Source organism: Muricoccus roseus, assembly GCF_900141905.1.
In the GTDB taxonomy this organism is placed as follows: domain Bacteria; phylum Pseudomonadota; class Alphaproteobacteria; order Acetobacterales; family Acetobacteraceae; genus Roseomonas; species Roseomonas rosea.
The window spans coordinates 1-50676 of record NZ_FQZF01000035.1; the positions used below are offsets into that span (position 1 = coordinate 1).

The following is a 50676-nucleotide window of genomic DNA, read 5'->3' on the forward strand; positions in this document are numbered from 1 at the left end:
GACCGAGAACAGGATCTGGATCAGGCTCGCTCGGATCAGCCGCTCGGGCGCAATCGAGGGGCGGCCGAAGTCGGTGTAAAGCACCTCGAAATCGGCATCCAGGCTGGCCAGCGCCTCGTTCACCACCTGCCGGATCTTGCGCAGGGGATGCCGCGCCGGGATGCGCGCCTCAAGATCGACGTAGCTGAACAGCGACCCGCTCGTCTCGTCCGTCCCCCGCATCATCAACCCCGCGGTTGCCCTGCGGAGGTGAATCATGTTCCTCAAATCGCGTCGAGGGCCGACTTCTTCAGCAACCTGCTAAGGAGGCGTTGGACCACAATGTCCTCTCCGAACTGGGAGAAACAGACTGACGCCTCGCCGCGCGCCATCGCGCCATAGTACGCCAGCGCCTTATCGTTCAGCTTCAATGACTTCATTGGAGTGTTCTTCCTCGGGCGCGCTAGCGTTCTGATTTGAGCGAAGGACAGCCGAGTTGTCGAGTGCTCCTGACAACTCAGTATCAAAGGCCCTTTCGCCGTGGCCCTGACCCCCGGTGCTCCTTACTTCGGGGTAAGGTCAGGTCGGGCGGGGCGGAGGAGCGCTCCGCCCAATCGCACGGGAAGCATCCGCCTTCTCTGTCTCTTGGAGCGTCATATAGTGGCGCGTAGGCTGTACATGACAGGGCTTTGCCGTACGGGCCATCTAATCAGAAACGGTTGGACCGTGCAGCTCTGGCCTTCATCACCAGCTCTTCTCGCCCGGAATACTTCCGCCGAGCATGTCGTGCTGCTCGCCGCACAAGCTCATCATCGTGGGACCGAGCAGCCTCGATCAGCAAAGCCATCAACGTCGTGTTAGCAAAGGGACGGACGCTGCCGTGCCCAACGAAGGGCATGGGCACACGCACCGTCTGGGCAATGTGCTCACTGATCCGGTCCGCATGCCAAGCGTCATGCCGGTCGTAAGGGTCATATAGGAGGTACAGGCGGCCGTCTGCCGGGTAGGAGGTCAGCTCCATGCCGACGTGCTTGTCCTCTCGAAAGTGTCGAGCAAAAGGCTGCCCTATGCCCTGCAGCTTGGCTGGTTCGATCGTCCATTGGGGAGAGCACGCGATAGTGGTTTGTGCGCCCAAGACGCCGGCGTGGCGGGTTGCGCCGTATGCACCCATGGAGAAGCCGTAGGTGATCCGGCGGGCATAGCCTTCCATCTTTGGCCGCGCAGCCGCCAAAGCGCGACGGACAAAGGTGTCAGCAAACCAGCGGGCCCGCTTGGCCACGAAGCCAACAGCTGGAATTCCGAGATGCTGCAGCGGGACAGAGCCCCAGAAGGTGCGGCCGTTCGGCCGCTGGGTCAGCTCGCTGAAGGTGATGACGAGGTAGTCCGAGCGTCCTGGCTGGAAAAAGACCTCCGACCCGTGGTCCTCGTAGAACATCATTGGGGCATCGCCGGCAAATGGATCAGTTCCGCATCTCGCCGGGGCGAGGGCCTCGTGCCATTTCATCGATGGCGAACGCGATGTCGACCCACGCCGCAGCCCCTGCCTCGTCGCCCCCTTCCAGCAACTCTTGCATCCGCCGGCTGGCGAACGCTCTTGCATCCGCACCATGCTTGTCGATTAAGATCTTGGCGGCCCGGTAGCTGTCGATCCCGACTTCGTAGCGAGCAAGGCGCAAGGGGGTGGATCCTCTGTCCGGCATGATCGCGTCCAGCTTACGGTTCTGGGGTCCGCGACGACAATTCGATCCGAAGGACCAGAAGCCTGGCCTGCAGAGAGGCGATCTGGCTTCGAAGCTGTGCTTCAGTGAGGCATGCCAGTCCAAGCCACTGCATGTGACGTAATCGCTGCGGAGCGTTCACCGAAGCTGCTGACCGGCGTGCCGTCTCAGCCGGTTCTGAAGCGGCACGCAGCGGCGCTGCGGCGGGGTATGTTAGGGGCTCCTCGGCCGAGCCCGTTGGGCAGACCGAGTTGATTGAGAGGTCTGGCGCGAGGTCGACTTCTTTCGCATTGCGATCACTAGATAACAAAGTCGTGATCTTCGCGCAATGCTGATGATTGCCCGAGCTGGACCTATCGCGCCGCCATCATCCACTCGAGCCCGAAGGGGACGCTATTCGCCCTGGAGGGTGGCCCGGCGGACCTGCCCGGCAACTGCCTCGGTGTAGGGACGAAGGAACTGCTGCTGCGGGTGCTAGACGCCTCGCTGGACCATCTCGGGCTGCCGCAGGGATATCGGGTGCCGCAGTGAATGCGCCGGAGATAGCGCAGGGGTAGGGCCGGAGCGCCAGGCTCCGGCCACTATTTACGCTCTTGGTCAGCTCGTCCACGTTCAAGATCGATGGCTAAGCTCTTCCCGTGTTTCGCCGCACCTCGCGCAAATGGAAGTACGTGAGACACGCGTGTCGTCAGGGTCAAGATGCGCCATAGGCAACCAACCTTCAGTTGACCACCTATGGCCAACTACCATGCACCAGAAGCTGCGGAGTGCATTGCTGGCAGGTTGGATAACCTTGCGCAAAATTTCCATCCAACCTTCCAATCCAAGCTCGCGGACGAACAACGCGTCCCCTCGCGCTCTATGCTGCATGTGCGGGAGAGGACGCAATAGAAGCGAGCGTTTCACCGTGGGTGTATGAAGGCAAGAAGCGGCGAACCCGCCCCCAAGATACAATGAGGATCCGATCCCTCAAGTTGCAATCACAAACTACCGTCCTCATCCCTCGCCACAACGAGGAAGTGTCGCCGCAGGGTTCCGCGCAGCGCTGGCGGGCGCGATTGTGTAGGCGCCGATGATGCTGTCATTCCTGTGCGTCGCCTGCAGCCTAATTCCGGATACCGTGATGCGCGCCTGGATCGAAGCAGAGCGCATTGCTTGCACCAGCTTACGTGTGCGGTCAGAGAGATTGGGCGCCTTGCACCATCACCTCGCCAATTCCACGGAGCCACATCTCGCTGAGTTAATCGGCATTCCATTTCAGGTCGCAAGCTTGCAAAGATAGATGCTGAATCACGATCCGAGTGCAGGCCTGTGTCAACGCCAATCCCATTTGCTGAAGCTGCGATAGAGCTATAGCTGGGATGGGGCGATCGACGATAAGTGCCTTGGCCTTGGCATTCCTTAGCCGGTCCACAATAGTCGTCGCTCGCCTGTGGAATGTTGTCCCGCGCACCAAAGGAACATGGCCACCCAGACGAATGTAAGAAGCGCTGGCAGGGAGTGCTAGAACTGCGGATGCTACGGGAATGGGCGGCGGGTCAAGAAAAACGAACAATCTGGTACCATCAATTCCATCTGAAAGTTGCGGGCTCTGCCATGCGGCGGCCCACTCAACTCGTCCCCAGGTTCCCGTTCTTGTCCAGGAAGCCAAACCAATGGTGAGTGCAGCAGCTAACATAACCGCCTGTCTGGGCTGACAGAGGCGGTTGATGAGCAAAACGCAGATAGGGCCGGCCAAGATCTCTAGAGGCAGCATGTATCGCTGAATTCCGAAGAATACATACCAGAGGAGGTACGACGAAACGTAGAAGACCCCGAAAACAGCAAGATAATTAGATGGCCTTGCGTGACGCTGATGGTGAAATGCGACACACACAGCCAGAGCGACAAGGAGAAGCATGCGTGCATCTCTGAATTTGATTTCTGCAGTCTCCAGTGTGCCAACGGCTGCTTGCCAAGGCGCTGCCAGCAAGTCGACGATACCGCTCGCTCCGAAACGTTCGTCTTTGATATTATGAAAATAGAAGTCCGGCGATCTGAACAGGCCGTTAAAGAAGGGAAAGACAGGATTGGAAAAATTTGTCCAAAGACGGAATGCCCATTCTCCTCCGACCAGACCAAAGCCAATTAGTCCACCAACCACGAAACATACAAATGCCGTCCAGCTAATATCGGTTCTGATTTTCAAGAAAATGACGCAGACAGCGCCTGCAAGTGCAAAGCTGCCGTTGGTTAATTTCACGGCTGCAGCAACCCCAAGCAGCACTCCAGCGATGGCAAGAAGGTACTTGGAATTTTGACTTGATGGAGACATGGCGATTAGCCCCGCCGCAAGCACCACCGCAGGAGCGGTCCATATATCGCTGAATGTGGTTCCAATTTCAGAAAGAAACATCGGTCCGCTTGCGGCCGCAGCCGAAGCCAAAACCGCCATCATATATTTCGCCCACCGTGGGCCGTCGAGAAAGTAAAGGACTAGCACAGCTGCTGCAATAAGGTTCAGACTATGCACGATGCCCAGTATTGCGCCAGTGATTGCAGGGCGAAAGCTTGATATGAGAAGATATTGAAGAGCATGAAGTGACGGGTTGAGAAACGTATGGATGTCGGCAACGAGGTAGTCCAAATCAAATCTGCCGTGATAGTAAGAATATCCGTCGTATAGATGATAATTTCGTTGGTCGTAGTTGTGATCTTGCCCTAGGTAAACTGACGCTATGGCCATTGCTGTTCCTAGTAGAACAGCCATCGGGAGTACAAAACCAAGGTAATCTCGCCTTCTGAGAGGTGCAGGCTTGGTTTCGTGATGTTGGCTCACGCAGGTACTCCAACGAGCTCGGCGAGTTTACAGCCTAGCTTTCACGGTACGGCCCTAAAAGGGGCTTCCACGGACTGACTGGGAAGCGGCTTCGTCATGCCCCGGCGCCCCGAACAGGTCGCCGTGCACGGGCTCCTGCGTGCCGTGCTAGTCAACCCAGTCCTGGGTAGGCCCAAAGAGCCAATCCCCATGCTCCCACGCCAGGTGCGCCACCATGGCGAGGACGTGGCGCGCGCGTCGTGCGGCGCCCCGCCCGCCTCCAGATAGGCCGCCTCAGCCTCCTCGATCCGGCGGAGCCGGTCCAGGCCGCGGCCGCCGGCGGCGCGATAGGCACGGCCGACCGCGCGCAGCTGGTCCACGGGCCAGGTCGATTCGCTGGTCATGCCTGCGGCTCCCGCGGCTCCGGCGCCCGGCCGGCGACCTCTGCCTCTACGCGCGGGCCGGTGTTCTCCCACCGGAATCGGCGCCGCCACCGCAGCCGGCCGTCGTGGTACCGGCGGTGATGGCGGAGCGCCCACGCCTCCGCAGGGTCGAGGAGCCAATCCAGCCGATCGCGCGAGAGGTCCCAGATGATGACCTCGACCGCTTCGCGCGGCACCACCGCCACGCCGCCAGCGTCGAGGAAGGCCTCGACCCCAGCAGCGAGCCGCCCGTCCTCATCCGCGCCGCGTCCGCCTGCCTCGCGATACGCCAGCCCCACCGCCTCGCGGAGGGCGGTGGACCATCGGGAATACCGCCGGTTCACGCCAGGGCCGGCTCGGCCAGCGCCCGGCCGAAGGCGTCCCGAATCGCGGCCATGCAGGCGGCGGCATTCTCGGCCATCCGGCGCTCGGCCTTCTTCGTCACCTCCACCTCATCGATCGCCTCGGCCGCCTGCTCGGCCGCCTCGGCGAAGCCGTCCCGCATCTCCTCCAGCCAGCCGCGGACCTGCTCCTCGTCGCCCTGCTCCCGCAGGCCGGCGATGATGTTCTCGACCTCGATCGTCATGCGGCCAGGGGAGGGGTTCTTCTGCATGAGCCGGGTGATGCGCTGCGCGACCTCCTGCTGGACGGAGGGGCGTTGGGGCTGCTTGGCCATGGTCGGGTCCTCTGTGGCGGACGATTGCGACCCTCTATATAGGCAGTGTTCCCATTACGTTCTACGCTCCAAGAGCGGTTCCCACGACGCCATTTTTATGTGGGTAAGGGCGTGGGTAACACCAAATGGGCCGATGCCAAAAGCGTTGTCAATCAACGCACTAAAATTCAGGGCTGGCGGACACCCTGTCCGCCAGCACCCATTCCCGGGCAGCCCAGCACGATCCGCTGTCCCCTGTGCCTTCCTAGCCACCGGACCGGCAGCGTCGGCGGCCGCCTGTCTGGAAGGTGGGGTGCGCCGTGGTTCCCGGCGCGGGTGCCCGACAAGCTTCAGGACGTAGTGCCGTTCAGCTTCGGGAACGCCACCTCCAGCACGACGCCTTCGCGGCCGGGCCGGCCCTGAGCCAATCATTCAGCGACGGGCGGCCACATCCCGTCACAAGCGAAGCTGAGCCGAATACGGCCGGGGCGGCCAGGGCCGCCCCGGGAAGTTTGCAGAACTGGCGGCGCGGGCCGCCGCCCGGCAGAGCAGGCGGCTACTGCGCCTCCTCGTGACGACCGTCGCGCCACACGAAGACACGGTAGGCGGCCCCCTCGCGATCGCCCTTGCCATCGAAGCGGATGGGGCCGAGGGCCGTGTTGAACTCACGCCCCTTCATGGCGGCGAGGATCCGGCCGGGCTGGGCGTTGTTCGCGGCCGTGGCGGATTGCGCGAAGATCTGCACCGCCGCGTAGCTGTAGAGGGTGTAGCCGCTCGGGTCGAAATTCGTCGCCTGGAAGCGGCGGGCGATCTCGGCGCCGGCGGGGGTGCGGCTGGGGTCCGCCTCGAAGGTGAAAAGGCTGCCCTCGGCCGTGTTGCCGGCGATGCTCCAGAAGTCCCGCACGTTCAGGTCGTCGTTGGAGATGAGCTGCAGGTTCAGCCCCTGGTCCCTCGCCTGGCGCAGCAGCAGCGCGGCCTCGCGGTGATAGGCCGCGTGGTAGAGCACCTGGACATTGGCCTGCTTCAGCCGGGTGACGATGGCGTTGTAGTCGGTTTCGCCTTTGGTGATCTGGGCGCGCAGCGCCTCGCGCGTGCCGAGGCGGTTCAGCGTGGCCTGGAACACGTCGCCCAGCGTCACGCCGGGGGAGGTGAGGTCGTTGGTGATCGCGACGGTGCGTCCGGGAAACTGGCGCGCCACGTATTCGGCCGCGACGGCGGCCTGCTGGTCGTCCCGGCCGCAGACGCGGAACACGTTCGGCAGGCCGCGCTCCGTGTAGCGTGGGTTGGTGGAGCCCGGGGAGACCTGCGGGATGCCGGCGTCGTTGTAGACGTCCGACGCGGCGATGGACGTGGCCGAGCAGTAGTGGCCCACCACGAAGGCAACCTGGCGCGCGACGAGCCGGTTGGCGACGGCGACGGCCTGGCGAGGGTCGCAGGCATCGTCCTCCAGCACCAGCGTCACGCGGCGGCCCAGCACGCCGCCGGCCGCGTTCAGGTCGGCCACGGCCATCTCGGCGCCGCGGCGCATCTGCTCGCCGATCGTCGCCTGGTCGCCCGTCAGCGGGCCCGCCATGGCGATGCGGATCTCGCCGCCGGATTGGGCCGCGACCGGACCCGCGATGCCAAGCAGGGTGGCGAGCGCCAGCCCCGCGCGAAGGACGCCGTGACGCGTGGGCATGGGCTGGGTTCCGCCTGTTCCGTGAATGGCGGCGAAGCTGCGCGCCGGGCGGGTGGCGGTCAACCGGAGCGGTCTGCATCTCAGGGATAGAGGGAACCTATCGTTCTCCCCCTGTCTCCACCCCGGCTGCGCCGCGAAGGCCGCATCGCGGCTCGCCGTCCTTGTTCCAGGACAAAGACGGCGCGCTTTCGGCGCTTCACCCTCCGTCGCACGCCGCCGGCACCCCGAAAGCCGGCCGTGCGAAGGAGAGATCGAGATGCGCAGTGCGACACGGGTCATGGCCGGCCTGCTGATGGCGGCCACCGTGATGATCGGGGGGGCCCGGGCGGCGGAATACGAGGTGCGGATGCTGGACCGGGGAGAGGCGGGGATGATGGTCTTCGAGCCCTCCACCCTGCGGATCGCGCCCGGCGACAGCGTGCGCTTCCGCGCCACCCAGCCCGGCCACAGCGCGGAATCGATCCCGTCGATGACGCCCGAGGGCGCCCCCCTCTTCAAGGGCCGGCTCAACGAGGAGATCACCGTCACCTTCGACCGGCCCGGCATCTACGGCTATCAGTGCAAGCCGCATTACGCGATGGGCATGGTCGGCGTGATCATGGTCGGAGAGGGCGAGGCGGCGCGGGCGAATCTGGAAGCGGCCCGCGGCGTCTCGCATCCGCCCCGCGCGCGCGCGCGCTTCCAGAGGATGTTCCAGGGCCTGGCAGACTGACGGCACCTTCGGGCCGGAGGCGACATGTTCCGGTGGTGTTCCACTAGAACCGCCTCCCCCGGCACTGTAGCCAGCCCCGGCCCGGCGCGTGGAAACACGCGCCGGCGGGGCCGGCCCCTCTCCGGTGCGCGACCCTCCCCGCCGCCTTTCAGGGGCTGGCGCGAAACCCTACCTTGCCGGGCCGGATCCCACCGGCCCCCAGACCGCCCGGAACGCCCGCCCATGACAGCCAGGTCCGATGACGCCGGATCCAGAACGATTTGGATCGATGTCGAGGATCTGTTCGACTACGCCCGGGTCAATCCCCGCCCCAGCGGCATCCAGCGGGTGGAGTTCGAGGTCTGCCGCTGCCTCGTCGGGGCCGTCGGGGAGGGCAAGGTCCGGTTCCTTCGCCATGCCGAAGGCGGCATGGGGTTCCGCCCGGTGCCCTGGGTTTCGGTGGAGGCGCTCTTCGCCGGGCTGAGCACCCCCATGCCCGCGACCCCGGAGGAGGCCGCGGAGGCCCCCTCCCCCGCGCCTGGAACCCTCACCCCGGCCGTGCCGGATGCCATCCTGCCGCCGCCCCGCCCGCCGCGCCTGCGCCGGCGGATGCTGAGCTGGGCGGCGCGCCGCGTGCCGGGCCATATCCGCCCCGCCCTGGGCGACGCCGTGCTGCAGCAGATTGGCGCCATCCAGAGCGCGCTGCATGCCGGGCGGATCGCCTGGGAGTCGGTCTTCCCCCGCCGCCGCGTCACCGCCCCGGCCGCCCCCGCTCCGGCCCCGCTGGCCGAAGCTCCGCCCGCGCCGGCTCCGGAGCCGCGGCCCCCGGCCACGGAGACCTTCGCCCCCCGCCCCGGCGACATGCTCCTCGTCCTCGGCTCCCCCTGGTTCCACCGCGAATACGGTGCGCTGATCGCCAGGACGAAGAAGGCGACGGGGCTGCGCTTCGGCGTGCTCCTCTACGACATCATCCCGCTCCGCCGCCCGGAGTTCTGCGACGCCGGCCTCGTCGGGATCTTCAACCATTGGCTCAGCACCGTGCTGCCGCATGCCGATGTGCTGATGGCGATCTCGGAGGCGAGCGCGGCCGATATCCACGCCTATGGGCAGGAGAAGGGCTGGAATCTGAAGGCGCGCCCCGTCGCCATCCCGATGGGCACCGGCTTCGGCAGCCCCGCCCCCGCCACCCGCCTGCCGGGCCGGCGCTATCCTGAACCCGGCACCTACGCGCTCATCGTCTCCACCATCGAGGCCCGAAAGAACCACATCCTCCTCTTCCGCGTTTGGCGCCGGATGCTGGAGGAGATGCCGCGCGAGAAGGTGCCCACCCTCGTCTTCGCCGGACGCGTGGGCTGGATGGTGTCCGACCTGATGCAGCAGCTGAAGAACGCCCACTACCTCGGCGGCAAGCTGGTGCTGTTCCAGGACCCGACCGATGGCGAGCTGACCACTCTCTACCAGGGCGCGCAGTTCACCCTCTTCCCCTCCTTCTACGAGGGCTGGGGCCTGCCGGTGACGGAAAGCCTCGCCTTCGGCAAGCCGCCCATCATCTCCAACACCACTTCCCTCCCCGAAGCCGGCGGGCCGCTCGCCCGCTACTTCGACCCGGAGAACACGACCGAGGCCTACCAGGTGGTGCGCGAGGTCGTGGAAGACCCGGAGGGGCTGCGGGCCTGGCAGGACCGCGTGGCACGCGAATTCCGGCCCGTCACCTGGGACGCCGCAGCCGAGGCCGTGCTGCGCGCCATCGAGGAGCCGGTGCCAGGCCGGGCCTGAGCGGGATCTTCAGGGGCTCGCCGTTGAGGGCTCCGCCCTCACCCGCCAAGGGCCCGAGGCCCTTGGAACCCCGTCTGACTGCCGTGGATACCCCGGATCGAAGGGGTCTCTGGTGGCCGCTTTTCCTGACCTTGCAGTCGCCTCGGGTCTACGACCCGAGGCGCACCGTCAGCCCCGTGATTCCAACTCGAAGAAGAAGATGATGGGTCGAAGGCACTGCCTTCGACGGGTCCGGGGAGAGGAAGAATTCCTTCTTCCTCTCCCCGGGACAGACCGTCAGCGCAGAACAGAAGCCCTCAGCCCCAGGCCTCCAGCAGTTCATCCGCCGTCACCGTTTCCACCTGCTGTCCGTAGCGCTCGCGATAGAGGGTCAGCAGCGCGTCATGCGTGCGGTCGGAGGAGGAGCAGAGCGCGTCGGTGGGGATGACCACGCGGTATCCCCGGTCCACCGCGCCCAGCACGGCGCCGAGCACGCAGACATCCGTCTCCGCCCCCGTGATGACCAGCGTATCGATGCCCTGCGCCTTCAGCATCTCGTGCAGTGCCGGCTCGGCCCATGGCGAATAAACCATCTTGTCCAGCACCTGCGCCGGCGGCACGAGGCGCGCGAGCGGCGGCACGAGGTCGAGCATCCCGGGCGCCAGCGCCTCCTGGGTCATGCTCTTCCAGCGTTCCCAATAGTGCCGCCAGGTCCCCTCCCCGTCTCCGGGATGGGCGGCGGGGATGAAGCGGGTGAAGACGGTCCGCTCCGGATGGGCCGTCGCGATCCGCTCGATCACGGGCAGCACGCGCCGCATCCAGGGCGTGTGCCACTCCGTGCCCTCCGCGAAGAGGTTCTGCATATCGATGCAGAGATGCGCGCAACCCGTGCCCAGCGGCCCGAAGCGAAGCCCCTTCTCGTCTGACATCCAGCCCGTCCTCCGAAATGGTGCGGAGGAAACGCGCTGGATGCCGCCTGGATTGCCTGGAGCGGAGGCCTAGCGACCCTTTTCCTTGCGCCAGGCTGCGAAGGCCTCAAGGTTTGCAGGATCTGTCGCGGGATACAGGCCGATGATGGGCTGGCCGCCCCGCACGCGCTCGGTCACGAAGTCCTCATAGGCCGTCATCTCCACGGCCTCGGCGGCGATCTCGTCCGCGAGATGGGCGGGGATCACGATCACCCCGTCCCCGTCGCCGACGATCACGTCGCCCGGGAAGACCGGCGCGTCCCCGCAGCCGATCGGCACGTTCAGGTCGATCGCATGGTTCAGCGTCAGGTTCGTCGGCGCGGAGGGGCGGCTGTGATAGGTGGGGATGTCCATTTCCGCGATCTCCACCGCGTCACGGAAGCCGCCATCGGTCACCACGCCCGCCACGCCGCGCACCATCAGCCGCGTGACGAGGATGGAGCCGGCGGAGGCCGCGCGCGCATCCTTGCGGCTGTCCATCACCAGCACGGCGCCGGGCGGGCACATCTCCACGCCCTTGCGCTGCGGGTGCTCGGGGTCGCGGAACACCTCCAGCTTGTTCAGGTCCTCGCGCGCCGGGATGTAGCGCAGGGTGAAGGCCTCCCCCACCATGCTCTCGGGGCGGACGCGCAGCGGCTTCACGTCCTGGATGAACTGCTGGCGGAAGCCGCGCTTGAACAGGGCAGTGGCGAGCGTCGCGGTGGAGACGCCCTTCAGCTTCTCCCGCGTCTCGTTGGGCAGGGCCATGGATCGTCTCCTCAGTAGATCACGGGCTCGGGCACCGGCGCGCCGAACTCGGTGCGCAGGAAGTCGAAGTCGCAGCCCTCGTTCGCCTGCTGGATGTGCTTGGTGAACATGTAGCCGTAGCCCCGCTCGAAGCGCGGCTCGGGCGCCTTCCACTCCGCGCGGCGGCGGGCCAGCTCCTCCTCGGAGACCTCCATGTTGATCGTCCGCGCATCCACGTCGACGGTGACGATGTCGCCGTTCCGCAGCAGGGCGAGCGGGCCGCCGATGTAGGATTCCGGGGAGACATGCAGCACGCAGGCGCCGTAGGAAGTGCCGGACATGCGGGCGTCGGACATGCGCATCATGTCGCGCAGCCCCATCTTCAGCAGCTTCTTCGGCATGGGCAGCATGCCCCATTCCGGCATGCCCGGGCCGCCCTGCGGGCCGGCGTTGCGCAGCACCATCACCGTATCCGGCGTGAAGGGGTAGTTCTCGTCCTCCACGGCCTTCTTCATCGAGGGGTAGTCGTCGAAGACCACCGCCGGGCCGGAATGCTTGAGGAACTTCTGGTCCATCGCGGCCGGCTTGATGACGCAGCCATCGGGGGCGAGGTTGCCCTTCAGCACCGCGAGCGAACCCTCGCCATAGATGGGGTTCGCCGTGCTGCGGATCACGTCGTCATTGTAGACGCGCGCGCCCTCGATGTTCTCGCCCAGCGTCTTGCCCGTGACGGTGACGCAGGTGAGGTCGAGATGCTCGCGGATCTGGTTCATCAGCCCCTTGATGCCGCCCGCGTAGAAGAAGTCCTCCATCAGATAGGTGCTGCCGGAGGGGCGGACATTGCCGATAACGGGCACGCGGCGGGAGAAGCGCTCGAAATCCTCCAACCCGATATCCTGGCCGGCGCGCCGCGCCATGGCGATGAGGTGGATGATGGCATTGGTCGAGCAGCCCATGGCCATCGCCACCGCGATCGCATTCTCGAAGGCGGGCTTGGTCTGGATCTTGTGCGGCGTCAGGTCCTCCCACACCATCTCGACGATCCGGCGCCCGCTTTCGCTCGCCAAGCGGATATGCCCCGCATCGGCGGCGGGGATGGAGGAGCCGCCCGGCAGCACCATGCCCACCGCTTCCGCGATGGCCGTCATGGTGGAGGCCGTGCCCATGGTCATGCAGGTGCCGTAGGAGCGGGCGATGCCGCCCTCCACGCCCAGCCAGTCCTGGTCCGTGATCTTGCCCGCGCGCAGCTCGTCCCAGTACTTCCAGCTGTCCGAGCCTGAGCCGAGCACCTTGCCCTGCCAGTTGCCGCGCAGCATCGGGCCGGCCGGCAGGAAGATGGCGGGGATGTTCATGCTGGTCGCGCCCAGCAGCAGGCCGGGGGTGGTCTTGTCGCAGCCGCCCATCAGCACCGCGCCGTCCACGGGGTGGGAGCGCAGCAGCTCCTCCGTCTCCATGGCCAGGAAGTTGCGGTACATCATCGTGGTCGGCTTGACGTAGCTCTCGCTCACCGAGATGGCCGGCAGCTCCACCGGGAAGCCGCCCGCCATCAGGATGCCGCGCTTCACGTCGTCCACGCGCTGCTTGAAATGAACGTGGCAGGGGTTGAGGTCCGACCAGGTGTTCACGATGGCGATCACCGGCTTGCCCGTCCACTCCTCCGGCGCGTAGCCCATCTGCATGGCGCGCGAGCGGTGGCCGAAGCTGCGGAGGTCGGCGGGGCCGAACCAGCGGGCGGAGCGCAGCTCGGCCGCGGTCTTGCGCTTCGGGCCGGGCTCGGTCGGGCCGGGCTCCAGGGATTGGGGCGGCAGGTTCGGATCGGCCATCACGCATCCTCCGGGGTGGTCTTCAAGCTGACATAGCAGATTTGCAGAACCGCGCCAGGGCTCCCGGAAGCCCCTCCCGCGAGGGGCATGGCCGTTGCGGCACCGCACAAGGCCTGTTTCCCTGCTCCCGCAGGATTCGCCTGGAGAGATGAGAACGCGATGGACCGGCTTTTCAGCCTCACCGAGAACGGCACCACCCCCCGGCGGGAGCTGATGGCGGGCCTGACCACCTTCCTGGCCATGGCCTATATCATCGTGGTGAACCCGCGGATCCTGGCGGCCGCCGGCATCGACCCGGGCGCCGCCTTCGTCGCGACCTGCCTCGCCGCCGCCATCGGCTGCGCCCTCATGGGCCTGCTGGCCAACTTCCCCATCGCCCTCGCACCCGGCATGGGGGTGAACGCCTATTTCGCCTTCGCCGTGGTGGGGCAGGCCGGCGCCTCCTGGCAGGTGGCGCTCGGCGCCGTCTTCCTGTCGGGCGTCATCTTCCTCTTCGTCTCCCTCGCCGGCTTCCGGGAATGGCTGATCAACGGCATCCCCCTTTCGCTCAAGCTCGGCATCGCGGCGGGGATCGGGCTGCTGCTGGGGCTGATCGGGCTGCAGAATCTCGGCATGGTGGTGGACCACCCGGCCACCCTCGTCACGCTGGGCAACCTCGGTTCCCCCCCGGTGCTGATCGGCTCGGCCGGCTTCATCCTCATCGCCGCCCTCTCCGCGCGCCGCGTGCCGGGGGCCATCATCATCGGCGTGCTGGTCACGGCGCTGGCTGGCATTCCCTTGGGGCTCACGCGGTTCGAAGGCTTCGTCGCCGCCCCGCCCTCCATCGCGCCCACCCTCCTCCAGATGGACCTCGCCGGGGCCTTCTCGCTGGCCATGGCCAGCGTCGTCTTCACCTTCTTCGTGGCCGACCTGCTGAACAACGCCGGCACGCTGATCGCGACCACGCATCGGGCCGGGCTGATGCGGCCGGACGGCTCCGTGCCCCGCCTGGGCCGGGCGCTTGTCGCCGATAGCGGCGGGGCGATGATCGGCGCAGCGCTCGGCACCTCCCCCACCGTCAGCTACATCGAGAGCGCGGCGGGCATCCAGGCCGGCGGCCGCACGGGCCTCACGGCGCTCACCGTCGGCGCGCTCTTCCTCCTCGCGCTCTTCTTCTCCCCGGTCGCGACCGCGATCCCGGCCTTCGCCACCGCCCCGGCCCTCGTCTTCGTGGCCTGCCTGATGGCGGAATCCCTCAAGGACCTGGATTGGGGGGACATGACCGAGTACCTGCCCGCCATCCTCGGTGCCATGGCCATGCCCTTCACCTTCTCCATCGGCACGGGGATCGGGATCGCCTTCACCGCCTATGCCCTCATCAAGCTCGCCGCCGGGCGGCCGGGCGAGGTCCATGGCGCCGTCTGGGTGCTCGCCATTCTGTCGGCGCTGCAGCTCGCCCTGTCCTGAATCGCGAGGGGCCGGCACGCGTGTTCCATGGGCCTGGCCCCTCGGCGGGTGGAGGCCGAAGCCTTCCGCCGTCTACCCCACCCCCGCCCGCCGAAGCTCCGCCTCCAGCCGCCCCGTCAGGAAAAGCCAGGCCATCCGCAGGTCGGAGCCGAGGGACCAGAGCGGATAGGTGAAGGTCGCGGGGCGGTTGCGCTCGATGGTCATGTGGCTGACCCAGGCGAAGAGATAGCCGCTGAACAGGCCTGCCAGCACCAGCCACCACCGCCCCAACACGATCCCGGCGAGGAACAGCCCGACGCCGATCACCGTGCCGAGGACATGCACGCGCCGGGTCCGCGGGTCCGCATGCTCCCGCAGGTAATAGGGCCAGAACTCGGCATAGGTGGCGATGCGCTCGGCCATGCCGGCAGCCTAGACCATCCCCGCCACGCGGCGCGAGCCGGAACCAGGCCTCACCCGGCGCGCTGCACGGCAGCCGGCCGCGAATACACGCCGCCTCGCCCCAGCAGTTCGCCATGCCGCCCCTGTTCCACCACCTGCCCGCCCTCCACGACGACGATCCGGTCGGCATCCCGGATGGTGGCGAGGCGATGCGCGATGACGAGGCTGGTCCGGCCTTCCGACAGCTCCTGGAGGGATGCCTGGATCGCCTGCTCGGTCTCGGTGTCGAGGGCGGAGGTGGCCTCGTCCAGGATCAGGATGGGAGGGTTCTTCAGGAAGATCCGCGCGATGGCCAGGCGCTGCTTCTGCCCGCCCGAGAGCTTCACGCCCCGCTCCCCGATCACGGTATCCAGCCCTTCCGGCAGGGCTGCGATCACCCCGTCCAGCCTGGCCCGCCGCGCCGCCTCGCGGATCTCCGCCTCGCTCGCGCCCAGCCGGCCATAGGCGATGTTCTCCCGGATCGTCCCCCCGAACAGGAACACATCCTGCTGCACGATCCCGATCTGGCCGCGCAGGGAGGCAAGCGTCATGTCGCGGATGTCGATCCCGTCGATGGTGATCCGCCCCTCCGACACCTCGTAGAACCGCGGCAGGAGGGAACAGAGCGTGGTCTTGCCCGCGCCGGAGGGGCCGACGAAGGCCACCGTCTCGCCGGGGCGCAGATGCAGGTCGATGCCGTCGAGCACCGGCCGGCCGTCGCCGTAGCGGAAGCGCACGCCTTCATACCGGATCTCGCCCCGCAGCCCCGGGGCCGGCCGGGCGCTCGGCCGGTCCGCGATGTCGGGCTCCGTCTCCAGCAGCTCCAGGAAGCGCCGGAACCCCGCGATGCCCTTGGGATAGGTCTCGATCACCGCGTTGATCTTCTCCACGGGCCGGAAGAAGACGCCGACCAGCAGGAGGAACCCCACGAAGCCGCCCGCCGAAAGCTCCCCGCGCATGACGAACCAGCTGCCCGCCACCATCACCAGCATCTGGGTCAGCCGCATGGAGAGGTAGGAGAGCGAGGTGCTCGCCGCCATCAGCCGGTAGGCCTGCAGCTTCGTCGCGCGGTAGCCCTCGTTGTCCCGCGCGAAGAGTTGCCGCTCGTGCTCCTCATTGGCGAAAGCCTGCACCACGCGGATGCCGCCCACATTCTCCTCGATCCGCGCGTTGAAATTGCCCACCCGCCCGAAGATCGCCTGCCAGTTCCGCGTCATTCGCCCGCCGAACCGCGCCGTGATCCAGCCGGTGAAGGGCACCACCAGCGCCGTGATCAGCGCCAGCTCCGCATTCACCGCGAACATCAGCGCGAAGGCGCCGAGGAAGGTCATCACCGCGATGAACAGGTCCTCGGGCCCGTGATGCGCGACCTCCCCGATCTCCTCCAGGTCCTTCGTCAGCCGCCCCACCAGATGCCCGGTCTTGTGGTTGTCGAAATAGGAGAAGGATAGCTTCTGGAGATGCGCGAAGGCCTGGCGCCGCATCTCGGTCTCGATGTTGATGCCGAGCATGTGCCCCCAATAGGTCACGACCGCCATCAGCCCCGCATTCAGCAGGTAAATGGCCATCAGCCCGGCCGCCGCCAGGCCGATCAGCCCCCAGTCGCCACCCGGCAGCAACCGGTCGACAAAGGCTTTCACCGCCAGGGAAAAGCCAAGCTCCAGCAGGCCCGACATCACGGCACAGCCGAAATCGAGCAGGAAAAGGCGCCGGTGCGGGCGGTAATATTCGAAGAAGCGCTTGAGCATCGCGCCGCCCTCTACCACCCTGGCGGCCGCGCCGCATCGCGCCAGAGCGGATCGCCCAGGGGCCCGAGAGCCCCCGGCGCCCGATCCGTTCCGCCATGCAGCCCGCCCGCCACGGACCGCCAGGCCCTGGTGGACCGGAAACCCCCACCCCTCTCCGGCCCTTTTCCCACCCGATGCCCGCCCCCGCCGCCTTCATCCCCTTCCGGAACCCCGCCTTCCGGATGCTCTGGACCGCGACCCTGATCAGCAACATCGGGGGCTGGGTGCAGAGCACCGGGGCGGGCTGGCTGATGACCTCCCTCTCCCCCTCCCCGGTCATGGTCAGCCTCGTGCAGGTGGCCTCCATGCTGCCGGTCTTCCTGCTCGCCCTGCCCGCGGGCGCGCTGGCCGACATCATGGACCGGCGCCGCTTCCTCATCTTCACCCAGGTCTGGATCTGCGCCGCCGCCCTCCTCCTTTGCGCGCTGACCGCCGCGGGCCTGCTCGGGCCCTGGGGGCTGCTGGCCTTCACCTTCCTCATCGGCATCGGCGCGGCGGCGAACTTCCCGGCCTTCGGCGCCACCACGCCGGAACTGGTGGTGCGGGAGGACCTGGTGCAGGCGATCGTGCTGAACGCGATGGGCTTCAACCTCTCCCGCGCCATCGGCCCCGCCCTCGGCGGCATCGTGCTGGGCTGGGCGGGGGCGGAGGTGGCCTTCGCCCTCAACGCCGCCTGCTACCTCTACCTCACCGGCGCCCTCCTCCTCTGGAAGCGCAGCCCCGAGGCCGAGACCACCCCGCGCGAGGGGCTGCTGGACGCCATGGGCAGCGGCGTGCGCTACGTCCTCGCCAGCCCGGTCATGCGGGGCATCATCATCCGCGCCACCCTGCTCTTCTTCGCGGGCTCCGCGGTCTGGGGGCTGCTGCCCATCCTGGTGCGCTTCCGCCTCGGCCTAGGGCCGTATGCCTTCGGCCTCATGCTCGGGGCCATGGGCGCGGGCGCGGTCATGGCCAGCTTCGGCCTGCCGGCGCTCCGCAGCCGCATCTCCCGCTCCAACATCGTCCTCCTCTGCGCCTGCGGCATGGGGCTGGCCATCATCGCCCTCGGCCTCTCCCCGCACTGGCTGCCCGCCGGCCTGGCGATGCTGGTCTACGGCGCCTCCTGGCTCGGCATGACCTCCACCCTCAGCGCCGCCTCGCAGCTCGCGGCGCGCCCCTGGGTGCGGGCTCGCGCCATCGGCCTGTTCCAGGTCGCCACCTTCGGGGCCATGGTCCTCGGCTCCACCCTCGGCGGGGTCGGCGGCGCGCTGATCGGGGTTCCACATACCCTCGTCGTCTTCGGCCTGGGCGCCATCCTCCTCGGCATCCTCTCCCGCCGCCTGCCGCTGGAACCCGCGGCGAATATCCCCATCCCCGCCCGCCTGTCCGAACCGGTGCCCGAAGCCCCCGCGCCGGAAATCCTGCGCAGCCTCACCGAGGAAGCCCGGCTTCTCGAATCCGTCCGCTACGCCGTCCCCACCGCCTCGCGGGACGCCTTCCTCGCCGCCATGGCCGAGGTGCGCGGCGTCCGCCTGCGCGCCGGCGCCATCGTCTGGCGCCTCTACGAGGACCTCGCCCACCCCGAACGCTATATCGAACTCTGGGCCGTCCGCTCCTGGAGCGACCACCTGCGGGAACAGTCGCGCCTCTCCGAACAGGACCACGCTATCCTCGCCGCGGCCGCCGCCTTCCAGCAGGAAGGAACGGCCCCGGAAGCGGAGCGCTTCGTGCAACTGCCGATCTGATCCTGCGCTGCGGGCTCCGGAGGGCTCCGCCCTCCACCCGCCAAGGGCCTGAGGCCCTTGGAACCCCGTCTGACTGCCGTGGATGCCCCGGATCGGTGGGGTCTCTGGTGGGCAGGTGCTATTCCTGCCGTTGCAGTCCCCTCGGGTCATCGGCCCAATACGCACCGTTCGCCGAGTGATTCCAAACTCGAAGACAAAGATGATGGGTCGAAGGCACTGCCTTCGACGGGTCCGGGGAGAGGAAGAATTCCTTCTTCCTCTCCTCGGGACAGACTGACCTCAGCCCATCGCCGGCGTGATCCGGATCGACAGGTCCGGCAGACCCTCGATCTTGCAGAGGATCAGGTCGCCCGGCACCACCGGCCCGACATTCTCCGGCGTGCCGGAATAGATGATGTCGCCCGCCTTCAGCTCGAAGGCTTCCGATAGCTTCGAGATCTGCTCCGCCACGCTCCAGATCATTTGCGACAGGTCCGCGTTCTGTTTCACCTGCCCGTTCACCGCGAGGGAGATGGCGCCCTTGGTGAAGGCCCCCGTCCTCTCGGCCGGGTGGATCGGGCCGATGGGTGCCGAGCGGTCGAAGGCCTTGCCAATTTCCCAGGGCTTCTTCTGGTCACCCATGCCGCGTTGCAGGTCCCGCCGCGTCATGTCCAGCCCGACGGCATAGCCATAGACATGCTCCAGCGCCCGGTCCGTCGGGATGTTGCGCCCGCCCGATTTCAGGGCGGCCACCAGCTCCACCTCGTAATGGTAGTTCCGGGTGAGCGAGGGATAGGGGTGGTCCACCACCCCGCCGGGCGGGACCAGCTGGATCGCATCGGTCGGCTTCTGGAAGAAGAAGGGCGGCTCGCGATCGGGGTCGGAGCCCATCTCGCGCGCATGGGCCGCGTAGTTCCGCCCGATGCAGTAGATCCGCCGCACTGGGAAAGCCGCCTCCTGCCCGACCACGGGGATGGTCGTCTGAGGCAGGGCGAAAAGGGTCCGGGGCGCGCTCGGCACCTGCGCGGCAGCCGGCATCCCCAGCACGCCCGCGGCGCCCAGCGGCAGCGCGACCCCCAGCATGTCCCGCCGATTGGCCTTCATGCGAACGCTCCTCCCTGGTTACTGGTCAGCGCGGCCCACCAGGCCGGCGAGTGAGAGCCTAGGCACTCCCGGCCGGGGCCGCACCGGGTCAGGGGCGGCGGTCATCCGCTCGTGATGACCCGGCGGCGCCATGCGCTGCGGTCAGGGCAGGATGGTTCTAGAAACCTTCGCTCGTCCGACGCATTGCGGTTGCCGAGGACGCGCATCACCCCATGATGGAACGTGTCCACCGGACTCGAACGCGAAGGAGCCGTCATGGCCAAGGCTGAAACCGACAAGGTGCCCAACAAGACCCGCAACGACACCCCGAGCAACGGCAAGACCGTCAGCATCAACGTGCTGCAGGCCGTGCTCACGGACATCATCGACCTGACCAATGCGACGCGCCAGGCGCATTGGAACGTCAAGGGCAGCCATTTCTATGGCCTGCACAAGATGTTCGAGACTTTCTACACCATGCTGAACGAGCAGACGGACGAGCTGGCCGAGCGCGCCGTGCAGCTGGGCGGTATCCCGGACGGCACCACCCAGGCCGTCGGCGCCCAGACCCGCATCAAGCCCTATGACGCCAAGATCCTGGACGGGCTGGACCACTGCTCCGCCCTGGCCGACCGCTACGCCCAGATGGCCCAGGCCCTGCGCGAGGGCATCGACACCACCGACGAGGCCGGTGACGCCGACACCTCCGACCTGCTCACCCAGGTCTCCCGTGAGGTCGACAAGGCGCTGTGGATGATCGAGGCCCATCTCCAGGGCAAGAACTGACCCCACGCGGCATCCGGGCCACGGCCCGGCATGAAAGGCCCCGCCCCGGCACCCCTGGTGCCGGGGCGGTTGCATCTGGCCCCCCGGATGGCTAATTTGGGCCGGGGACCCAGAACAAGACATGAACGATCTATTCGGCGGCCGCCCTCCCAAGGGCCCGGCCCAGCAGAGCTATTCGGCGGCGGATATCGAGGTACTGGAGGGGCTGGAGCCGGTCCGCCGGCGCCCCGGCATGTATATCGGCGGCACGGATGAGAACGCCCTCCACCACTTGGCCTCCGAGATCATCGACAATGCGATGGACGAGGCCGTGGCCGGCCATGCCGACCGCATCGAGGTGACACTGGAGCCGGACAACTGGCTCTCGGTGCGGGACAACGGCCGCGGCATCCCGGTGGACCCGCACCCCAAATTCCCCAAGCTGTCGGCGCTGGAGGTGATCCTCACCACGCTGCATTCCGGCGGCAAGTTCAGCGGCAAGGCCTATGACACCTCGGGCGGCCTGCACGGCGTCGGCTCCTCGGTCGTCAACGCGCTCTCCGAGCGGATGGAGGTGGAGGTCGCCCGCGACCGCACCCTCTTCACCCAGGCCTATTCGCGCGGCAAGCCTCTGGGTAAGCTGAAGAATGCCGGCCCGGTGCACAACCGCCGCGGCACCACCATCCGCTTCCGGCCCGACCCCGACATCTTCGGCAAGCTGCAATTCGCGGCGCAGCGCCTGTACCGGTTCTGCCGGTCCAAGGCCTATCTCTACAAGGGCGTCGAGATCCGCTGGTCTTGCGACCCGCGCCTCATCAAGGACGACACCCCGGCCCAGGCCACGCTGCATTTCCCCGGCGGCCTCTCGGACTACCTGGCCGCCGCGATCGAGGGAAAGACCACCGTCACCCCCGCCCCCTGGGCGGGCGAGGCGACCTTCCCGGGCGGCGCCGGCCGCGCCGAATGGGCGGCCACCTGGCTGGAGCAGGGCGAGGGCTTCCTCTCCACCTATGCGAACACCATCCCCACCCCGCAGGGCGGCACGCACGAGGCCGGGTTCCGCAATGCCCTGGTGAAGGGGCTGCGCGCCTATGGCGAGCTGCGGAAGGAGAAGCGCGCGGCCAATGTGACGGCGGAGGACCTGTTCGGCGGGCTCGCCGGCATGGTCTCGGTCTTCGTCCGCGAGCCGCAGTTCCAGGGCCAGACGAAGGACAAGCTCACCTCCCCCGAGGCCGCGCGCCTGGTGGAGGGCGCGTTGCGCGACCATTTCGACCACTGGCTGACCGGCGACACGCGCAACGCCGACAACCTCCTCTCCTGGGCGATCGAGCGGGCCGAGGAGCGCATCCGCCGCCGCGAGCAGAAGGAGGTTCCCCGCAAGACCGCCACCCGCAAGCTGCGCCTGCCCGGCAAGCTCGCCGACTGCTCCAGCGAGAATGCCGAGACGACCGAGCTGTTTCTCGTCGAGGGTGATTCCGCCGGCGGCTCCGCCAAGCAGGCGCGGGACCGGATGACTCAGGCCGTCCTGCCGCTGCGCGGCAAGATCCTGAACGTGGCCTCGGCCAGCACGGAGAAGCTGCGCGCGAATCAGGAGCTGCGGGACCTGGTGGAGGCGCTGGGCTGCGGCATCGGCGACCGCTTCGACCTGGCGCGGCTGCGCTACGGCCGCATCATCATCATGACGGACGCCGATGTGGACGGCGCGCATATCGCCGCGCTGCTGATGACCTTCTTCTACAAGGAGCTGCCCGCCCTTGTCCGCGAAGGCCGCGTCTTCCTCGCCCAGCCGCCGCTCTACCGGCTGCAGCACGGCGCGAAGTCCATCTATGCGCGCGACGATGCCGACCGCGAGCGCATCCTCAAGCGCGAGTTCAAGGCGAACCAGAAGGTCGAGGTCAGCCGCTTCAAGGGCCTGGGCGAAATGCCCCCCGCCTCCCTCAAGGAGACGACGATGGATCCGAAGAAGCGCACCCTCCTGCGCGTGGTCCTGCCTCAGGAAGCGCGGGCGGAAACGGCGGAGCTGATCGAGGCGCTGATGGGCCGCAAGCCCGAGCTGCGCTTCAAGTTCATCCAGGAGAACGCGTCCAAGCTGGACGAGGCGGAAGTAGACGTCTGATGCGGACGGTGCGCCTGAGGTCGATGACCTCAGGCGAGTGCAAGGGCAGGAAAGTCACCTTTAACCAGAGACCCCACCCTTCCGGGGTACCCACGGCAGTCAGACGGGGTTCCAAGGGCCTCAGGCCCTTGGCGGGTTGAGGGCGGAGCCCTCACTAGCCCCGATCAGCCCTGCCGGGGGCTGGGCCGCGCCGTCAGCGTCGCGCCGGGGCGTTCCCGCCCGTAGAGCATCATTGCCCGCCTTTCGAAGGCGCGCACCATCAGCCGGACCGCCTCGTTGAACACCGTGCCGATGACGGCCTGGAGCAGACGGGACTTGAACTCGAAATCGACGAAGAAATCGACCTCCGACCCACCCGGCACGGGGTGGAAGCGCCAGTGGTTGTTCAGGTAGCGGAAGGGGCCGGTGAGGTATTCCACATGGACGTGGTGTGGCCGCTCCAGCGTCACCCGGCTGCGGAAGGTCTCGCGGAACATCTTGAAGCCGATGGTCAGGTCCGCGATCAGCTCGCCCGCATTCTGCGAAACCACGCGCGCGCCTACGCACCAGGGCAGGAATTCGGGGTAGCGGCGCACATCCGCCACCAGGTCGAACATCTGCTCCGGCGTGTAGGGAAGCCGCTTCTTCTCAGCGTGGGTGGGCATGCCCCGCGCCTCAGGCGGCGGTGGCGGCGGCGGGGCTGCGGCCGAGTGCCGCGTCACGCGAAGCGCGCAGGGCCGCGAAGTCGCGATCCGCGTGGTAGGAAGAACGGGTCAGCGGCGTGGCCGAGACCAGCAGGAAGCCCTTCGCGCGCGCCATCCGGGCGTAATCCTCGAATTCGGCGGGCTCGACGAAGCGGTCCACGGCGGCGTGCTTCACCGTCGGCTGCAGGTACTGGCCGATGGTGAGGAAGTCGATTTCGGCGGATCGCATATCGTCCATGACCTGCAGCACCTCGGACCGGGATTCGCCCAGGCCGACCATGACGCCAGACTTCGTGAAGATGCCGGGGTCCAGCCGCTTCACCTCGTCCAGCAGGCGCAGGGAATGGAAGTAACGCGCGCCGGGGCGGATTGACGGATAAAGGCGCGGCACGGTTTCGAGATTGTGGTTGAACACGTCCGGCCGGGCCGCGACCACCACCTCCAGCGCGCCGGGCTTGCGCAGGAAGTCCGGCGTGAGGATCTCGACCGTGGTCTCCGGCGCCGCGGTACGGATGGCCGCGATGGTGCGGGCGAAATGCTCCGCCCCGCCGTCTCGCAGGTCGTCCCGGTCCACCGAGGTGATGACCACGTGGCGCAGGCCGAGCGCCGCCACCGCATCCCCCACCCGGCGCGGCTCATCCGCATCCAGGGCCTTCGGCAGGCCGGTGGTGATGTTGCAGAAGGAGCAGGCGCGCGTGCAGATCTCGCCCATGATCATCATGGTCGCGTGCCGCTGGGACCAGCACTCCCCGATATTCGGGCAGGCGGCTTCCTCGCAGACCGTGACGAGCTTGTTCTCCCGCATGAGGTTGCGGGTCTCGTGATAGATCGGGTGGGTCGGCGCCTTCACCCGAATCCAGTCCGGCTTGCGCTTGATCGGGTTGTCCGGCCGGTTCGCCTTCTCCGGATGGCGAAGGGGGGCGGCTGCGGCGCTGGGCACGATCCGGGCGATATGGGCCGGAAGGGCCGGCGCATCCCCGGCGGGCATGAGCTCCGTGGGCATGGGCTCGGAGGCCGCGGGCGTTGCCGCGGCCTGGGCGCCGCCGGCGCGGTGATCCACCAGGATTCGGGTGGCCATGGGCTCTATCCTTCGGCCGCGCGCCCCGGGCTTGCCGGGCCGGCGCGGCGACAGGGTTGGGTGCGGAATCTCGCCCCTAGATGTGGATCACCCGGCCGAATGCATCAAGCACGGCCTCATGCATCGTCTCGGAGACGGTGGGGTGGGGGAAAACGGTGTGCATCAGCTCGGCCTCGGTCGTCTCCAGGGTCCGGGCGATGGTGTAGCCCTGGATCATCTCCGTCACCTCGGGCCCGACCATATGGGCGCCGAGCAGCTCGCCCGTCTTCGCATCGAACACCGTCTTCACCAGCCCCTCGGGCTCGCCGAGCGCGATGGCCTTGCCATTCCCGATGAAGGGGAAGCGGCCGACCCGCACCTCATGCCCGGCCTCCTTCGCCTTGGCCTCGGTCAGGCCGACGCTGGCCACCTGCGGGCGGCAATAGGTGCAGCCCGGGATGTTCAACGCCTCCATCGGGTGCGGATCCAGCCCGGCGATGCTCTCCACGCAGATGATCGCCTCATGGCTCGCCTTGTGGGCCAGCCAGGGCGGGCCGGCCACATCGCCGATGGCGTAGAGGCCGGGCTCGCCCGTGCGGCCCATCTCGTCGATGACGATATGGGTCCGCTCGACCTTCACCTTCGTGCCCTCCAGCCCGAGGTCCTCGACATTGCCGACGATGCCGACGGCCGAGATCAGCCGGTCCGCCGTGATCTCCTGCACCTTGCCGCCCGCCTCGACGGAAACGGTCACGCTGTCCCCGTTCTTCGTCACCTTGCCGATCTTGGCGGAGGTGAGGACGTTCATCTTCTGCTTCGCGAAGGACTTCTGCACGAAGGCGCTGATCTCGGCGTCCTCCACCGGCAGGATACGGTCCATCACCTCGATGAGCGTCACCTGGGCGCCCATGTTCAGGTAGAAGCTGGCGAACTCGCTGCCGATCGCGCCCGAGCCGATGACGATGAGCGACTTCGGCATCGCATCCGGCACGAGCGCCTCGCGATAGGACCAGATGAGCTTCCCATCCGGCTCCATCCCCGGCAGCACGCGGGCACGGGCGCCGGTGGCCAGGATGATGTTCTTCGCGGCCAGCTCCGCCACCGGCTTGCCGTCCTTGGTGACGGAGAGCTTGCCCGGCCCGGCCAGCTTCGCAGTGCCGTCATAGACGGTCACCTTGTTCTTCTTCATCAGCCCCTTCACGCCGGAGGAGAGCTGATTGGCGACGGCGCGGGAGCGCTTCACCACCTTCTGGAAGTCGAAGCGGATGTTGTCGGCCGCGAAGCCATAGGCATCCAGCGTGTGCAGGAGGTGGTTGATCTCGCTGGCGCGCAGCAGCGCCTTGGTGGGGATGCAGCCCCAGTTAAGGCAGATGCCGCCCAGGTTCTCGCGCTCCACCAGCGCGACCTTCATCTTGAGCTGGGAGGCCCGGATGGCGGCCACATAGCCGCCGGGCCCGCCGCCCACCACCACCAGATCGAACTGATCGGCCATGCCGGCCTCCTCCGTGGCGGCGCCGGGCGCCGCGTGATGTTGCGTCGGCGTGGCCCTCAGGCCGCCAGCCGCTTCAGCGCCTCGCCGCTCAGGCGCTGGTTCATCCATTCCTTCATGCCCTGGGCGCCAAGGCCCCGGTAGAAGGCGATCGAAGGCTCGTTCCAGTCCAGCACCTGCCAGTCCAGCCGCGTCCAGCCCTCCCGCACCGCCTTCTGGGCGAGGTAGCGGAAGAAGGCCTTGCCGATGCCCAGCCCGCGGGAATCCGGCTCCACGAAGATGTCTTCGAGATAGATGCCCGGCTTGCCCGTGAAGGTGCTGACATTGTTGAACCAGAGCGCCTGGCCGACGACCCGCCCCTCCACTTCCGCAAGGACGGCGTGGAGCAGCGGCTTCTCGCCGAAGAGCAGGGCGCGGAAGTCCTCTTCGGTGCCCACCGCCTCATGCAGCAGCTTCTCGTAATCCGCGAGGGCGCGGACGAGGCGCACCACCTCCGGCAAATCGGCCGGGATGGCGTCGCGCAGCGTGAACGGGGCGGCGGCTTCCGTCACAGCATGAGGCTCAGGGGATCTTCCACGATCGACTTGAAGGTCGAGACCCATTCCGCCGCCAGCGCGCCGTCGATCACGCGGTGATCGACCGAGAGCGTGACCGTCATCACCGTCGCGATGGCGAGCTGGTCGCCCTTCACCACCGGTCGCTTCTCCCCGGCGGAAACCGCCAGGATGCCGGCCTGCGGCGGATTGATGATGGCCGAGAACTCGCGCACCCCGAACATGCCCATGTTCGAGATGGAGAAGCCGCCTCCCTGGAACTCCTCAGGCTTCAGCTTGCCGGACTTCGCCCGTGCCGCGAGGTCCTTCATCTCGTTGGAGATGGTGGCCAGCCCCTTCTGGTCGGCGCGGCGGATGATCGGGGTGATCAGCCCGTCGGGGATGGAAACGGCGATGCTGATATCCACGTCGTCGTAGATGACGATCGCGTCGTCGGTCCAGGAGGCGTTGGTCTGGGGCAGCTTCCGCAGGGTGGCGGCGGCCGCCTTGATGACCAGGTCGTTCACCGAGAGCTTGTAGGCCCCGGCGCCCTCCTTCGGAGACCGCGCGTTGAGGTCGGCGCGCAGCTTCAGCAGCGCATCCAGCTCCACGTCGATCGAGACGTAGAAATGCGGGATGGTCTGCTTGCTCTCGGTCAGGCGGCGGGCAATGACCTTGCGCATCGTCGAATGCGGCACGGCCTTGTGCGGCGCGGTGATGACCGGTGCTGGGGGCTTGGGCGCGGCGGCCGGGGCTTGCTGCTGCGGGGCAGTAGCGGCCGGCTGGGCCTGCGGCGCCGCGGCCGGCGCCGCCTGCTTCGGTGCGCCCTGGGCCGCCTCGATATCCGACTTCACGATGCGCCCGTTCGGCCCCGAACCCCTCACGGAGCCGAGCTCGATCCCGGCCTGCTGGGCCAGCCGGCGGGCGAGCGGCGAGGCGAAGATGCGCCCTCCCTGCCCTGCCCCATGCCCGGCGGGTGCCGGGCTGGACACCGGCGCCTGGCCCTGCGGCGCGGGCGCGGAGACGGGCTGCTCGGCAGCACCGGCCACCTTCCCGCCGGAGGCCTGCACGGCCTCCAGCGCCGGGCTGCCGGAGGGAGACGGGGCCGGCCCCTTCTCGCCGCCAGCCGAGGCCGCGGCATCGCCGGACGGAACCGCCTCTCCTTCATCGACCATGATGCCGATGGGCTGGTTGACCTTCACGCCCTCCGTTCCCTCGGGCACGAGGATCTTGCCGAGGATGCCCTCATCCACGGCCTCGAATTCCATCGTCGCCTTGTCGGTCTCGATCTCGGCGATCACGTCGCCGGACTTGACCTGCTCGCCCTCCTTCTTGAGCCAGCGGGCGAGCGTCCCCTCCGTCATGGTCGGGGACAGGGCGGGCATCAGGATGTTGGTGGCCATCTGCGTCGCCCCTTACTTGTAGGTGACTTTGCGCACAGCCTCGACCACCTGCGCCACCGTCGGCAGCGCAAGCTTCTCGAGATTGGCGGCGTAAGGCATCGGCACATCCGCGCCGGCCACACGGGCCGGCGGCGCGTCCAGGTGGTCGAAGGCGTTCTCGATCACCTGCATCGCCACCTCGCCACCGACATTGGCGAAGGCCCAGCCCTCCTCGACCGTGACGAGGCGGTTGGTCTTGCGCACGGAGGCCAGCACCGTCTCGATGTCGAGCGGGCGGATGGTGCGCAGGTTGATCACCTCGGCGGAAATGCCGGCCTTGGCCAGCTCCTCCGCCGCCTGCATCGCCAGCCCGACCATGATGGAATAGGCGACGATGGTGACGTCCGTGCCCTCCCGCTCCACCTTGGCCTTGCCGATGGGCAGGATGAAATCCTCATCCACCGGGCACTCGAAGCTCTGGCCGTAGAGGATCTCGTTCTCGAGGAAGACGATCGGGTTGGGGTCGCGGATGGCGGCGCGCAGCAGGCCCTTCGCATCCGCCGCCGACCAGGGCGCAATCACCTTCAGCCCCGGGACATGCGCGTACCAGGAGGTGAAGTCCTGGCTGTGCTGCGCGGCCACGCGCGCCGCGGCACCGTTGGGCCCGCGGAAGACGATGGGGCAGCCGAGCTGGCCGCCCGACATGTAGAGAGTCTTCGCGGCCGAGTTGATGATGTGGTCGATGGCCTGCATCGAGAAGTTGAAGGTCATGAACTCGACGATGGGCTTCAGCCCGGTCAGCGCCGCGCCCACGGCCATGCCGGTGAAGCCGTATTCCGTGATCGGCGTGTCGATCACGCGCTTCGGACCGAACTCGTCCAGCAGCCCCTGCGAGATCTTGTAGGCGCCCTGATACTGAGCGACCTCCTCGCCCATCAGGAACACGTCCTTGTCCGCGCGCATCTCCAGGGCCATCGCATCGCGCAGCGCCTCGCGCACGGTCGTCGGCTTGGTCGCGCCCCAGTCCTTCTCCGGCTGGGCAGTGGACTTCGGCTCGGCAGCCGCTCCCTCGCGGCGCTCGGCACCGCGGGCGGAAACCTGGCCGTAATCCTCGGCGCCCTTCGCGATCTTGCCGATCTCTCCACCGTGCTGCGTCGCGTTGGACTCCGGCTGCTGCACGGCGGCCGCCTTGCTGCCCTGCTCGGCCGGCGGCGTGCCGGCATTGCCCGCCGGCGCGGCCGCGCTGCCATTGCCGCCATCCAGCTCGGCGATGGCAACGTTCACCTGCACCCCCTCCGTCCCCTCGGGCACGAGGATCTTGGTGAGGGTCCCTTCATCGACCGCCTCCACCTCCATGGTGGCCTTGTCCGTCTCGATCTCGGCGAGCACGTCGCCGGACTTCACCGCATCGCCTTCCTTCTTCAGCCAGCGGCTGAGCTTGCCCTCCGTCATGGTGGGGGAGAGGGCGGGCATCAGAATGGTCGCGCCCATATCAGCGGGTCTCCACCAGAACGTCGGTCCAGAGTTCGGATTCGTCGGGCTCGGGGCTGGACTGCGCGAAGTCGGCGCTGTCCTGGACGATCGCCTTCACCTCGTCGTCGACGGCCTTCAGCTCGGCCTCTGGCGTGCCGCCTTCCAGCAGGAGCTTGCGGACCATCTCGATGCAGTCGTTCTGCTCACGCATCTTCTGCACCTCCTCCCGCGTGCGGTACTTGGCGGGGTCAGACATGGAGTGGCCGCGGTAGCGGTAGGTCTGCATCTCCAGCAGGTAGGGACCCTTCCCCGCGCGGCAGTGGGCCACGGCGCGCTCGCCGGCCGCCTTCACCGCCAGCACGTCCATGCCGTTCACCTGCTCCCCCGGAATGCCCCAGGGCGCGCCGTTCTTGGAGAGGTCCTTGGAGGCCGAGGCGCGCTCGACCGAGGTGCCCATGCCGTAGCGGTTATTCTCGATGATGAAGACGCAGGGCAGCTTCAGAAGGGCGGCGAGGTTGAAGCTCTCATAGACCTGGCCCTGGTTGGAGGCGCCTTCGCCGAAATAGGCTAGCGCGACCTTGCCATCCTCGCGGTACCAGTTGGCGAAGGCCAGCCCGATGCCGAGGGACACCTGGGCGCCCACGATTCCATGGCCGCCATAGAAGCCCTTCTCGCGCGAGAACATATGCATGCTCCCGCCCTTGCCCTTGGAATAGCCGCCGATGCGCCCGGTCAGCTCCGCCATCACGCCCCGGGCTTCCATGCCGGTCGCAAGCATATGGCCGTGGTCGCGATAGGAGGTAATGACCTCGTCACCTTCCTTCAGCGTCATCTGCATGCCGACGACGACGGCTTCCTGGCCGATATAGAGGTGGCAGAAGCCGCCGATGAGCCCCATGCCATAGAGCTGCCCAGCCTTCTCCTCGAAGCGGCGGATCAGGAGCATCTCCCGATAGGCCTTGCCGAGAATATCCTGGTTGTGGCCGGCACCCGGAGGGGAGTCCTTGCCGCGTCCGTTGCGGCGCTTCGCCGCGCTGTCCGTCCCGAGGGCCATGGGGTGCTCCTGCGTATAAGCCGGCCGAGGGGCGGCCTTGATTCGGCAGATACGGTCGGCCCAGCCGATCAGCAAGCTACAAGACTCAGCTAAGTCCTTGATGTTGCGTTGCAACATGGCGATTAACCGGTTTCCGGTTAATCACGCCCATCGCATGTGAATGCCGTGTGAAACCTTCGCCTCACCGGTGTTCACGCCCGAGCCCCCCTCACTGCAGGCCGGCGGCGGACCCCGAACATGCCTGCGGCGCGGCGGACCTCCGCCGCGCCGCAGGCGCATGAGCCAGGTGCTCGGATCCTAGAAAAGGCGCCGGTTCGGCGCGTAGGGCACGATGATTTCGTCCCTGGACACGACGTTCAGAAGCGCGCGGGCGCGCTCCTCCAGCATGTCACGGTCGAGATGCTCCGCCCGCAGGCCGGCCACCTTCCGCTCCATCGCGTCCCGCTCCGCCTCGGCCTCCGCCAGCACGATCCGTGCGGCGGCGATCTCGGTGTTGCGGGCATCGCGGGCCAAGAGGCCGCGCGTGCCGTGCATCGCGTGATGGGCGAAATAGCCGCAAAGCGCGAAGAAAATTGTCGGAAGCACCAAGGCCTGAGCCCGGCGCTTCACCCCCCTTAAGAAAGCCAACTGCCCCTCCCCCGAAGAGCTTAGGCCGATCGGAATGATCCCCTGGGTCGGAGTAAAATCGGACGCGCGCTGCGGTGCAAGAGCATTCACGCCAGGGTTGCAGAAATAGCTGTGGACGTTGCGCGCGCGCCGCGCTCACGGCGCGCGCACAGCTTAATAAAAACCTTCAGCGGCCCCGCGGAAGCACAGTACGACCGGCATAGCGCGCCGCCGGGCCGAGGTTCTGCTCGATGCGGATGAGCTGGTTGTACTTCGCCAGCCGGTCGGAGCGCGACAGCGAGCCGGTCTTGATCTGCCCGCAATTCGTCGCCACCGCGAGGTCGGCGATCGTCGCATCCTCGGATTCGCCGGAGCGGTGCGACATCACCGCCTTGTAGCCCGCCCGATGCGCCGTCTCCACCGCCTCCAGCGTCTCGGTCAGCGTGCCGATCTGGTTCACCTTCACCAGGATCGCATTGCCCACGCCCTTCTCGATCCCCTGGCGCAGCCGCTCGGGGTTGGTGACGAAGAGGTCGTCGCCCACCAGGTTCACCTTGGAGCCCAGGCGCTCGGTCAGCAGCGTCCAGCCAGCCCAGTCATCCTCGGACATGCCGTCCTCGATGGAGACGATGGGGTACTTGGCGCAAAGCGCGGCCAGATAGTCCACCATCCCCGCGGCGTCGAGCTTCTTGCCCTCGCCTTCCATGTCGTAGGTGCCGTCCTTGAAGAACTCGGTGGAGGCGCAGTCGAGGGCGAACATGATGTCCTCCCCCACGCGATGGCCGGCGGCCTCGCAGGCGGCGGCGATGAAGTCCAGCGCCTCCTCGGCGCTCTTCAGATTCGGCGCGAACCCGCCCTCGTCACCCACATTGGTGGCGTGCCCGGCATCGTGCAGCTTCTTCTTCAGCGCCTGGAACACCTCGGAGCCGATGCGCACCGCATCCGACATCGTGCCGGCGGCCACCGGCATGATCATGAACTCCTGGATGTCGATCGGATTGTCCGCATGCTGGCCGCCATTGATGATGTTCATCATCGGCACCGGCAGCGTGCGGGCGAAGGTGCCGCCGACATAGCGGTAGAGCGGCAGCCCGTAATGCTCGGCGGCGGCCTTCGCATTGGCCAGCGACACGGCGAGGATGGCATTCGCGCCCAGGCGGCCCTTGTTCGGCGTGCCGTCGAGCTCGATCATCGTCTCGTCGATCTTCACCTGCTCGGTGGCATCCAGGCCGGAGAGGGCGTCGAAGATCTCGCCCTCCACATTCGCCACCGCCTTGCGGACGCCCTTGCCGCCATAGCGGGACTTGTCGCCGTCGCGCAGCTCCACGGCCTCATGCGCGCCGGTCGAGGCACCGGAGGGAACGATGGCGCGGCCGATGGCGCCGCTGTCCAGCACCACCTCCACCTCCACGGTGGGGTTGCCGCGGCTGTCCAGGACCTCGCGGGCGATAATGTCGGCGATGGCACTCATGGCTTGTGTCTCCCGGCCTTGCCCCGCGATTCCCGGGACGGGAAGCGGATAGGGCCGGCCGGGGGTGGCAGGCAAGGGAGGGGGCGGAACCATCCCGCCCCCCTCCCCGTCATGTCAGGCCGCGAGCTTGGCCGCGATCCGCGCCACATGCTCGCCCTGGAAGCGGGCGGCGCCCAGGTCGTCCGGGGTGGGCTGCAGGCTGCCATCGCCGCCCGCGATGGTGCTGGCCCCATAGGGGGTGCCGCCCTGCACCTTGGTCACGTCGGTCAGCGGGGCATAGGTATAGGGCAGGCCCACGATGACCATGCCGAAATGGTAGAGCACGTTGTTGGTGGCCAGGATGGTGCTCTCCTGCCCGCCATGCGGGCTGGCGGTGGAGGTGAAGCACGAACCCACCTTCCCCACGAAGGCACCCCGGGCCCAGAGCCCGCCCGTCTGGTCCAGGAAGTTCTTCATTTGCGACGCCATGTTCCCGTAGCGGGTCGGCGTGCCGATGATGATGGCGTCGTACTCCGCCAGCTCCTCCACCGTCGCGACCGGCGCGGCCTGGTCCAGCTTGTAATGTGACTTCCGCGCGACCTCCTCCGGCACAAGCTCCGGCACGCGCTTCACCTCGACCACCGTGCCGGCAACCGAGCGGGCTCCCTCGGCCACGGCATGGGCCATGGTCTCGATATGACCGTAGCTCGAATAATAGAGGACCAGGACCTTCGCCATCCGTCACACATCCTTCATCTGCGTCCCACCGGGCCGGGCGGGATCCCCGGCAATTAGGGAGGCCCTGCCGTACAGGACAACGCAGGACGGGAATGACGGTCATTCACAGCGCAGGGGTGACAGCGGTGGTTCTGCCCAGTCCCGGAGAGGGCTCCGCCCTCGGCCCGCCAAGGGCCTGAGGCCCTTGGAACCCCGTCTGACTGCCGTGGATACCCCGGATGGGTGGGGTCTCTGGTTGCTGGGCGCCTATTCTGCCTTGCAGTCGCCTGAGGTCTCAGACCTCAGGCGCACCGTCAGCCCCGTGATTCCAAACTCGAAGACAAAGATGATGGGTCGAAGGCACTGCCTTCGACGGGTCCGGGGAGAGGAAGAATTCCTTCTTCCTCTCCCCGGGACAGACCAACAAATCAGAACAAGACCTCGCCGGTATCAGCCTGCCGCGGTGGACTTGGCCAGGGCGTCGAAGGCCTTCAGCCGGGCGATGAGGGCCGGCATTTCCCGGATCGGGATCATGTTCGGCCCGTCGCTCGGGGCCTTGTCCGGGTCCGGATGGGTTTCGATGAACACCATCGCCACCCCGACCGCGACGGCCGCCCGGGCCAGCACGGGCGCGAACTCCCGCTGCCCGCCGCTGCTTCCGCCCAGCCCGCCGGGCTGCTGCACCGAATGGGTGGCGTCGAACACCACGGGATAGCCGGTGCGCGCCATGATCGGCAGGCCGCGCAGGTCGGAGACGAGGGTGTTGTAGCCGAAGGAGGTCCCGCGGTCGCAGAGCAGGATGTTCTCGTTGCCGGTGGAGGCGATCTTCGCCGCCACGTTCACCATGTCCCAGGGGGCGAGGAACTGGCCCTTCTTCACGTTCACCGCCTTGCCCGTCTGGCCGGCCGCCAGCAGCAGATCGGTCTGGCGGCAGAGGAAGGCGGGGATCTGCAGGCAGTCCACCACCTCGCCTACCGGAGCGCATTGCCCGGCGTCATGCACATCGGTGAGCACGGGCAGGCCGGTGCGCTCCCGCACCTCGGCGAGGATCGAGAGCCCCTCGTTCATGCCCACGCCGCGCGCGGCATTCGTGCTGGTGCGGTTGGCCTTGTCGTAGCTGGACTTGAAGACCATCCCGACGCCCGCATCCCGCGCCATGGCGGCGATGGCCTCGGCGCATTCCAGCGCATGGGCGCGGGACTCGATCTGGCAGGGGCCGCAGATGAAGGCGAGCGGCAGGTCGTTCCCGACCTCCAGCCCGCCGATGCGGACGCGGCTCATACCAGCCGCGCCTGGCGCACGGCGGCGCCGATGAAGCCAGCGAAGATCGGGTGCGGCTCGAACGGCTTGGACTTCAACTCGGGATGGTACTGCACACCGAGGAACCAGGGATGGTCCGGCCGCTCCACGATCTCGGGCAGTACGCCATCGGGGGACATGCCGGAGAAGCGCAGGCCGGTGGCCTCCAGCTTGTCGCGGTAGTTCACGTTCACCTCGTAGCGGTGCCGGTGGCGCTCCATGATCTCGGCCCGGCCGCCATAGATGTCGCGCACGAGCGAATCCTCGGCCAGCAGGGAGGGATAGGAGCCCAGGCGCATGGTGCCGCCGAGGTCGCCGCCCTCGGAGCGCTTCTCCACCTGGTTGCCGCGCTTCCACTCCGTCAGCAGCCCGACGACCGGGTCCTCGCAGGGGCCGAACTCGGTCGAGGAGGCGCCCGGCAGCCCCGCCTGGTTCCGCGCGGCCTCCACCACCGCCATCTGCATGCCGAAGCAGATGCCGAGGAAGGGCACGCCGCGTTCGCGCGCGAACTGCACCGCCCGGATCTTGCCCTCGCTGCCGCGCTCGCCGAAGCCACCGGGCACGAGGATCGCATGCGCCCCCTCCAGCCGCTTGATCGCGCCCTCGCCCTCGAAGATGGAGCTGTCCACCCAGTCCAGCTTGACCTTCACGTTATGGGCGATGCCGCCATGGGTCAGCGCCTCGCCGAGCGACTTGTAGGCGTCGAGCAGAGACATGTACTTGCCGACGACGGCCACCGTGACCTCGCCCTCCGGCTGCTGGAGGGACTGCACGATCCTCTGCCAGCGGGAGAGGTCGGGCTCGCCATAGACGGACATGTCGAAGTGCCGGAGCACTTCCCGGTCCAGCCCTTCCGCATGGTATTGCAGCGGCACGGCATAGATGGAGGACGCATCGAGCGCCGGGATCACGCTCTCCGGCCGCACGTTGCAGAAATTGGCGATCTTGCGCCGCTCGTTCTCGGGGATCGGCCGATCGCTGCGGCAGAGCAGCACATGCGGCTGGATGCCCAGGCCCAGCAGCTCCTTCACGCTGTGCTGGGTCGGCTTCGTCTTCAGCTCACCGGCCGAGGCGATCCAGGGCACGAGCGTCAGGTGCACGAAGATGCTGCGCCGCGGGCCGAGCTCGTTCGCGAGCTGCCGCATGGCTTCCAGGAAGGGCAGGCTCTCGATGTCGCCGACCGTGCCGCCGACCTCGACGATGACGAAGTCGTACTCCTCGACCCCGGCAGTGATGCCTTCCTTGATGGCGTCCGTGATGTGGGGGATCACCTGGACGGTGCCGCCCAGATACTCGCCGCGCCGCTCCTTCGCGATCACGTCGGAATAGATGCGGCCCGTCGTCCAGGCATCGGCCTGGTTCGCGTGCACGCCGGTGAAGCGCTCGTAATGGCCGAGGTCGAGGTCGGTTTCCGCCCCGTCATCGGTCACGAAGACCTCGCCATGCTGATACGGGCTCATCGTGCCCGGATCGACGTTGAGATAGGGGTCGAGCTTCCGGAGCCGGACCTTGTGGCCGCGCGCCTGCAGGAGCGCCGCGAGGGATGCGGCGGCAATGCCTTTTCCGAGGGAAGAGACCACGCCGCCGGTGATGAATACGTACCGCGTCATGGGAGGCCCTTATAGCGAACGTGGAAACGCCGCGGCCAGGGGCCGCGGACGCAATGAAGCCATGCGCGGCGCCGGGTTGATCGGCGCCGCTGCCCGAACAGGGGGTTAGTTCGTCGGAACCGCGGGGGCCGGCGGCGCCACGGGGGCGACCGGCGTCGCGGGAAGGGCGCCCGGCGCGCCCGGCGCGGCGCCGCCGGCAGCCGGCGGCGAATCGAACAGCGAGCGCTGGCGGCCCGTGCCCTGGTTCAGCAGCCCGAGCGCGAGCGCCAGGGCCATGAAGAGGGTAGCCAGCACCGCCGTGGCGCGGGTGAGCAGGTTCGCCGTGCCCCGCCCCGACATGAGGTTGCCCATGCCCTGGGAGGAGCCGATGCCGAGCCCACCGCCCTCGCTGCGCTGCAGCAGCACCACCCCGATCAGGGCGGCGGCGACGAAGAAATGCAGGACGAGAAGGACGGTGGTCATGATTCGCGGCTTCTAGCGCCCTTCGGCTCCCCGGGGAAAGGGTTTCCCCGGGGGAAAGGGTTTCAGGCCGGAACGGCCGCCCCGATCCCCAGGAAATCCTCCGCCTTCAGGCTGGCGCCGCCCACCAGGGCCCCATCCACATTCGGCAGGGCCAGGATCGCCGCGGCGTTGGAGGGCTTCACGGAGCCGCCATAGAGGAGGCGCGTGGCCTCCCCCTGCCCCGGGAAGCGGGCGGCCAGCTCGGCGCGCATGCGCCCATGCATCGCGGCGATGTCCGCCTCGGTGGGCGTCCGCCCGGTGCCGATGGCCCAGACCGGCTCATAGGCCACCACCCCCTTGGCGTTGGCGAAATCGGGCGGCAGGGAGCCGGCGAGCTGGGCGGCCACCACCGCTTCCGCCTCCCCCGCGTCCCGCTGCGCCTCGGTCTCGCCCACGCAGACAATGGGGATCAGCCCGGCCGCGATGGCGGCCCGCGCCTTGGCCTGCACCAGGGTATCCGTCTCGCTATGGTCGGCCCGGCGCTCGGAATGGCCGAGGATGACATAGCCGCAGCCCGCATCGGCCAGCATGGCGGCGGAGATGTCGCCGGTATGGGCCCCATTGGCGTCGGCCGAGCAGTCCTGCCCCCCGATCGCGACCGGCTTCCAGCCCATGGAGGCGGCGGCCACATGGAGATGGAGGAAGGGCGGGCAGATCAGAAGGTCCGCGCCGGCCACGCGGTCCAGCCCGGCGCGCACTCCCTCGGCCAGGGCCGCGGCCTCGCGCAGCGTGCCGTTCATCTTCCAGTTGCCGGCGATGAGGGGGCGGACTCCGGGGGTCATGGGCTCTCCTGATGTTACGGCGCGTCTCCACGGCCCGTATCGGGGCGCCCGATGTTTGGCAACGGGGCCGGGGTGCGCTACGGGCTGCCCCCTCTCCGCCTTCCCGACAGGGCCATCCGCATGATCTCCGCGTTCCGCCGCCTCGCCGGCACTTGGTTCGCCAAGGGCCTGTTCCTCCTGCTGGTCCTGTCCTTCGGGATCTGGGGGATCGAGGATGTGATCCGCAATTTCGGGCGGGACAACGCGGTGGCCCGCGTGGGCGGGGAGTCGATCGAGCTGACCGAGGCGCAGAACGCCGCCCGGCGCGAGACGCAGCGCCTCCAACGCCAGCTCGGCCCCCGCTTCGAGGCGAATGAGGGCTTCCGCCAGGCCGTGGCCCGCCAGGCCGTGGAAAACCTCATCGCCGCCCGCGCCCAGAGCCAGGAGGCCCGGCGCATGGGCGTCGCGGCCTCGGTGGATGCCGTGCGCGCCTATACCTTCGCCGTTCCTGCCTTCCAGGGAGCGGATGGGCGGTTCAACCCGCTGATCCTGCAGCAGTTCCTTCGGCAGAACGACCTGAGCGAGGGCGATTTCACCCGCCTCGTCGTCGCCGATCTCGAGCGCCAGCAGCTCATCGGCGCCATCCGTGCCGGCGCGCGCGCCCCCGAGACCATGACCCGCCAGCTCCTCGCCTTCGCGGGCGAGCGGCGGGCGGCGGAGGTGGCCGAGTTCCCCCTGCTCAGCGCCCCCGAGGTGCCGGAGCCGACCGAGGCGCAGCTCACCCGCTATCACGAGAACAACCCCGCCCAGTTCTCCTCCCCCGAATACCGGGAGGTCGCCCTGGCCATGCTCTCGGCCGAGGCGCTGCTGCCGCGGGTGACGGTCACGGATGCCGAGATCGAGGCCGGGCTGGAAGCCCAGCGCGAGCGGACCGGCACGCCCGAGCGCCGCACGGTGGAGCAGGCCCTGGTCAGCAGCCGGGAGGCGGCCGACGCCATCCGCACGGCCTGGGCGGGCGGTGCCGAGCTTGCGGCCGTCAAGACGCAGGCCGAGGCGGCCGGCGGCACCGCGCTGGAGATGGGCCAGGTGACGCGCGGCGAGATGCCGGTGGAGAACATCGCGGCCGCCGTCTTCGCCCTGCCCCAGGGCGGCGTGACCGACCCGATCCAGAGCCCCTTCGGCTGGCATGTGATGAAGGTCACCGCCATCCAGGCCGCCGCCGAGAAGCCCATGGAGGAGCTGCGCGCCGAGACCCGCGCCTTCCTCGCCCGCGAGAAGGCCGCCGATCTTTCGTATGAGGAGGCGAACAAGCTGGAGGATGCGCTGGCCGGCGGCGCCACGGTGGAGGAGGCCGCCCAGCGCTTCGGGCTGACCGCGGCGCGCGTCACGCTGGACCGGCAGGGTAATGGGCAGGACGGCCGGCCCGTCGAGCTGCCCGGCGGCCCCGCCGCCCGCGCCGCCATCCTCGAAGCGGTCTTCGCCAACCCGGCGGGCCAGGGCGCGCGCCTGGCCGAGGCCGCCAACGGCTTCGTCGCGCTGGACGTGGCGAATGCGATTCCGGCCGCGCTCCGCCCCTTCGCCAGCGTGGAGGCCGAGGTGCGCCGCGCCTGGACACTGGAGGCCCGCCGCCGCGCCCAGGAGGAGCGGGCCGCCGCCCTTCTCGCGGCCGCCCAGGGCGGCAAGGACTTCGCCGAGGCCGCGCGCGAGGCGGGCGTTGAGGCGGTTCGGATGGGCCCCTCCCTGCGCGACCCGCAGCAGGCCCCGCCGGGCGGCATCCCGGCCGAGCTGCTGCCCGGGCTCTTCGCCGCGAAGGTCGGCGAGGTCACCATGGCCCAGACATCGGCCGGCTATGCCGTGGCGCGGCTTGCCGAGATCATCCCCGCCGATGTCGCGGCCGATGCCGCCGGCCTGGCCCGGGTGAAGGGCGAGGTGGAGCAGAGCATGCAGGACGACCTGGAGGCGCAGTTCGCCGCCGCCCTGCGCGCCCGCGGGAACGTCACCATCAACCCGGCCATGATGGAACAGGTGGCCGCCCGATGAACGCGCCCGACAACTACGCCGCCTTCGCCGCGGCCCATGCGGCCGGCCAGGGCCAGGTCCTGGTCCGCGAGCGCGTGGCGGATCTCGACACGCCGGTCGGCGCCTTCCTCAAACTGGCGGAGGGTCGGCCAAACACCTTCCTGCTGGAAAGCGTGGAGGGCGGGCAGAGCCGCGGCCGCTATTCGGCCATCGGCCTCGCGCCCGACCTGATCTGGCGTTGCCGGGAGGGCAAGGCCGAGATCAACCGCCACGCCCTTTCCGCCCCCCATGCCTTCGTGCCGGAGGCCGCGCCGGCGCTCGACAGCCTGCGCGCCCTCATCCAGTCCTGCCGCATGGCGCTGCCGGCCGGGCTGCCGCCCTGTGCCGCCGGGCTCTTCGGCTATCTCGGCTATGACATGGTCCGGCTGATGGAGCGGCTGCCGGCGCGGAACCCGGATGTGCTTGGAATCCCGGAAGCGATCCTCGGCCGCCCGACCGTGATCGCCGTCTTCGACCATGTACGGGACATTCTCACCCTCTGCGCCCCCGTCTATGCCGATCGTGGCGAGACGGCGCGCGAGGCCTATGAGGCCGCCCAGGCCCGGCTGGACGAGGCCGAGGCGGCGCTGGACCGGCCGGTGCCGCGCCCGGCGCCGCCCGCCGCCCTGCCCGCCCCCGGCACCCCCTCCTCCAACTTCACCAAGGAGGGGTTCATGGCGGCGGTGGAGCGGGGGAAGGAGTACATCGCGGCCGGCGATGCCTTCCAGATCGTCCTGAGCCAGCGCTTCCAGGCGCCCTTCGCCCTGCCGCCCTTCGCGCTCTACCGCGCGCTGCGGCGGCTGAACCCCGCGCCGTTCCTCTTCCACTTCGATTTCGGCGGCTTCGCCGCCGTGGGGGCGAGCCCCGAGATCCTGGTGCGTCTGCGCGACGGCACCGTCACCGTCCGCCCCCTCGCCGGCACCCGCCGCCGCGGCACGACGCCCGAGGAGGACCTGGCGCTCGAGCGCGAGCTGCTGGCCGACCCGAAGGAACGGGCCGAGCACCTGATGCTGCTCGACCTCGGCCGCAACGATGTCGGCCGCGTGTCGGAGATCGGCACGGTGCGCGTCACCGCCCAGTTCGGGATCGAGCGCTACAGCCAGGTCATGCATATCGGCAGCGAGGTGCAGGGCAAGCTGCGCCCCGGCCTCTCGGCCCTGGACGCGCTGGTCGCTGGCTTCCCGGCCGGCACCCTCTCCGGCGCCCCCAAGGTGCGGGCGATGGAGATCATCGAGGAGACCGAGCCCTCCCGCCGCGGCGTCTATGCCGGGTGCTTCGGCTATTTCGGCGCCGATGGCGGCATGGACACCTGTATCGGCCTGCGCATGGCGCTGGTGAAGGATGGAGTGATGTCCGTCCAGGCCGGGGCCGGGGTGGTGGCGGACAGCGACCCCGAGGCCGAGTACGAGGAGACGCGGCAAAAGGCCCGCGCGCTGTTCCGGGCGGCCGAGGAGGCGGTGCGCTTCGCCGCCGCAGCGCCCCGGCGCGAGCCGGGCTGAGACCCCGGAGAGAGGAAGAGGCGGCGGCGATGGACCTGTTCGAGACGAACGGCGTGAAGATCGACCTCTCCCACCCCCGGGTGGCGCCGGTCGCCGAGGAGTTCCGCCGCGGCAGCTTCGAGGGGCGCGAGGCGAAGCTCGTCCGTCAGGTGGTACGCCGCCACCACCGGATCCTGGAGATGGGCACCTGCACCGGCTTCGTCGCCATGATCGCGGCGCGTATCGTCGGGGCGGGCGCGATCCTCTGCTACGAGGCGAATCCGCAGAACGCCGCTCTCGCCGCCCATCATTTCGCGGCGAACGACCTGCCCATCACCATCGCCAACGCCGTCCTGCTCTCCCGCCGCGCAGCGGCGGGGAAGCCGCCGACCGTGCCCTTCTTCATGTCACCCTCCCTCGTCTCCTCCTCGCTGATCCCCATCCCGCGCCGGGACAGCGTCGAGGTGCCGGTCGCCATTTTCGAGGAGGAAGTCTCCCGCCACGGGGCGAACTTCCTGATCATGGACATCGAGGGCGGCGAGGTGGAGCTGCTCGGCACGGCGGACCTCGACCCCATCACGGGCATCCTGATGGAGACGCATTACCGGAAGGCCGGGATCGGGCCGACCGACGCCATGATCAAGCGGCTCTATGACCGGGGCTTCCGGATCAACCTGCGGAACTCCGGCAGCGAGACCCTCCACCTCTACCGCGAGGGGCACGAGGCGGATCTCGAAGGGGCTTGGTAGCCCGCCCCGCTTGACCAGCGGGGCCGCCTCGGCCGATGTGAAGAGGCCATGATCCTGCTCATCGACAATTACGACAGCTTCACCTTCAACCTCGTCCACTTCCTCGGGGAACTGGGCGCGGAGGTGGCGGTCTGGCGCAACGACGCGCTCTCGGTCGAGCAGGCCCTGGAGATGAACCCGCGCGCGATCGTCCTCTCCCCGGGTCCTTGCACGCCCAATGAAGCCGGAATCTGCCTGGACCTGATCGGGGCGGCCGCGAAGAAGGGCGTGCCCCTCTTCGGCGTCTGCCTCGGCCACCAGGCCATCGGCCAAGCCTTCGGCGGCACCGTGGTGCGCGCGCCGGAGCCCGTGCACGGCAAGGTGCATGACGTCCATCACGGCGGCACCGATGTCTTCGCCGGCCTCCCCTCCCCCTTCCGCGCCACGCGCTATCACTCCCTCGTCGTCCGCCGCGACGACATGCCCGAGAGCCTGAGGGTGACCGCCGAAACGGGCGACGGCCTCGTCATGGGCCTGGCCCACCGGGATCTTCCGGTCTGGGGCGTGCAGTTTCACCCGGAGAGCATCGCCTCCGCCCATGGGCACGACATGCTGGCCAATGTCATGCGGATGGCGGGCGTGAACCTGCCGCCGCGGCCCAAGACCGCCGCGCGGGCGGCCTAACCATGTCGCTGAAACCTGTCCTGGCCCGGCTCGCCGCCGGGGAGCGCATGGCCGAGAGCGAAGCGGAGGCGGCCTTCGGCACGGTCATGGCCGGCGAAGCCACCCCGGCGCAGATCGCGGGCATGCTGATGGCCATGCGCGTGCGCGGGGAAACCGTGGCCGAGATGACCGGCGCCGTGCGTGCCATGCGCGCCCGCATGACGGCGGTTGAGGCGCCGGAGGGCGCCATCGACCTCGTCGGCACCGGAGGCGACGCCGCCGGCACGCTGAACATCTCCACCGCCGCCGCGCTGGTGGTGGCCGGCTGCGGCGTGCCGGTGGCCAAGCACGGCAACCGCGCCCTCTCCTCCCGCGCCGGTGCCTCGGACGTCCTCACCGCCCTCGGCGTGAACACGGACGTGCCCTTCGAGCGCCTGCCCGAGGTGCTCCGCGAGGCCGGCATCTGCTTCCTCATGGCCCCGCGCCACCATGCGGCCCTGCGCCATGCCGCCGGGCCGCGCATGGAGCTGGGCACCCGGACGATCTTCAACCTGCTCGGCCCGCTGACCAACCCCGCCCGGGTGCGCCGCCAGATGACCGGCGCCTTCGCGCCCCAATGGCTGCGCCCCATGGCGGAGACCCTGGGGCGGATCGGCACCGAGCATGCCTGGCTCGTCCATGGCCAGGGACTCGACGAGCTGACCATTGCCGGCCCTTCCGAGGTGGTGGAGCTGAAGGACGGGGTGATCCGCGAGTTCGCGATCACCCCCGAAGAGGCCGGCCTGCCCCGCCACCCCGCCGAATCCCTGCGGGGCGGCGAGCCCGCGGAGAATGCGGAGGCGCTGATCGCCCTCCTCCAGGGCGAGGCGGGGGGGTACCGGGACTGCGTGCTCCTGAACGCAGCCGCCGCGCTGATCGTGGCAGGCCGCGTCACGGAGCTCCGGACCGGCGCCGCCTTGGCCGCGGAATCGATCGCCTCGGGCGCCGCCATGCGCGCGCTGGAGCGGCTTCGGGCGCTGACCAACGGATCCTAGCCATTCCGCCGGAGTCCGAGCCGCCCGGCGCCCCCTGCCTGAGGCCCCTCTGGAAGGCGGCGCCTTCACCGGCGCCATCCGTTAACCCAAGCGCTTGACGCGCCCGCCGGAAGGGGGCCAGGAACCGCTCATCATGGACCAGACCCTCACGGCATCGGACACGCTCCGGCGCATCCTCGACGACAAGCGGGCCGAGGTGCAGGCGCGCATGCAGGAGACCCCGCTCCCCGAGATGGAGCGGCGGGCCCGGGCTACCGACAGGCCCCGCCGTTTCACCGAGGCGCTCTGCGCCGCGGTGGCGGAGATGCGGATCGGGCTGATCGCCGAGGTAAAGCGGGCCTCGCCCTCGGGCGGGCTCATCCGCGAGCCCTTCGACCCCGCCGGCATCGCCCGCGCCTATGAGGAGGCCGGGGCGACCTGCCTCTCCGTCCTGACGGACGAGCCCTATTTCCAGGGCACCGCGGAGCATCTGCGCCTCGCTCGCGACGCGACAGCGCTTCCCGTGCTGCGCAAGGACTTCATGATCGACCCCTGGCAGGTCTTCGAGGCCCGGGCGATGGGGGCGGATGCCATCCTCATCATCATGGCCGCCCTCAGCGACGAAGAGGCCTCCGAGATCGAGGACGTCGCGCGCGGGCTCGACATGGGCGTGCTGGTGGAGGTCCATGACGAGGCGGAGCTGGAGCGCGCCCTCGGCCTCGAGACCCGGCTGATCGGCGTGAACAACCGCGACCTCCGCAGCCTCAGGACCGACATCGCCGTGACCGAGCGTCTGGCGCCCCTCATCCCCGCCGACCGGATCCCGGTGGCCGAAAGCGGGATCCGCACGGCCCAGGATGTGCGCCGCATGGTCCATGCCGGGGCGCGCTGCCTACTGGTTGGCGAGCATCTGCTGCGCCAGCCGGACCCCGGCGCCGCCGCGCGCGAGCTGGTGCAGGCCGCTTGAGCGGTCCCCTCACCCATTTCGATTCGGCCGGCCGGGCGGCGATGGTGGATGTCTCGGCCAAGGCCGAGACGGTGCGCGAAGCCACCGCCAGGGGCCGCATCACCATGCGCCCGGAGACCCTGGCGCTGATCGCCGAGGGCCGTGCCGGCAAGGGGGATGTGCTGGGCGTCGCGCGCCTGGCCGGGATCATGGCGGCCAAGCGCACGGCCGAGCTGATCCCGCTCTGCCATCCGCTCCCCCTCTCCTCCGTCACCATCGAATTGGAGCTGGCCGAGCCGGATGCGGTGGAGATCGCCGCGACGGTCCGCACCGCCGGCCGCACCGGAGTGGAGATGGAGGCGATGACGGCCGTCAGCATGGCGGCCCTGACCATCTATGACATGGTGAAGGCCGCCGACCGGGGCATGCGGATCGAGGCGATTCGGCTGACCCACAAATCTGGCGGCAAGTCAGGCCTTTACGAGGCGTCCTGATGATCCCGGTCGAGGAAGCGCTGGAGCGGATCCTGGCCGGTCTCTCACCGACCGGGGCGGAAACCGTCGCCCTGGCCGAGGGTTGGGGGCGGATTCTCGCCCATCCCGTCACCGCGCGCCTTACCCAGCCCCCCACCGATGTCTCCGCCATGGACGGCTATGCCGTGCGGGTCGAGGACGCGGGCGTCGGGGCACGGCTCCGCGTCATCGGCGCCTCGCCCGCCGGCCATCCTTTCAGCGGAAGGGTCGGTCCTGGCGAAGCCGTGCGGATCTTCACCGGCGGTGCCCTGCCGGCCGGCGCCGATACGGTCCTGCTGCAGGAGGATGCGGCGGCCGAGGATGGCCATGTCCGCCCCACCGAGGCCCCCCGCCCCGGGCGCCACATCCGCCGCGCGGGGCTGGATTTCGCGACGGGTGACACGCTTCTCCCTGCCGGAAGGCGGCTGACCGCGCGGGATATCGGCCTTGCGGCGGCGGCCAACCATCCCTGGCTCCAGGTCCATCGGCGCCCCCGGATCGGAATCCTCGCCACGGGCGACGAAATCAGCTTGCCGGGGGACCCGATACCCCCGGGCGGCATCGTCTCCTCCAACGCCCATGCGCTGGCGGCCCTGGTGCGGGCGGCGGGCGGCGAGCCGCTGGTGCTGCCGATCGCGGCGGATGACCGGGATGCCATCGCCGGCGCCGCGGAGGCCGCCCGCCGCTGCGACCTGCTGGTGACCACCGGAGGGGCGAGCGTCGGCGAGCACGACCTGGTCCAGGCCGCCCTTGGCCCGCAAGGCTTCGCGCTGGACTTCTGGAAGATTGCCATGCGGCCCGGTAAACCGTTGATCTGGGGGGACTTGCGGGGCACCCCGCTGCTGGGCCTGCCGGGCAACCCGGTCTCGGCCCTGGTTTGCGCCGTGCTCTTCCTCATCCCCGCGACGCGCCGGCTCTCCGGCCTGCCAGCGGGCCCGGTCGAGACCCGCCCGGCGCTGCTCGGCCGCGAGATGCCGGCGAATGACCGGCGGCAGGACTATGTGCGCGCCGAACTCTCGCAGGATGCCGCCGGCGCCCTGGTCGCCACCCCCTTCGCGGTGCAGGACAGCTCCATGCTCCGCACCATGGCCGCTGCCGGTGCCCTGATCCTGCGCCGGCCGCATGCTCCAGCCGCCCCGGCGGGCTCCGCGGTCGAGGTTGTCGAACTTTCCTCTCTCGGCGTGTGAAGCGCGGCATTGACCGACGCGGAAGAACTTTCATAGAACTTCCGTGTCGGTTGCCCGTTTGTTCGTGCAGTGGACTTGCCCCGCCCCCAGGGAGACGCCCGGACCATGCTCACCCGGAAGCAGCACGAGCTGCTCACCTTCATTGACAAACATCTCCGGAACACCGGCTTCTCCCCCTCCTTCGAGGAGATGAAGGAGGCGCTGAACCTGAAGTCGAAGTCCGGCATCCACCGCCTGATCACGGCGCTGGAGGAGCGCGGCTTCCTCAAGCGCCGCGCCCACCGGGCCCGGGCGCTGGAGGTGCTGCGCATGCCCGACAGCATGGGCCCCCGCGCCGCGCAGGCCCAGGCCGCGCAGCCGGCGGCGCCCGCCGGGCCCGCCTTCGCGCCCAATGTCATCCGCGGCAACTTCGCCCAGAACCTGCCCGGCGCGGTGCGCACCGCGAATGACGCGGCCGCCGTGCACCTCCCCCTTTACGGCCGGATCGCGGCCGGCCTTCCGATCGAGGCGCTGCGCGACGGCGGCGACAGCGTCGAGGTTCCGGCGGCGCTGCTGGGCGGCGGCGAGCACTATGCGCTGGAGGTGGCGGGCGATTCGATGGAGGGCGCCGGCATCCTCGACGGCGACACGGTCATCATCCGCCGCGGCGACACGGCCGATAACGGCGCCATCGTGGTGGCCCTGGTGGACGAGAACGAGGTGACGCTGAAGCGGCTGCGCCGGCGCGGCAACTCCATCGCGCTGGAAGCCGCAAATCCGCGCTACGAGACCCGCATCTTCGGGCCGGACCGCGTGAAGGTGCAGGGCCGCCTCGTCGGCCTGGTGCGCCGCTACCACTGATCCCGGCTGGCAGGGGGCCATCCCCGCCCCGGCTATTCCGGCCCGGCTATTCCGTCTCGGCCGGCGGCTCGCTCTGGGGCTGGGCGCGCGGCGCCGGCACCGGAGGCACCCAGGGCCGGTCGCCCCGGAGCGCGCGGTCCGACAGGATCCTCGCCCCGTCCGGCCCCAGCCAGATCGCATGGGCCCCGTCCCGCCAGACGGAGAATCGGTCCACCCGCGGCGTATCCCGGCAGCGACCCCGGATCGGCTCCAGCGAGATCATCACCGCGGCCAGCCCGCAGCCGGTTTCCGCCAGGACAGGTGGCAGCGGGGGCGCCGGGCCACGCCGGGGCCGGGGCGCCTCGCGCGGCGGCTGGCGCAGCAGGATGGCCGCGGCGGCCTCGGGGCGCGGGCGCAGCAGGCAGGAGAGAGCGGAGCAACTGGCCAGCCCCTCCGCCGCCGCGCCTTCGCGCGGCAAGGATGCGGCGCCGTCCTCCCCCCAACTCCGCAGCCAGGATTCGCGCGTCAGGCGGTTGGCGCCGGAGGCGCGCTCCGCCAGCACCCCGTGGGGTGTCGCGATCGCCAGCATCCGCCCGTCGGCGGCCACCAGGATGTCCGGCGGCGTGCTCGCCAGGCCGGAGAGCAGCCCGGCCAGCATGGCCGGCACGCCCAGCCAGCGCCATGGCAGGCGCCAGAGGCAGAGCCAGCACAGGCCGAGGGTGAAGAGCCCGAGCCCCCAGGCAGGAAGCGGTGGCGCGGAGAGCGCCGCGCCGGGCCAGGCAGCCACGGTGGCCCCGGTCACCAGGGTCGCCTCCACCCCCCAGCCCATCACCGCAAGCGGGGCGCCTTCCAGCCCGAGGGGCATGAGCGCGAGGGCCAGCATTCCCGCCGGCATGACGAGGAAGGAGGTCAGCGGCACCGCCACGGCATTCGCCGCCACGCCATAGAGCTGCAGCCGCCCGAAATGGTGCAGCCCGAAGGGCGTGGTCGCCGCCCCGGCGACGAGGGAAGTCGCGATCAGGCCGAGCACCACCAGCGCCGCGCACCCCCGCCAGCCCCGCATCCGCAAGGCCTGACCCGGACCCCGCAGCGCCTCGGCGGCGGCGATCAGCGCCAGCACCGCGGCGAAGGACATCTGGAAGGAGGGTCCGGTGAGGGCGGCGGGGTTCGCCAGCAGCACCAAGCCGGCCGCCAGGGCGATGGCGCGCAGGGAAAGGGCACGGCGGCCGGTCAGCACGGCGAGGGTGACCAGCGCCGCCATGGCGAAAGAGCGGACCATCGGCACGCCGGAGCCGGTGAGCAGCGTATAGGCCCCGCCAAGCACCAGCCCCGCGACGGCGGCCACACCCTTGGAATCCACCCGGAGAGCGAGCCAGGGCATGGCCGCGACCGCCACCCGCGTCAGCGCGAAGCCGATGCCGATGACGATCGCCACATGGAGGCCGGAGACGGAGAGCAGATGCGCCAGCCCCGAATCCCGCAGGGCCGCGAGTTCATCCGCCGGAATGGCCGATTGCGAGCCGGTGAGCAGCGCCGCGGCTACCGCCCCCGTGCCGCCGGGCAGGGCGGCGGTCACCCGGGCCTCGATCGCCGAGCGAAGCCCGGAGAAGAGCGGCGCCTCGTCGCCCGGCACGACGCTCGCGGCGTTCAGCGCGAAACCGGAGCCGGCGAGGCCGGAGAAATAGGCGGCGCGCTGCAGGTCGAAAGCGCCCGGATAGGCCGGGGCCATGGCCGGGCGCAGGAGAGCGCGGACCGAGAGCTGGTCCCCCGGCGCGGGCCGGGCCGGGTCGTTGGCGCGCAGGCGGATGCGGATCCGCCGCTCCAGCGGCGGGCGTTCATCCAGCCGCGGCGCGGCCAGGACGACCCGGCGCCCCTCCGGCAGGAGGTCCACCGCCTCCACGCGGCCCGTGATGATCGTCGCGGTACGCGGCAGGTCCGGAACGGCCGGGGCGGCGCGCGCATGGAGGAGGGCGGCCGCGAAACCGAGGGCGACGGCCCCGGCGAGGGCCAGGCCGGCCGCCGAAACCGGCGCGCGGCCGCGCAGCAGCAGAGCGAGCGCGAGAAGCGGCCAGGGCAGTGCCGCCCAGGCCAGGGCGGGCTCTGTCGTGAGCCCGAAATAGAGGAGGATCCCCGCCCCCATAGCCACTGGCAGCCAAAGCGGCCAGCGGTCCCATTCCGCCGCCACCCAGCCCAGGACGCGTTCGGCCAGGGGCGGAGACGGGAGGGCGAGCTGTGCCTGGGCGAGATGGGCGGACATCCGGCCCTATGCTAGCCCACCGATCACAGAGGCGTGAGGGGTCAACAGAGTCTTCGGGCGGTGATAGAGGGGCGGCATGACCGTCCGCACGCGCTTCGCCCCCTCCCCCACCGGCTACCTGCATATCGGCGGGGCCCGGACCGCGCTCTTCAACTTCCTCTTCGCGCGGCACCATGGCGGCCAGTATCTGCTGCGGATCGAGGATACGGACCGGGCGCGCAGCACGCCGGAAGCCGTTCGCCAGATCATCGAGAGCCTGGAATGGCTCGGCCTCTCCCCGGATGAGCCGCCGGTCATGCAGACCTCGCGCGAGCAGCGCCATGCGGAGGTGGCGAAGGAGCTGCTCGCCAAGGGCCGCGCCTATCTCGCCTATGACACGGCGGAGGAGCTGGTCGCGATGCGCGAGCGCGCGCAGGCCGAGGGCCGCCCCCCGCGCTACGACGGCAACTGGCGCGACCGCGACCCCTCGGAGGCGCCGGGCGGCATCGCCCCGGTCATCCGCATCAAGGCTCCGCGGGAGGGCGAGACGGTGGTGCGCGACCTCGTGCAGGGCGAGGTGCGGGTGCAGAACACGGAGCTGGATGACATGATCATCCTCCGCTCCGACGGCACGCCGACCTATCTGCATGCGGTGGTGGTGGACGACCATGACATGGAGATCACCCATGTCATTCGCGGCGACGACCACCTTACCAACACCTTCCGCCAGATCATGGTCTATGACGCCATGGGCTGGGAGCGGCCGGAATTCGCCCATATCCCGCTGATCCATGGCGCTGATGGCGCCAAGCTATCCAAGCGGCACGGGGCGGTGGGCGCGCTGGAGTTCCGCGACCAGGGCTTCCTGCCGGAAGCCGTCTGCAACTACCTCCTCCGCCTGGGCTGGGGCCATGGCGACGAGGAGTTCGTGCCGCGGGAGCGCGCGATCGAGCTTTTCGACCTGAAGGATGTCGGCCGCGCCGCCTCGCGCATGGACTATGCCAAGCTCTCGCACCTGAACGGCCAGTACCTCCGCGCGGCCGACGCGGCCGCCCTGCTGCCGCAGGTGCTCGCCCGGCTGGGCGAGGTGAGCGAGACGCAAGCAGCGCGGGTGGCCGCGCTGATCCCCGACCTCCAGCCCCGCGCGCGCAGCCTGGTCGAAATGGCGGAGGGGGCGCGCTTCGCCCTGGCCATGCGCCCGCTCAAGTATGAGCCCAAGGCCGCCGAGGCGCTGGACCATGCCGATGTGCGGGCCCGGCTCGCGGCGCTGGCGGCGCAACTCGCGGGCGTGGAATGGGACCGTTCGGCCCTGGACGGCGCGCTTCGAGCCTTCGCCGAGGCGCAGGGCGTGAAGCTCGGCCAGGTGGCGCAGCCCCTTCGCGCGGCGCTGACCGGCAGCCTTCAGTCCCCGCCGATCGACGCGGTTCTCATGGCGCTGGGCAAGGAGGAGAGCCTGGCCCGCATCGGGGACGCCGCCGAAGGCGTCAGTCTCGTCGGCGGCTGAACCCGCGCCGCTAGGCGGCGCGGACCTCCGCGACGAAGTGGGTGACGGTTCCGTTGAGCTGCTCGGCCTGCTGGGCGAGTTCCGAGGCGGCGGAGAGCACCTCGCCTGCGGCCGCGCCGGTTTCGGCCGAGCCCTGGCTGACCGAGGCGATGTTGGCCGTCACCGCCTCCGTCGCACGCGCCGTCTCCTGCACCGTGCGCGCGATCTCCCCGGTCGCCGCCGTCTGCTGCTCCACCGCCGCCGCGATCGCCACCGCGATCCCGCTCACCTCCTCGATCGTCCGCCCGATCCCCCCGATCGCCACCACCGCCTGATCGGTCGCCGACTGGATCTCGGCGATCTGCGCTCCGATCTCCTCGGTGGCCTTGGCCGTCTGCGCCGCCAG

At 69.1% G+C, this 50676-nt stretch carries 43 protein-coding genes and 2 pseudogenes; 16 read left to right on the forward strand and 29 right to left on the reverse strand.

The window, feature by feature from the left end:
* From BUB97_RS21645 to BUB97_RS21680, 7 genes and pseudogenes are all read right to left on the reverse strand, one after another.
* Positions 1 to 222: pseudogene (locus BUB97_RS21645) on the reverse strand (IS5/IS1182 family transposase); the annotation flags it as partial.
* Between the two features lie 466 nt (positions 223 to 688).
* Positions 689 to 1417 carry a hypothetical protein gene (locus tag BUB97_RS21650; protein WP_073138790.1) on the reverse strand — a complete coding sequence of 243 codons (729 nt, stop codon included), beginning with the start codon at positions 1415 to 1417 and terminating at the stop codon, positions 689 to 691.
* Between the two features lie 22 nt (positions 1418 to 1439).
* Positions 1440 to 1655, reverse strand: coding sequence for a hypothetical protein (locus tag BUB97_RS21655; RefSeq protein ID WP_073138793.1), 216 nt, complete (start codon positions 1653 to 1655; stop codon positions 1440 to 1442).
* Positions 1656 to 2937: 1282 nt separating this feature from the next.
* Positions 2938 to 4515, reverse strand: coding sequence for a glycosyltransferase 87 family protein (locus BUB97_RS21660; RefSeq protein ID WP_139281419.1), 1578 nt, complete (start codon positions 4513 to 4515; stop codon positions 2938 to 2940).
* Positions 4516 to 4894: 379 nt separating this feature from the next.
* The gene (locus BUB97_RS21670) at positions 4895 to 5260 is read right to left on the reverse strand and encodes a hypothetical protein (RefSeq protein WP_073138801.1); all 366 of its coding nucleotides are present in this window, start codon (positions 5258 to 5260) and stop codon (positions 4895 to 4897) included.
* Positions 5257 to 5592 carry a hypothetical protein gene (locus BUB97_RS21675; RefSeq protein ID WP_073138803.1) on the reverse strand — a complete coding sequence of 112 codons (336 nt, stop codon included), beginning with the start codon at positions 5590 to 5592 and terminating at the stop codon, positions 5257 to 5259. The genes BUB97_RS21670 and BUB97_RS21675 overlap by 4 nt, the downstream gene beginning before the upstream one ends.
* A gap of 535 nt (positions 5593 to 6127) precedes the next feature.
* Positions 6128 to 7249: a branched-chain amino acid ABC transporter substrate-binding protein gene (locus tag BUB97_RS21680; RefSeq protein ID WP_073138806.1), complete on the reverse strand. Its 1122-nt coding sequence runs from the start codon at positions 7247 to 7249 to the stop codon at positions 6128 to 6130.
* Positions 7250 to 7505: 256 nt separating this feature from the next.
* Here BUB97_RS21680 and BUB97_RS21685 point away from each other — a divergent pair, with 256 nt between their 5' ends.
* Both BUB97_RS21685 and BUB97_RS21690 read left to right on the forward strand, forming a co-directional pair.
* A complete protein-coding gene (locus tag BUB97_RS21685) occupies positions 7506 to 7961 on the forward strand; it encodes a pseudoazurin (RefSeq protein ID WP_073138809.1) in 456 nt (151 codons plus the stop codon).
* Between the two features lie 222 nt (positions 7962 to 8183).
* Positions 8184 to 9716, forward strand: coding sequence for a glycosyltransferase family 4 protein (locus BUB97_RS21690; protein ID WP_073138812.1), 1533 nt, complete (start codon positions 8184 to 8186; stop codon positions 9714 to 9716).
* 296 nt (positions 9717 to 10012) lie between these two features.
* Here the strand turns inward: BUB97_RS21690 and BUB97_RS21695 are convergent, their stop codons facing one another.
* The 3 genes from BUB97_RS21695 to araD form a co-directional block, all read right to left on the reverse strand.
* Positions 10013 to 10624 (reverse strand): cysteine hydrolase family protein, encoded by a 612-nt coding sequence (locus tag BUB97_RS21695; protein ID WP_073138816.1) that lies wholly within the window; start codon positions 10622 to 10624, stop codon positions 10013 to 10015.
* A gap of 69 nt (positions 10625 to 10693) precedes the next feature.
* Positions 10694 to 11410, reverse strand: coding sequence for a ribonuclease activity regulator RraA (locus tag BUB97_RS21700; protein WP_073138819.1), 717 nt, complete (start codon positions 11408 to 11410; stop codon positions 10694 to 10696).
* Positions 11411 to 11421: 11 nt separating this feature from the next.
* The gene (gene araD / locus BUB97_RS21705; protein ID WP_073138822.1) at positions 11422 to 13212 is read right to left on the reverse strand and encodes an L-arabinonate dehydratase; all 1791 of its coding nucleotides are present in this window, start codon (positions 13210 to 13212) and stop codon (positions 11422 to 11424) included.
* Positions 13213 to 13371: 159 nt separating this feature from the next.
* Between araD and BUB97_RS21710 the strand changes: the two genes are divergently transcribed.
* Positions 13372 to 14658, forward strand: a complete 1287-nt coding sequence (locus tag BUB97_RS21710) for an NCS2 family permease (protein ID WP_073138825.1) — start codon at positions 13372 to 13374, stop codon at positions 14656 to 14658.
* Positions 14659 to 14730: 72 nt separating this feature from the next.
* On the opposite strand, the gene BUB97_RS21715 is transcribed toward BUB97_RS21710, so the two are convergent.
* Positions 14731 to 15060, reverse strand: a complete 330-nt coding sequence (locus BUB97_RS21715; RefSeq protein ID WP_073138828.1) for an Mpo1-like protein — start codon at positions 15058 to 15060, stop codon at positions 14731 to 14733.
* A 50-nt stretch (positions 15061 to 15110) separates the two neighbouring features.
* On the reverse strand, positions 15111 to 16826 hold the full coding sequence (locus BUB97_RS21720; protein WP_073138832.1) for an ABC transporter ATP-binding protein: 1716 nt from the start codon (positions 16824 to 16826) through the stop codon (positions 15111 to 15113).
* A gap of 173 nt (positions 16827 to 16999) precedes the next feature.
* Here BUB97_RS21720 and BUB97_RS21725 point away from each other — a divergent pair, with 173 nt between their 5' ends.
* Positions 17000 to 18589: an MFS transporter gene (locus BUB97_RS21725; protein ID WP_073138835.1), complete on the forward strand. Its 1590-nt coding sequence runs from the start codon at positions 17000 to 17002 to the stop codon at positions 18587 to 18589.
* 279 nt (positions 18590 to 18868) lie between these two features.
* Here the strand turns inward: BUB97_RS21725 and BUB97_RS21730 are convergent, their stop codons facing one another.
* Positions 18869 to 19606 carry a fumarylacetoacetate hydrolase family protein gene (locus BUB97_RS21730; RefSeq protein WP_217659733.1) on the reverse strand — a complete coding sequence of 246 codons (738 nt, stop codon included), beginning with the start codon at positions 19604 to 19606 and terminating at the stop codon, positions 18869 to 18871.
* A gap of 321 nt (positions 19607 to 19927) precedes the next feature.
* Here BUB97_RS21730 and dps point away from each other — a divergent pair, with 321 nt between their 5' ends.
* Complete coding sequence (dps, locus tag BUB97_RS21735) at positions 19928 to 20437, forward strand: DNA starvation/stationary phase protection protein Dps (RefSeq protein ID WP_073138841.1); 510 nt, start codon at positions 19928 to 19930, stop codon at positions 20435 to 20437.
* A 121-nt stretch (positions 20438 to 20558) separates the two neighbouring features.
* The gene (gene parE, locus BUB97_RS21740; protein ID WP_073138844.1) at positions 20559 to 22532 is read left to right on the forward strand and encodes a DNA topoisomerase IV subunit B; all 1974 of its coding nucleotides are present in this window, start codon (positions 20559 to 20561) and stop codon (positions 22530 to 22532) included.
* 164 nt (positions 22533 to 22696) lie between these two features.
* On the opposite strand, the gene BUB97_RS21745 is transcribed toward parE, so the two are convergent.
* From BUB97_RS21745 to tpiA, 14 genes are all read right to left on the reverse strand, one after another.
* Positions 22697 to 23176: a type II toxin-antitoxin system RatA family toxin gene (locus BUB97_RS21745; RefSeq protein ID WP_073138847.1), complete on the reverse strand. Its 480-nt coding sequence runs from the start codon at positions 23174 to 23176 to the stop codon at positions 22697 to 22699.
* 10 nt (positions 23177 to 23186) lie between these two features.
* Positions 23187 to 24293, reverse strand: a complete 1107-nt coding sequence (gene lipA, locus BUB97_RS21750; RefSeq protein WP_245818409.1) for a lipoyl synthase — start codon at positions 24291 to 24293, stop codon at positions 23187 to 23189.
* A 76-nt stretch (positions 24294 to 24369) separates the two neighbouring features.
* Positions 24370 to 25764: a dihydrolipoyl dehydrogenase gene (gene lpdA, locus BUB97_RS21755; RefSeq protein ID WP_073138850.1), complete on the reverse strand. Its 1395-nt coding sequence runs from the start codon at positions 25762 to 25764 to the stop codon at positions 24370 to 24372.
* A 56-nt stretch (positions 25765 to 25820) separates the two neighbouring features.
* Positions 25821 to 26312: a GNAT family N-acetyltransferase gene (locus tag BUB97_RS21760; RefSeq protein ID WP_073138852.1), complete on the reverse strand. Its 492-nt coding sequence runs from the start codon at positions 26310 to 26312 to the stop codon at positions 25821 to 25823.
* Complete coding sequence (locus BUB97_RS21765) at positions 26309 to 27697, reverse strand: pyruvate dehydrogenase complex dihydrolipoamide acetyltransferase (protein WP_073138854.1); 1389 nt, start codon at positions 27695 to 27697, stop codon at positions 26309 to 26311. Before BUB97_RS21765 ends, BUB97_RS21760 begins: the two co-directional genes overlap by 4 nt.
* Before the next feature lie 12 nt (positions 27698 to 27709).
* Positions 27710 to 29167 carry a pyruvate dehydrogenase complex E1 component subunit beta gene (locus BUB97_RS21770; protein ID WP_073138857.1) on the reverse strand — a complete coding sequence of 486 codons (1458 nt, stop codon included), beginning with the start codon at positions 29165 to 29167 and terminating at the stop codon, positions 27710 to 27712.
* Between the two features lies 1 nt (position 29168).
* Complete coding sequence (gene pdhA, locus BUB97_RS21775; RefSeq protein WP_408906150.1) at positions 29169 to 30095, reverse strand: pyruvate dehydrogenase (acetyl-transferring) E1 component subunit alpha; 927 nt, start codon at positions 30093 to 30095, stop codon at positions 29169 to 29171.
* Positions 30096 to 30500: 405 nt separating this feature from the next.
* Positions 30501 to 30788: an FtsB family cell division protein gene (locus BUB97_RS21780; protein WP_245818410.1), complete on the reverse strand. Its 288-nt coding sequence runs from the start codon at positions 30786 to 30788 to the stop codon at positions 30501 to 30503.
* A gap of 208 nt (positions 30789 to 30996) precedes the next feature.
* Complete coding sequence (gene eno, locus BUB97_RS21785; RefSeq protein WP_073138866.1) at positions 30997 to 32280, reverse strand: phosphopyruvate hydratase; 1284 nt, start codon at positions 32278 to 32280, stop codon at positions 30997 to 30999.
* Between the two features lie 114 nt (positions 32281 to 32394).
* Entirely contained in the window at positions 32395 to 32997 is a 603-nt protein-coding gene (gene wrbA, locus BUB97_RS21790) for an NAD(P)H:quinone oxidoreductase (RefSeq protein ID WP_073138868.1), read from the reverse strand.
* A gap of 429 nt (positions 32998 to 33426) precedes the next feature.
* Positions 33427 to 34257: a 3-deoxy-8-phosphooctulonate synthase gene (gene kdsA / locus BUB97_RS21795; RefSeq protein ID WP_073138871.1), complete on the reverse strand. Its 831-nt coding sequence runs from the start codon at positions 34255 to 34257 to the stop codon at positions 33427 to 33429.
* Entirely contained in the window at positions 34254 to 35885 is a 1632-nt protein-coding gene (locus tag BUB97_RS21800) for a CTP synthase (RefSeq protein ID WP_073138874.1), read from the reverse strand. The genes kdsA and BUB97_RS21800 overlap by 4 nt, the downstream gene beginning before the upstream one ends.
* 105 nt (positions 35886 to 35990) lie before the next feature.
* Positions 35991 to 36347 carry a preprotein translocase subunit SecG gene (secG, locus tag BUB97_RS21805; protein WP_073138877.1) on the reverse strand — a complete coding sequence of 119 codons (357 nt, stop codon included), beginning with the start codon at positions 36345 to 36347 and terminating at the stop codon, positions 35991 to 35993.
* A 62-nt stretch (positions 36348 to 36409) separates the two neighbouring features.
* Entirely contained in the window at positions 36410 to 37168 is a 759-nt protein-coding gene (gene tpiA / locus BUB97_RS21810) for a triose-phosphate isomerase (RefSeq protein ID WP_073138879.1), read from the reverse strand.
* Positions 37169 to 37288: 120 nt separating this feature from the next.
* Between tpiA and BUB97_RS21815 the strand changes: the two genes are divergently transcribed.
* The 9 genes from BUB97_RS21815 to lexA all read left to right on the forward strand — a co-directional run bounded on the left by BUB97_RS21815 (position 37289) and on the right by lexA (position 46572).
* Positions 37289 to 39187, forward strand: coding sequence for a peptidylprolyl isomerase (locus BUB97_RS21815; RefSeq protein WP_175562708.1), 1899 nt, complete (start codon positions 37289 to 37291; stop codon positions 39185 to 39187).
* Complete coding sequence (gene trpE, locus BUB97_RS21820) at positions 39184 to 40704, forward strand: anthranilate synthase component I (protein WP_073138885.1); 1521 nt, start codon at positions 39184 to 39186, stop codon at positions 40702 to 40704. Before BUB97_RS21815 ends, trpE begins: the two co-directional genes overlap by 4 nt.
* Before the next feature lie 29 nt (positions 40705 to 40733).
* Positions 40734 to 41432 carry an FkbM family methyltransferase gene (locus BUB97_RS21825; protein ID WP_073138888.1) on the forward strand — a complete coding sequence of 233 codons (699 nt, stop codon included), beginning with the start codon at positions 40734 to 40736 and terminating at the stop codon, positions 41430 to 41432.
* 48 nt (positions 41433 to 41480) lie between these two features.
* On the forward strand, positions 41481 to 42095 hold the full coding sequence (locus BUB97_RS21830) for an anthranilate synthase component II (protein WP_073138891.1): 615 nt from the start codon (positions 41481 to 41483) through the stop codon (positions 42093 to 42095).
* A gap of 2 nt (positions 42096 to 42097) precedes the next feature.
* Complete coding sequence (gene trpD, locus BUB97_RS21835; protein ID WP_073138894.1) at positions 42098 to 43108, forward strand: anthranilate phosphoribosyltransferase; 1011 nt, start codon at positions 42098 to 42100, stop codon at positions 43106 to 43108.
* A gap of 133 nt (positions 43109 to 43241) precedes the next feature.
* Positions 43242 to 44054, forward strand: a complete 813-nt coding sequence (gene trpC, locus BUB97_RS21840; RefSeq protein ID WP_073138897.1) for an indole-3-glycerol phosphate synthase TrpC — start codon at positions 43242 to 43244, stop codon at positions 44052 to 44054.
* Positions 44051 to 44527 (forward strand): cyclic pyranopterin monophosphate synthase MoaC, encoded by a 477-nt coding sequence (gene moaC / locus BUB97_RS21845; protein WP_073138900.1) that lies wholly within the window; start codon positions 44051 to 44053, stop codon positions 44525 to 44527. Before trpC ends, moaC begins: the two co-directional genes overlap by 4 nt.
* Positions 44527 to 45732: a molybdopterin molybdotransferase MoeA gene (locus tag BUB97_RS21850; RefSeq protein WP_073138903.1), complete on the forward strand. Its 1206-nt coding sequence runs from the start codon at positions 44527 to 44529 to the stop codon at positions 45730 to 45732. Before moaC ends, BUB97_RS21850 begins: the two co-directional genes overlap by 1 nt.
* A 105-nt stretch (positions 45733 to 45837) precedes the next feature.
* Positions 45838 to 46572, forward strand: coding sequence for a transcriptional repressor LexA (lexA, locus tag BUB97_RS21855; protein WP_073138905.1), 735 nt, complete (start codon positions 45838 to 45840; stop codon positions 46570 to 46572).
* Positions 46573 to 46618: 46 nt separating this feature from the next.
* Here the strand turns inward: lexA and BUB97_RS21860 are convergent, their stop codons facing one another.
* Positions 46619 to 48808, reverse strand: coding sequence for a ComEC/Rec2 family competence protein (locus tag BUB97_RS21860; RefSeq protein ID WP_073138908.1), 2190 nt, complete (start codon positions 48806 to 48808; stop codon positions 46619 to 46621).
* Positions 48809 to 48884: 76 nt separating this feature from the next.
* Here BUB97_RS21860 and gltX point away from each other — a divergent pair, with 76 nt between their 5' ends.
* Positions 48885 to 50291, forward strand: coding sequence for a glutamate--tRNA ligase (gene gltX, locus BUB97_RS21865; RefSeq protein ID WP_073138911.1), 1407 nt, complete (start codon positions 48885 to 48887; stop codon positions 50289 to 50291).
* Between the two features lie 10 nt (positions 50292 to 50301).
* Here the strand turns inward: gltX and BUB97_RS26380 are convergent.
* Positions 50302 to 50676 (reverse strand): annotated as a pseudogene (locus BUB97_RS26380) (methyl-accepting chemotaxis protein); the annotation flags it as partial.

What these genes read in the sequence shown, in the direction of transcription:
- BUB97_RS21770 (WP_073138857.1), bottom strand. Translation starts at nt 29,167, where the DNA reads ATGGGCGCGACCATTCTGATGCCCGCCCTCTCCCCCACCATGACGGAG.
- BUB97_RS21720 (WP_073138832.1), bottom strand. Translation starts at nt 16,826, where the DNA reads ATGCTCAAGCGCTTCTTCGAATATTACCGCCCGCACCGGCGCCTTTTC.
- BUB97_RS21695 (WP_073138816.1), bottom strand. Translation starts at nt 10,624, where the DNA reads ATGTCAGACGAGAAGGGGCTTCGCTTCGGGCCGCTGGGCACGGGTTGC.
- BUB97_RS21650 (WP_073138790.1), bottom strand. Translation starts at nt 1,417, where the DNA reads ATGATGTTCTACGAGGACCACGGGTCGGAGGTCTTTTTCCAGCCAGGA.
- BUB97_RS21730 (WP_217659733.1), bottom strand. Translation starts at nt 19,606, where the DNA reads ATGCCGGCTGCCGCGCAGGTGCCGAGCGCGCCCCGGACCCTTTTCGCC.
- BUB97_RS21715 (WP_073138828.1), bottom strand. Translation starts at nt 15,060, where the DNA reads ATGGCCGAGCGCATCGCCACCTATGCCGAGTTCTGGCCCTATTACCTG.
- wrbA (WP_073138868.1), bottom strand. Translation starts at nt 32,997, where the DNA reads ATGGCGAAGGTCCTGGTCCTCTATTATTCGAGCTACGGTCATATCGAG.
- BUB97_RS21765 (WP_073138854.1), bottom strand. Translation starts at nt 27,697, where the DNA reads ATGGCCACCAACATCCTGATGCCCGCCCTGTCCCCGACCATGACGGAG.
- BUB97_RS21725 (WP_073138835.1), top strand. Translation starts at nt 17,000, where the DNA reads ATGCCCGCCCCCGCCGCCTTCATCCCCTTCCGGAACCCCGCCTTCCGG.
- BUB97_RS21675 (WP_073138803.1), bottom strand. Translation starts at nt 5,592, where the DNA reads ATGGCCAAGCAGCCCCAACGCCCCTCCGTCCAGCAGGAGGTCGCGCAG.
- BUB97_RS21850 (WP_073138903.1), top strand. Translation starts at nt 44,527, where the DNA reads ATGATCCCGGTCGAGGAAGCGCTGGAGCGGATCCTGGCCGGTCTCTCA.
- BUB97_RS21830 (WP_073138891.1), top strand. Translation starts at nt 41,481, where the DNA reads ATGATCCTGCTCATCGACAATTACGACAGCTTCACCTTCAACCTCGTC.
- BUB97_RS21825 (WP_073138888.1), top strand. Translation starts at nt 40,734, where the DNA reads ATGGACCTGTTCGAGACGAACGGCGTGAAGATCGACCTCTCCCACCCC.
- BUB97_RS21710 (WP_073138825.1), top strand. Translation starts at nt 13,372, where the DNA reads ATGGACCGGCTTTTCAGCCTCACCGAGAACGGCACCACCCCCCGGCGG.
- BUB97_RS21815 (WP_175562708.1), top strand. Translation starts at nt 37,289, where the DNA reads ATGATCTCCGCGTTCCGCCGCCTCGCCGGCACTTGGTTCGCCAAGGGC.
- gltX (WP_073138911.1), top strand. Translation starts at nt 48,885, where the DNA reads ATGACCGTCCGCACGCGCTTCGCCCCCTCCCCCACCGGCTACCTGCAT.
- lexA (WP_073138905.1), top strand. Translation starts at nt 45,838, where the DNA reads ATGCTCACCCGGAAGCAGCACGAGCTGCTCACCTTCATTGACAAACAT.
- BUB97_RS21680 (WP_073138806.1), bottom strand. Translation starts at nt 7,249, where the DNA reads ATGCCCACGCGTCACGGCGTCCTTCGCGCGGGGCTGGCGCTCGCCACC.
- parE (WP_073138844.1), top strand. Translation starts at nt 20,559, where the DNA reads ATGAACGATCTATTCGGCGGCCGCCCTCCCAAGGGCCCGGCCCAGCAG.
- BUB97_RS21690 (WP_073138812.1), top strand. Translation starts at nt 8,184, where the DNA reads ATGACAGCCAGGTCCGATGACGCCGGATCCAGAACGATTTGGATCGAT.
- kdsA (WP_073138871.1), bottom strand. Translation starts at nt 34,257, where the DNA reads ATGAGCCGCGTCCGCATCGGCGGGCTGGAGGTCGGGAACGACCTGCCG.
- tpiA (WP_073138879.1), bottom strand. Translation starts at nt 37,168, where the DNA reads ATGACCCCCGGAGTCCGCCCCCTCATCGCCGGCAACTGGAAGATGAAC.
- BUB97_RS21700 (WP_073138819.1), bottom strand. Translation starts at nt 11,410, where the DNA reads ATGGCCCTGCCCAACGAGACGCGGGAGAAGCTGAAGGGCGTCTCCACC.
- secG (WP_073138877.1), bottom strand. Translation starts at nt 36,347, where the DNA reads ATGACCACCGTCCTTCTCGTCCTGCATTTCTTCGTCGCCGCCGCCCTG.
- araD (WP_073138822.1), bottom strand. Translation starts at nt 13,212, where the DNA reads ATGGCCGATCCGAACCTGCCGCCCCAATCCCTGGAGCCCGGCCCGACC.
- lpdA (WP_073138850.1), bottom strand. Translation starts at nt 25,764, where the DNA reads ATGGCCGATCAGTTCGATCTGGTGGTGGTGGGCGGCGGGCCCGGCGGC.
- trpC (WP_073138897.1), top strand. Translation starts at nt 43,242, where the DNA reads ATGGACCAGACCCTCACGGCATCGGACACGCTCCGGCGCATCCTCGAC.
- BUB97_RS21685 (WP_073138809.1), top strand. Translation starts at nt 7,506, where the DNA reads ATGCGCAGTGCGACACGGGTCATGGCCGGCCTGCTGATGGCGGCCACC.
- dps (WP_073138841.1), top strand. Translation starts at nt 19,928, where the DNA reads ATGGCCAAGGCTGAAACCGACAAGGTGCCCAACAAGACCCGCAACGAC.
- BUB97_RS21800 (WP_073138874.1), bottom strand. Translation starts at nt 35,885, where the DNA reads ATGACGCGGTACGTATTCATCACCGGCGGCGTGGTCTCTTCCCTCGGA.
- BUB97_RS21745 (WP_073138847.1), bottom strand. Translation starts at nt 23,176, where the DNA reads ATGCCCACCCACGCTGAGAAGAAGCGGCTTCCCTACACGCCGGAGCAG.
- eno (WP_073138866.1), bottom strand. Translation starts at nt 32,280, where the DNA reads ATGAGTGCCATCGCCGACATTATCGCCCGCGAGGTCCTGGACAGCCGC.
- BUB97_RS21860 (WP_073138908.1), bottom strand. Translation starts at nt 48,808, where the DNA reads ATGTCCGCCCATCTCGCCCAGGCACAGCTCGCCCTCCCGTCTCCGCCC.
- lipA (WP_245818409.1), bottom strand. Translation starts at nt 24,293, where the DNA reads ATGGCCACCCGAATCCTGGTGGATCACCGCGCCGGCGGCGCCCAGGCC.
- trpE (WP_073138885.1), top strand. Translation starts at nt 39,184, where the DNA reads ATGAACGCGCCCGACAACTACGCCGCCTTCGCCGCGGCCCATGCGGCC.
- trpD (WP_073138894.1), top strand. Translation starts at nt 42,098, where the DNA reads ATGTCGCTGAAACCTGTCCTGGCCCGGCTCGCCGCCGGGGAGCGCATG.
- pdhA (WP_408906150.1), bottom strand. Translation starts at nt 30,095, where the DNA reads ATGCTCCTGATCCGCCGCTTCGAGGAGAAGGCTGGGCAGCTCTATGGC.